The organism is Mesorhizobium sp. 131-3-5, from assembly GCF_016756575.1.
GTDB classification, from domain to species: domain Bacteria; phylum Pseudomonadota; class Alphaproteobacteria; order Rhizobiales; family Rhizobiaceae; genus Mesorhizobium; species Mesorhizobium jarvisii.
The window spans coordinates 403,322-460,992 of the sequence record NZ_AP023255.1; the positions used below are offsets into that span (position 1 = coordinate 403,322).

At 61.1% G+C, this 57,671-nt stretch carries 44 protein-coding genes, 11 pseudogenes and 1 riboswitch (2 of these 56 running past the window's edge); of the genes and pseudogenes, 35 read left to right on the forward strand and 20 right to left on the reverse strand.

What is annotated here, in order from left to right; translation table 11 throughout:
- Nucleotides 1–520: the 3' portion of a cold-shock protein gene (locus JG747_RS37640; protein ID WP_199201248.1), read on the forward strand. The gene continues 80 nt to the left of window position 1, outside the view; the window shows 520 of its 600 coding nt (coding positions 81–600); its start codon lies off the left edge, out of view; the stop codon is at nucleotides 518–520.
- 257 nt (nucleotides 521–777) lie between these two features.
- Here the strand turns inward: JG747_RS37640 and JG747_RS34435 are convergent, their stop codons facing one another.
- A complete protein-coding gene (locus JG747_RS34435; RefSeq protein WP_199201249.1) occupies nucleotides 778–1,242 on the reverse strand; it encodes a MucR family transcriptional regulator in 465 nt (154 codons plus the stop codon).
- Between the two features lie 241 nt (nucleotides 1,243–1,483).
- On the opposite strand from JG747_RS34435, the gene JG747_RS34440 reads away from it, so the two are divergent.
- Nucleotides 1,484–1,786: a DUF982 domain-containing protein gene (locus JG747_RS34440; protein ID WP_199201250.1), complete on the forward strand. Its 303-nt coding sequence runs from the start codon at nucleotides 1,484–1,486 to the stop codon at nucleotides 1,784–1,786.
- A gap of 272 nt (nucleotides 1,787–2,058) precedes the next feature.
- A complete protein-coding gene (locus JG747_RS34445) occupies nucleotides 2,059–2,307 on the forward strand; it encodes a DUF982 domain-containing protein (RefSeq protein ID WP_199201251.1) in 249 nt (82 codons plus the stop codon).
- A 709-nt stretch (nucleotides 2,308–3,016) separates the two neighbouring features.
- On the opposite strand, the gene metE is transcribed toward JG747_RS34445, so the two are convergent.
- From metE to JG747_RS34470, 5 genes and pseudogenes are all read right to left on the reverse strand, one after another.
- Nucleotides 3,017–5,347 (reverse strand): 5-methyltetrahydropteroyltriglutamate--homocysteine S-methyltransferase, encoded by a 2,331-nt coding sequence (gene metE, locus JG747_RS34450; protein ID WP_199201584.1) that lies wholly within the window; start codon nucleotides 5,345–5,347, stop codon nucleotides 3,017–3,019.
- Between the two features lie 116 nt (nucleotides 5,348–5,463).
- Nucleotides 5,464–5,663, reverse strand: a riboswitch (cobalamin riboswitch).
- A gap of 274 nt (nucleotides 5,664–5,937) precedes the next feature.
- Nucleotides 5,938–6,231: pseudogene (locus JG747_RS34455) on the reverse strand (cytochrome P450); the annotation flags it as partial.
- A complete protein-coding gene (locus tag JG747_RS34460) occupies nucleotides 6,198–7,430 on the reverse strand; it encodes a cytochrome P450 family protein (protein WP_199201253.1) in 1,233 nt (410 codons plus the stop codon). The pseudogene JG747_RS34455 and the gene JG747_RS34460, both read right to left, overlap by 34 nt.
- 91 nt (nucleotides 7,431–7,521) lie before the next feature.
- On the reverse strand, nucleotides 7,522–8,181 hold the full coding sequence (locus tag JG747_RS34465) for an OmpW/AlkL family protein (RefSeq protein ID WP_446720630.1): 660 nt from the start codon (nucleotides 8,179–8,181) through the stop codon (nucleotides 7,522–7,524).
- Between the two features lie 178 nt (nucleotides 8,182–8,359).
- Entirely contained in the window at nucleotides 8,360–8,956 is a 597-nt protein-coding gene (locus JG747_RS34470; protein WP_342216816.1) for a transposase, read from the reverse strand.
- Nucleotides 8,957–8,993: 37 nt separating this feature from the next.
- On the opposite strand from JG747_RS34470, the gene JG747_RS34475 reads away from it, so the two are divergent.
- The 15 genes and pseudogenes from JG747_RS34475 (at nucleotide 8,994) to nodS (ending at nucleotide 27,586) form a co-directional block, all read left to right on the forward strand.
- On the forward strand, nucleotides 8,994–9,869 hold the full coding sequence (locus JG747_RS34475) for an AraC family transcriptional regulator (RefSeq protein WP_199201256.1): 876 nt from the start codon (nucleotides 8,994–8,996) through the stop codon (nucleotides 9,867–9,869).
- A 70-nt stretch (nucleotides 9,870–9,939) separates the two neighbouring features.
- Nucleotides 9,940–11,028 carry a threonine aldolase family protein gene (locus JG747_RS34480; RefSeq protein ID WP_199201257.1) on the forward strand — a complete coding sequence of 363 codons (1,089 nt, stop codon included), beginning with the start codon at nucleotides 9,940–9,942 and terminating at the stop codon, nucleotides 11,026–11,028.
- A gap of 380 nt (nucleotides 11,029–11,408) precedes the next feature.
- Entirely contained in the window at nucleotides 11,409–11,864 is a 456-nt protein-coding gene (locus JG747_RS34485; RefSeq protein WP_199201258.1) for a GNAT family N-acetyltransferase, read from the forward strand.
- Nucleotides 11,865–12,206: 342 nt separating this feature from the next.
- The gene (locus JG747_RS34490) at nucleotides 12,207–13,175 is read left to right on the forward strand and encodes an omptin family outer membrane protease (protein WP_199201259.1); all 969 of its coding nucleotides are present in this window, start codon (nucleotides 12,207–12,209) and stop codon (nucleotides 13,173–13,175) included.
- 425 nt (nucleotides 13,176–13,600) lie between these two features.
- A pseudogene (locus tag JG747_RS34495) lies at nucleotides 13,601–14,356 on the forward strand (ArdC family protein); the annotation flags it as partial.
- Between the two features lie 165 nt (nucleotides 14,357–14,521).
- Entirely contained in the window at nucleotides 14,522–15,946 is a 1,425-nt protein-coding gene (locus JG747_RS34500; protein ID WP_199201261.1) for a tyrosine-type recombinase/integrase, read from the forward strand.
- The gene (locus tag JG747_RS34505) at nucleotides 15,943–17,730 is read left to right on the forward strand and encodes a hypothetical protein (RefSeq protein WP_199201262.1); all 1,788 of its coding nucleotides are present in this window, start codon (nucleotides 15,943–15,945) and stop codon (nucleotides 17,728–17,730) included. The genes JG747_RS34500 and JG747_RS34505 overlap by 4 nt, the downstream gene beginning before the upstream one ends.
- Nucleotides 17,727–19,892 (forward strand): integrase, encoded by a 2,166-nt coding sequence (locus JG747_RS34510; RefSeq protein WP_199201263.1) that lies wholly within the window; start codon nucleotides 17,727–17,729, stop codon nucleotides 19,890–19,892. Before JG747_RS34505 ends, JG747_RS34510 begins: the two co-directional genes overlap by 4 nt.
- A 219-nt stretch (nucleotides 19,893–20,111) precedes the next feature.
- A complete protein-coding gene (locus JG747_RS34515; protein ID WP_199201264.1) occupies nucleotides 20,112–20,990 on the forward strand; it encodes an ArdC family protein in 879 nt (292 codons plus the stop codon).
- A gap of 150 nt (nucleotides 20,991–21,140) precedes the next feature.
- A pseudogene (locus JG747_RS34520) lies at nucleotides 21,141–21,353 on the forward strand (zincin-like metallopeptidase domain-containing protein); the annotation flags it as partial.
- A gap of 206 nt (nucleotides 21,354–21,559) precedes the next feature.
- Nucleotides 21,560–21,979: a DUF2958 domain-containing protein gene (locus JG747_RS34525; protein ID WP_199201265.1), complete on the forward strand. Its 420-nt coding sequence runs from the start codon at nucleotides 21,560–21,562 to the stop codon at nucleotides 21,977–21,979.
- A gap of 79 nt (nucleotides 21,980–22,058) precedes the next feature.
- Entirely contained in the window at nucleotides 22,059–23,789 is a 1,731-nt protein-coding gene (locus JG747_RS34530; RefSeq protein ID WP_199201266.1) for a ParB/RepB/Spo0J family partition protein, read from the forward strand.
- A gap of 243 nt (nucleotides 23,790–24,032) precedes the next feature.
- Entirely contained in the window at nucleotides 24,033–25,007 is a 975-nt protein-coding gene (locus JG747_RS34535) for a hypothetical protein (protein WP_199201267.1), read from the forward strand.
- Between the two features lie 420 nt (nucleotides 25,008–25,427).
- Nucleotides 25,428–26,609 (forward strand): 5-demethoxyubiquinol-8 5-hydroxylase UbiM, encoded by a 1,182-nt coding sequence (gene ubiM / locus JG747_RS34540; protein WP_199201268.1) that lies wholly within the window; start codon nucleotides 25,428–25,430, stop codon nucleotides 26,607–26,609.
- 371 nt (nucleotides 26,610–26,980) lie between these two features.
- Nucleotides 26,981–27,586, forward strand: a complete 606-nt coding sequence (gene nodS / locus JG747_RS34545) for a nodulation methyltransferase NodS (protein ID WP_010913819.1) — start codon at nucleotides 26,981–26,983, stop codon at nucleotides 27,584–27,586.
- A gap of 908 nt (nucleotides 27,587–28,494) precedes the next feature.
- Here nodS and JG747_RS37960 read toward each other — a convergent pair.
- Nucleotides 28,495–28,595, reverse strand: a pseudogene (locus tag JG747_RS37960) (IS110 family transposase); the annotation flags it as partial.
- A 240-nt stretch (nucleotides 28,596–28,835) separates the two neighbouring features.
- On the opposite strand from JG747_RS37960, the gene JG747_RS34550 reads away from it, so the two are divergent.
- The 5 genes from JG747_RS34550 to JG747_RS34570 all read left to right on the forward strand — a co-directional run bounded on the left by JG747_RS34550 (nucleotide 28,836) and on the right by JG747_RS34570 (nucleotide 35,020).
- Nucleotides 28,836–29,429, forward strand: coding sequence for a NodA family N-acyltransferase (locus JG747_RS34550; RefSeq protein WP_044549143.1), 594 nt, complete (start codon nucleotides 28,836–28,838; stop codon nucleotides 29,427–29,429).
- 127 nt (nucleotides 29,430–29,556) lie between these two features.
- Nucleotides 29,557–30,831 carry a chitooligosaccharide synthase NodC gene (nodC, locus tag JG747_RS34555; RefSeq protein WP_199201269.1) on the forward strand — a complete coding sequence of 425 codons (1,275 nt, stop codon included), beginning with the start codon at nucleotides 29,557–29,559 and terminating at the stop codon, nucleotides 30,829–30,831.
- Between the two features lie 49 nt (nucleotides 30,832–30,880).
- Nucleotides 30,881–31,903: a nodulation factor ABC transporter ATP-binding protein NodI gene (gene nodI, locus JG747_RS34560; RefSeq protein WP_199201270.1), complete on the forward strand. Its 1,023-nt coding sequence runs from the start codon at nucleotides 30,881–30,883 to the stop codon at nucleotides 31,901–31,903.
- Nucleotides 31,904–31,906: 3 nt separating this feature from the next.
- Nucleotides 31,907–32,695, forward strand: coding sequence for an ABC transporter permease (locus JG747_RS34565; RefSeq protein WP_010913823.1), 789 nt, complete (start codon nucleotides 31,907–31,909; stop codon nucleotides 32,693–32,695).
- Between the two features lie 303 nt (nucleotides 32,696–32,998).
- Nucleotides 32,999–35,020, forward strand: coding sequence for a carbamoyltransferase family protein (locus tag JG747_RS34570; protein WP_199201271.1), 2,022 nt, complete (start codon nucleotides 32,999–33,001; stop codon nucleotides 35,018–35,020).
- Between the two features lie 216 nt (nucleotides 35,021–35,236).
- Here JG747_RS34570 and JG747_RS37380 read toward each other — a convergent pair whose 3' ends face one another.
- Together JG747_RS37380 and JG747_RS37385 are read right to left on the reverse strand one after the other, a co-directional pair.
- Complete coding sequence (locus tag JG747_RS37380) at nucleotides 35,237–35,473, reverse strand: DUF6398 domain-containing protein (RefSeq protein WP_244748460.1); 237 nt, start codon at nucleotides 35,471–35,473, stop codon at nucleotides 35,237–35,239.
- Between the two features lie 30 nt (nucleotides 35,474–35,503).
- Nucleotides 35,504–35,626 (reverse strand): PLP-dependent transferase, encoded by a 123-nt coding sequence (locus JG747_RS37385; protein ID WP_244748461.1) that lies wholly within the window; start codon nucleotides 35,624–35,626, stop codon nucleotides 35,504–35,506.
- A 318-nt stretch (nucleotides 35,627–35,944) separates the two neighbouring features.
- Here JG747_RS37385 and pdxR point away from each other — a divergent pair, with 318 nt between their 5' ends.
- A complete protein-coding gene (gene pdxR / locus JG747_RS34580; RefSeq protein ID WP_199201585.1) occupies nucleotides 35,945–37,414 on the forward strand; it encodes a MocR-like pyridoxine biosynthesis transcription factor PdxR in 1,470 nt (489 codons plus the stop codon).
- A 22-nt stretch (nucleotides 37,415–37,436) separates the two neighbouring features.
- Here the strand turns inward: pdxR and JG747_RS37700 are convergent.
- Nucleotides 37,437–37,541 (reverse strand): annotated as a pseudogene (locus JG747_RS37700) (LysR family transcriptional regulator); the annotation flags it as partial.
- Between the two features lie 382 nt (nucleotides 37,542–37,923).
- Between JG747_RS37700 and nodB the strand changes: the two are divergent.
- The 4 genes from nodB to JG747_RS34605 all read left to right on the forward strand — a co-directional run bounded on the left by nodB (nucleotide 37,924) and on the right by JG747_RS34605 (nucleotide 41,452).
- Nucleotides 37,924–38,583: a chitooligosaccharide deacetylase NodB gene (nodB, locus tag JG747_RS34590; RefSeq protein ID WP_199201272.1), complete on the forward strand. Its 660-nt coding sequence runs from the start codon at nucleotides 37,924–37,926 to the stop codon at nucleotides 38,581–38,583.
- Between the two features lie 490 nt (nucleotides 38,584–39,073).
- Entirely contained in the window at nucleotides 39,074–39,697 is a 624-nt protein-coding gene (locus JG747_RS34595) for an FMN-binding negative transcriptional regulator (RefSeq protein ID WP_006328898.1), read from the forward strand.
- Nucleotides 39,698–39,718: 21 nt separating this feature from the next.
- On the forward strand, nucleotides 39,719–40,369 hold the full coding sequence (locus tag JG747_RS34600; protein WP_199201273.1) for a LysE family translocator: 651 nt from the start codon (nucleotides 39,719–39,721) through the stop codon (nucleotides 40,367–40,369).
- Nucleotides 40,370–40,639: 270 nt separating this feature from the next.
- The gene (locus JG747_RS34605) at nucleotides 40,640–41,452 is read left to right on the forward strand and encodes a TIM barrel protein (protein ID WP_244748462.1); all 813 of its coding nucleotides are present in this window, start codon (nucleotides 40,640–40,642) and stop codon (nucleotides 41,450–41,452) included.
- A 14-nt stretch (nucleotides 41,453–41,466) separates the two neighbouring features.
- Here the strand turns inward: JG747_RS34605 and JG747_RS34610 are convergent, their stop codons facing one another.
- Nucleotides 41,467–42,411, reverse strand: a complete 945-nt coding sequence (locus JG747_RS34610; RefSeq protein WP_010913834.1) for a LysR family transcriptional regulator — start codon at nucleotides 42,409–42,411, stop codon at nucleotides 41,467–41,469.
- Nucleotides 42,412–42,571: 160 nt separating this feature from the next.
- Between JG747_RS34610 and JG747_RS34615 the strand changes: the two are divergent.
- Nucleotides 42,572–43,135, forward strand: a pseudogene (locus JG747_RS34615) (hypothetical protein); the annotation flags it as partial.
- A complete protein-coding gene (gene nolL, locus JG747_RS34620; protein WP_199201275.1) occupies nucleotides 43,128–44,249 on the forward strand; it encodes a nodulation factor fucose acetyltransferase NolL in 1,122 nt (373 codons plus the stop codon). The pseudogene JG747_RS34615 and the gene nolL, both read left to right, overlap by 8 nt.
- A gap of 35 nt (nucleotides 44,250–44,284) precedes the next feature.
- Here the strand turns inward: nolL and JG747_RS37705 are convergent, their stop codons facing one another.
- The gene (locus JG747_RS37705; protein WP_096453860.1) at nucleotides 44,285–44,572 is read right to left on the reverse strand and encodes a hypothetical protein; all 288 of its coding nucleotides are present in this window, start codon (nucleotides 44,570–44,572) and stop codon (nucleotides 44,285–44,287) included.
- Here JG747_RS37705 and JG747_RS34630 point away from each other — a divergent pair.
- Both JG747_RS34630 and JG747_RS34635 read left to right on the forward strand, forming a co-directional pair.
- On the forward strand, nucleotides 44,484–45,389 hold the full coding sequence (locus JG747_RS34630) for a LysR family transcriptional regulator (RefSeq protein ID WP_199201276.1): 906 nt from the start codon (nucleotides 44,484–44,486) through the stop codon (nucleotides 45,387–45,389). The genes JG747_RS37705 and JG747_RS34630 overlap by 89 nt on opposite strands.
- Nucleotides 45,390–45,499: 110 nt before the next feature.
- A pseudogene (locus JG747_RS34635) lies at nucleotides 45,500–45,615 on the forward strand (nitrogen fixation protein NifQ); the annotation flags it as partial.
- Nucleotides 45,616–46,142: 527 nt separating this feature from the next.
- On the opposite strand, the gene JG747_RS34640 reads toward JG747_RS34635, so the two are convergent.
- Together JG747_RS34640 and JG747_RS34645 are read right to left on the reverse strand one after the other, a co-directional pair.
- Nucleotides 46,143–47,369: an MFS transporter gene (locus JG747_RS34640; RefSeq protein WP_199201277.1), complete on the reverse strand. Its 1,227-nt coding sequence runs from the start codon at nucleotides 47,367–47,369 to the stop codon at nucleotides 46,143–46,145.
- Nucleotides 47,370–47,425: 56 nt separating this feature from the next.
- Nucleotides 47,426–47,816, reverse strand: a pseudogene (locus JG747_RS34645) (RNA polymerase factor sigma-54); the annotation flags it as partial.
- 879 nt (nucleotides 47,817–48,695) lie between these two features.
- Here JG747_RS34645 and JG747_RS34650 point away from each other — a divergent pair.
- Nucleotides 48,696–49,823 (forward strand): annotated as a pseudogene (locus tag JG747_RS34650) (DUF3363 domain-containing protein); the annotation flags it as partial.
- A 49-nt stretch (nucleotides 49,824–49,872) separates the two neighbouring features.
- Here JG747_RS34650 and JG747_RS34655 read toward each other — a convergent pair.
- Genes JG747_RS34655 through JG747_RS34670 form a run of 4 tightly spaced genes read right to left on the reverse strand, consistent with a single transcriptional unit; the run spans nucleotide 49,873 to nucleotide 52,824 of the window.
- On the reverse strand, nucleotides 49,873–51,432 hold the full coding sequence (locus JG747_RS34655) for an E2 ligase fold family C protein (protein ID WP_199201279.1): 1,560 nt from the start codon (nucleotides 51,430–51,432) through the stop codon (nucleotides 49,873–49,875).
- A gap of 3 nt (nucleotides 51,433–51,435) precedes the next feature.
- Nucleotides 51,436–51,912, reverse strand: coding sequence for a Mov34/MPN/PAD-1 family protein (locus JG747_RS34660; protein WP_244748463.1), 477 nt, complete (start codon nucleotides 51,910–51,912; stop codon nucleotides 51,436–51,438).
- Nucleotides 51,913–51,920: 8 nt separating this feature from the next.
- Entirely contained in the window at nucleotides 51,921–52,538 is a 618-nt protein-coding gene (locus tag JG747_RS34665) for a putative metal-binding protein (protein WP_199201281.1), read from the reverse strand.
- Complete coding sequence (locus tag JG747_RS34670) at nucleotides 52,531–52,824, reverse strand: DUF2604 domain-containing protein (protein ID WP_199201282.1); 294 nt, start codon at nucleotides 52,822–52,824, stop codon at nucleotides 52,531–52,533. Before JG747_RS34670 ends, JG747_RS34665 begins: the two co-directional genes overlap by 8 nt.
- Before the next feature lie 532 nt (nucleotides 52,825–53,356).
- Between JG747_RS34670 and JG747_RS34675 the strand changes: the two genes are divergently transcribed.
- Nucleotides 53,357–54,307 (forward strand): DUF1403 family protein, encoded by a 951-nt coding sequence (locus JG747_RS34675; RefSeq protein ID WP_199201283.1) that lies wholly within the window; start codon nucleotides 53,357–53,359, stop codon nucleotides 54,305–54,307.
- A gap of 234 nt (nucleotides 54,308–54,541) precedes the next feature.
- On the opposite strand, the gene JG747_RS34680 is transcribed toward JG747_RS34675, so the two are convergent.
- Entirely contained in the window at nucleotides 54,542–56,047 is a 1,506-nt protein-coding gene (locus JG747_RS34680; protein ID WP_199201600.1) for a peptidoglycan-binding domain-containing protein, read from the reverse strand.
- A gap of 70 nt (nucleotides 56,048–56,117) precedes the next feature.
- A pseudogene (locus JG747_RS34685) lies at nucleotides 56,118–56,372 on the reverse strand (integrase core domain-containing protein); the annotation flags it as partial.
- A 143-nt stretch (nucleotides 56,373–56,515) separates the two neighbouring features.
- Between JG747_RS34685 and JG747_RS34690 the strand changes: the two are divergent.
- A pseudogene (locus JG747_RS34690) lies at nucleotides 56,516–57,671 on the forward strand (IS110 family transposase); it runs 132 nt beyond the window's last position.

The following is a 57,671-nucleotide window of genomic DNA, read 5'->3' on the forward strand; positions in this document are numbered from 1 at the left end:
CGAGCCAAGCTACTTTCAGCGTTCGTCGACCGTAGCCGCACCCGCTGTCGACGCCGAAGTGATGTGGTTCAACACCAGCAAGGGTTTTGGCTTTGTCAAATTGCCGGAGGGCATCGAGGCCTATCTGCACATCCGGGTGCTGGAGGCGGCTGGGAGCCGCGGTGTTTCCGAGGGAACGCGTCTGAAGGTCACAACGGAAGAAAGTCCAAGAGGTCATCAGGTCGCGCAAGTGCTGGAGGTCAGCGATCAGACCGCGAGAACTCAGCTACATACGCGTCGCACTGGAGAGTCCACCGCCGGGACGAGTGCCCAGCTGGAGAGCGAGGCCACGGTCAAGTGGTACAATCCCCAAAAGGGCTTCGGCTTCATTGCTCCTGAAAACAGTGAGAAGGACATCTTCGTTCATGCCACCGCGCTGACCTGCTCGGGACTGAGCATGCTGATGGAGGGTCAGAAGGTGTTTGTCCAATGCGGGCAGGGCAAGAAAGGCTTGGAAGTTCGGAGCATTCGCCTCCCTTAGGCCAGATGCGTTGGCCCTACCGAAATCGCGGCTCAACAAAGAAAAAGCCCGCTGCCGGGAGGAGGTTGGCAGCGGGCTCGATTTCGAAAGAGACGCGGGAGGAGGTGCGCCCCATTCAGCGTCGACACCACATCTGGGAGGAGTAGATGGCCGACACCATGATCATACCTATTGCTGCGAATATTGCAACGCACAAATTTTATCTCGCGACTGCGAAATGATGCCGGGCCTGCTTCGTCGATCCTGAAAAATTGCGGTCAGGCTGCGGCTTTCTTGCGGGCACGCTTGGCAGGTGCCGGCGCTCCCGGTTCCTTCGGCTTGCGGCCCAGACCCATGGTCTTGGCCAATGCCGAGCGCGCCGCAGCGTAGTTCGGCGCCACCATGGGATAGTCCGCCGGCAGCTCCCATTTTGCGCGATATTCGTCGGGCGTAAGGCCATAGTGGGTAGCCAGGTGACGCTTGAGCGACTTGAACTTCTTACCGTCCTCAAGGCTGACAATATAATCGGGTGTAACCGATTTTCTGATCGGTACGGCAGGCTTGAGAGCTTCCGACTTTTCTGGTGCGGCACTACCTGCAGTGGCTTTCAATGCGATATGGATCTGGCCGATAAGCCCAGGCAGTTCACCGACGGGAACCGGATTATTCGAAACATAGGCTGAGACGACATGGGCGGTGAGTTCGATGAGGCTGTCGGCTTTGCTCTCGGTTTCTTCGGTCATAAAAACGCTCCTGCGGGCTTAGACTAGGCGGTAAGAATCACTTCGTAGCTTAATAGTGACGACGGCGTTTGATGGCAACCAAAGCCATTGCAGGATGTGGCGGATCGATACGCACCCGGCCGCGGTCGCGGATGTTCCGCTTGAACCGTCATCGCCCTGACAACACAATGTGTCAGGGTCACCGTGCCGATGCGGCGCCTCTTCACCGCAGATTGGCTATTTAGAAAGTTGGGAGAAACCAATGAACGCTGAGGCTTTCAGCAGCCCGCTTTTTGTGAAGCGCGCAACCCACATCATCCAGGAGATTGCCGGCCTTGCGGATGCAATCGATTTTCTCAATGAATGGCCGGAAGATCGCAGAGACCTGATCCACGAAGCCGCCCTGAGGGCATGCTACGATGCATACGATGGGCGCAAGCCGGTAAGCACGGCGCGCATTGCGTTTTTCGGCTTTGCGAAGCGCGTCGCCATATTGGAAGATCCAACCTCCGCCATGCAGTGGATCGCCGCCTGCAGATCGGGCAGTGGAAAAGTGCAGGTGTAGACTTCGACGACGAGTTTGAGACTGGCGAGGCGCGTCAAACAGTGCACTATGTCCAGGTTTCACAGCTAGACCACGCGAATGAGAAGCAGTTCCTCACCACCGACTGCAAAACCGCAGATCCCAAGCAAGCTGACCATGGCCAGACGCAGCTCATGGCGATCGCTTGCTCGCCAATGGCCAGGCTCAGTGGCGCAGATGCAGCGGTCGCGTTCGGCTGAATAAAAAAATGCGATCCGGGCTGTTTGCCGCATAGTGGCTGTGGGGGAGGGGGGATGACCGGGTTGACCAGATTTGAGAGACCAGTCGTTGTTCAGCTTAGCCGCCGCGGCTCGGAGCGTATCGTGTTCGACGTCAACGACGCGGCCGCTATCTTGCTCCGGGATCTGCATCATGAGACCGATAAACGCAGAATAGCGATGGACGCCTGTCTGCAGGTTTTACGCGGTAAGACCCATCCACCAACCGCTCGACGGGCTTTTGTCGCAGCCGCGCTCGAAGCACGCGTTCTGCGCAGCGATTGATATTCAGGATGCCGCTGATGAATTTCGGCCATCTGCGCATCGCTATTGGGCGCGGTCCGAACACCCCTGCCGGCTCCGCCAGGAGCAAGCCAACACCGCACTTTCCGCGGCGGCTTTCCTGGTCCGGCGCCTGATCTTCCACCATCAAAACACAAGGGTCCGCCAGCCAGCTGCGGCCGCTCGGCTTCGCCGTCGCGGTGATCGTGATTGCAGCCAGAGGCAGACGGAGCCATCGAGCGGGAATTGGCCCGGTGCAGATGGCAGAGCGTCGATGCCGCTTCAGCAGTCTCCGGAAGTGCCGTTTGAACCTTCCCCCAGCCCTGCATCCGGTCTTCCGGAACGCGCTCCGGGACCGGGGTGCGTGATCGCCGATGTTTCTCCCCATGGTCGGGACCGGGGTTTCGGCGATCAAGGTTGGGAGACGATAGTGATTTCGATTATCCCAATACGGAATAATCCGAAACGGGCTGGCGGAGAGCCTTCTCGTTTCTGGCCGGCTCATTTGAGGCCCAAGCCTCCTTCAATCGCCCGCCAACGGCCGCCTCTGGAACAGCTGACTTCGACGCGCCATGACAAGGGCCGCGGCCAGGCCAAGCTTGCCGAGGCGCTTCGTCACCGGCAGCGCGATTGCCTTGGGCGCGCCGGATGGACTCCCCCAGATTGCCCGGTGTGTGGCGTTGCCGCTCACCCCGGCGAGTGGCACCGAGTCCTACGCCGTCTGCGCTTTTTGCCGAATTGCGCGTGCCGCAGCCACCATGTTCACCAGGGCAGGGCGGACCTCCTCCCACCTGCGCGTTTTGAGACCGCAGTCGGGATTCACCCACAGTTGGCCATCCGACAATCGCTCGCGCGCAAGCATGATGAGGTTGGAAATCTCGCCCACTTCCGGGACCCTCGGCGAGTGAATGTCATAGACGCCAGGACCGATCTCGTTCGGATACTTGAAGGTTCGAAGCGTATCGAGCAGTTCCATCTGCGAGCGCGAGGTTTCAATGGAGATCACATCGGCATCCATTGCGGCAATCGCGTCCACGATGTCGCCGAACTCGGAGTAGCACATATGGGTGTGGATCTGGGTCGCATCGCCGACGGCCGTTGAAGCCAGCCGGAAGCATTCGACGGCCCAGTCGAGATAGGCCTGCCACTCGGCCTCGCGCAGCGGCAAGCCCTCGCGCAGTGCGGCTTCGTCGATCTGGATCATCCTGGCGCCGGCCTTTTCGAGGTCGCTCACTTCATCGCGAATGGCGAGCGCGACCTGGCGGCAGACGGCTGAGCGCGGAAGGTCGTCTCGGACGAAGGACCAGTTGAGGATCGTCACCGGGCCGGTAAGCATGCCCTTCACCGGCTTTGGCGTCAGCGACTGGGCGTATCGCCACCAGTGTAGTGTCATCGGATTTTGTCGCGACACATCGCCAATGATGATCGGGGGTCGCACAAAGCGCGAGCCATAGCTCTGCACCCACCCATGCTGCGTGAAGGCAAAGCCGCGGAGCTGCTCGGCGAAATACTGCACCATATCGTTGCGCTCGAATTCGCCGTGGACCAGCACGTCGAGTCCGATCTCTTCTTGCCAGCGAACGGCGGCTTCTATCTCTTTCTTCAGGAACGCCTCATAGTCGACGTAACTCAGCTCGCCGTTGGCATGGGCTGCCCGCGCCTTGCGAACCTCGGCTGTTTGCGGGAAGGAGCCGATCGTCGTGGTGGGAAAGGAAGGCAAGCCAAACGTGTCGGCCTGAAGCTTGGAGCGCACGGCGAATGCGCTCTTCCGGCGCGTCATGCCGACCTTGATGCTGGCGACCCGGCCTTCGACGAGCGGATCATGCACCTTCGCGGATGTCGCGCGAACGGCGGCAGCCTCAGCCGACGCCTCCAGTTCGGCGGCGACCGCGTCCCGGCCTTCGGCCAGGGCACGGGCGAGCACGACCAGCTCGCCGGTCTTTTGCGCCGCGAAGGCGAGCCACGACTTCACATCCGCATCGAGTGCCGTCTCCATGTCCAGGTCGATCGGCACATGCAGCATCGAGCAGGACGGGGCAATCTCCACGCGGTCCAGCGGCCAGCCGGCGACGATCGGCTTGGTGCGGTCAAGTATGGCAGGCAAGTTCGCACGCCAGACGTTGCGGCCGTCGATCAGTCCGAGCGAGAGCACAAGTTCCTTCTGCGCGAGCCGGCCGACGGTCTCCAACTGCTCTGGAGCGCGCACGAGATCGACGTGCAGTCCCGCCACGGGCAGAGAAATTGCGGTCTCGAGATTGTCTCCCAGCGATCCGAAATAGGTAGCGACCATGATCTTCAACTCCGGTGCTGCTTTTGACAGCCGGCAGTAGGCGAATTGGAGCGCATCCCGTTCGTTGGGAACCAGATCGACCACGAGCGCCGGCTCATCGATCTGCACCCAATCGGCTCCCGCGAGCTTCAGCCTCCGCAGGAGCTCCTCGTAGACGGGCAGCAGCCGTGGCAGGAGCGCGACAGGGTTGAAACCTTCCTCAGGTGACTTCGCCAACTTGAGAAAGGTAACCGGTCCAAGCAGGACCGGGCGCGTGTGGATGCCGAGCGCCTTGGCCTCGAGGAAATGATCGACCGGTTTCGCCGACGAGAGGGCAAAGCTCTGATCGTCGGTAAGTTCCGGCACAATGTAGTGATAGTTGGTGTCGAACCATTTGGTCATTTCCATCGCGGCAAGGCCATGCCCGTTGGCCGCATGCTCGTCACCGGCATGTCCGCAATCAGCGGCCTGATCTTGGTTGCCGCGCGCCATTGCGAAATAGGTATCGAGTGGGACCTCGCCGTCAGTCCAGGTGTATCGTGCCGGCACGGCGCCGACCATGGCGACGGTGTCGAGCACATGGTCATAAAGCGAGAAATCGTTGGACGGGATTTTCGACACGCCGCGATCGTGCTGCTCCCTCCAGCTGGCGGCGCGTAGCGCCTTCCCCGTCGCGAGCAGGTCGGCAGCGGGAGATTTTCCGGACCAGTAGCTTTCAAGCGCGAATTTGAGTTCCCGCCGTCGACCGATACGCGGCACGCCGAGCGTTGCCACTGGAATTTGTTGAGAGACAGTCATGCCATACCCCGATGGTTGGGGCGTGGGGACAAGGAACGCGCGAGCAGGCGGCACGAAGCCAGGCTACCGCGGCCACCGAGACACCCCGCCCGTGGACGTTGTTCGTCGTGGCAGGTCTCCTGGCTCGCGGGTCAAAGCCTCTGCCCGTCTTCCCGAGGCCGTTCGCCTCAGTGACACCAATGGGCTTGGCTCGCCGCTAACAGTTGCGGGGGCAGCGCCGGCATCGCACCGGCTTCCCTCTTAGCTCCGCTACAGCAGTGCCGCGCGGAGAACCACGACATGCGCACAATCACAGCAGCTTCGCTCCTTGTCAATACATATAACGAGATGTTTATGTGATGATGCGAATAATGCCCTTGCGCTGATCGGTCTCTTTCGCCCAAAGCCGCTTACGATGCCGCCTCTTATCAGTGCAGGCTCGGAGAGATCCTTGTCTCCATCGGCGACGCCGGATCAGATCGAGGTCGCCGGGCTCAAAGGGCGTAAAGTCGGGCCAGGTCGTCACGGTCAGCCGGGAATCCCGGTACTTGTTTCCGCTCGGCTTCGCTCAGCGTCCTTGCGCACTCGCCCATCAGCACGCTGATAGCCATGTCCGGAAGCGGAAAGGAGAGGTGGCGCCTCAGGTCGGCGGACTGGGGCTGGGCCGCCAGCGTCTCGAACAACTGCGCGGCGATCGCCTCGACCTGCTGCGCGAGCAGCTTCACCCTGCGATTGCTGAAGGCCGGCGCCACGATCGTGCGTAACCGGGCATGCTCGCCCCCCTCGTGCGAGACCAGCCACCCCGGCGAACCGAGAATCACCGAATCCGGGGTGAATGCCGCACTCTCTAAGCGACGGAAGGGCGGAAGCTGACCGGCAGGCGCTGCGGGCAGCGAATGACGTAAGACGGCATGTAGACGACGTCCTCCGCAGCGATGGTCAGCGCCAGATCCTCCAGCCGCCCGAACAGCGCGGGGAAGGCGCAGCGCAATTCCAGGCGCGCCAGCGCAGCGCCCAGGCAGGCATGCGGCCCCTCGCCGAATGACAAATGCGGGTTGTGCCGCCGGGTGACATCGAACCTGTTGGCGCCGGGGCCGAAGGCCTTTTCGTCCCGGTTCGCCGCATGGAACGCCATCAGGACGGCATCGCCGCGGCGGACCAGGCATCCGTCGATCTCCACGTCCTGGGTGGCATAGCGGAACGGCAGATTGGCCGCTGAGCTGCCCCAGCGCAGGATCTCCTCGATCGCCTGTGACCACGGAACTTGGCCGCTGCGCACCAAGTGCAGTTGCTGCGGATGCGTCAGCAATGCCAGCACGCCGTTGCCGATGACGCCGGCGGTGGTCACGAAGCCCGCAGACAGCACCATGAACAGCATGTCGATGAGCTCGGTGTCGGAAACGAGCTCGCCTTTGTCACGCGCGACGATCAGGGCCGAAGCCAGATCATCGCCGAGCTGGCCCCGCTTGAGCGCGATCAGGCGACGGAAGAACTCCGGGATGCGCTGCCGCGTCTGTCGCACCTCTTCGCCTGTGGCGGAGGTGTTGGCCAGGCTGTAGGTGAGCGCGACGATCTCTTCGCGCTGTTCGTCCGGCAAACCGAACAGTTCGGCGATCACGTTGGTGGGCAGCGGAGCGGCGAACTCGCTCATCAGATCGGCACTGCCGCCGCGCTGCGCCATCTCGGCCAGGAGTCGATCGACGCATTGTTCGACCCGTGGCGCCAGCAAGGCGATACGACTGGGCGCGAAGCTGCTGGACAGCAGGCCGCGCAAGCGCCGGTGATCGGCGCCGTGCGCCGTGGTCATGTTGTCCACTTTGCATATCCCGATCAGCGGATGATCCTCGGGAATCTCGCCGTCCTGCAGCGCCCGCCACTGTCGCCAGTCCTTGTTGAAACGCTGGTCGGAAAGCATCTGCCTGAGCGTCTGGTGACGGGCTGCCGCCCAGGTCGCCACATCGCCTGGCAGCGACACTCGCGCCATCCCCGCCTGCCGCAGAATCGCAGAAGAAAGACGATCAAGTTGCGTGGGAGCGGCCGGCACACCGATCACGTCGCAATGATCGTTTTCTACGCGCATGCCAACAACTCCTTTAAGAACCATCGCGGGTCCACTTCTCGGCACGGAAGATTCCGCGCGCGGACTTCGAAAAGTGCCCCGTGCTTCGTCCTCAGAAGCGGTAGGTCAGACCTGCGCCTATCACCCAGGGATCGAGCTTGGCCTTGCCCGTGAGCTTGGCGCCGGCGACAGTGACGTCGAAGTCGGGCTTGAGGAAAAGCTTCTTCACGTCGAAGTTGACGCCCCAGTGCTGGTCCACCATGTAGTCGAATCCGACCTGCAGCGCGGCGCCGAATGTGTTCTTGACCTTGAGATCATCGGCGCTGCCGACTTGCTGATGATAGAAGATCGTATAGTTCACGCCGGCGCCGATATAGGGCTCGAAGGCGCCGAAATCGGTAAAATGATACTGCAATGTGAGCGTGGGCGGCAGCAGCCAAACCTTGCCGACCTCGCCCAGCCCGCCGATCGCACCTTGGCCATCGATGTTGGCATAGGTGGTGCCGAGTATGAGTTCGGCGGCGATGTTGTCCGTGAAGAAATATGAGATATCGAGTTCCGGCGTCACGGTGTCCGAATACGAAAGACCGGAGCCGGGCACCGCATTGACATAGCCCGAATCCTCGGTGATCACCCCCAACGCACGCAGACGGATCTGCCAGGGGCTTGGCGCTTCCGCGACGCAGGCTTCTGCCTGCGGGACGCTCGGGGCTTGCCCAACATCTGCCGCGCCGGCCTGTCCCGCAACGATGAGGACGACAGCCGCTGTCATTGCCCGCGCCACGCCAATTCGCGCTCTCGCCATACTTTTCTCTCCTTGATCTTCAGAAGCGACGCACTGCGCCTTGATTGAATCCTGCTCGCATCAATCGAGATTGACGGAGCGCTCATGCGGGAGAGCCCCCGCATCTGTCGTGCCAAATGAGAAAATCATTGCGAAAACAGTGCGATCAGTGTGAAAGCGCTGTGTCTGATGTCCGACTTCGTCGAAGATCCGACAATGAGTGCAGCCGTAGCCGCCCCTGGGAGCCGTTCGTCAACATCGGCCGCCAGTTCGTTGGCACGCTCGTCCTCGGCTTCGAGTTGTGGCGTATTCTGCGTTCAGCGCCTTGATCGGCGCCTGCTGCTTCGCCGTCAGGCCGGCGAACGTTCCAGCCAGTTGGCGCAGTCCGTGGGCATGTCCGTAAGGCGTCTCGACCGCGACCGATATGGGCGGGAAATCCTTTGGCAGCATGCCAGCCGCCATCTGATCGGGCCATGTAGCGGATCGCGTTCAAGACCTCGCGCAGGTCCGTCACCACGCGCCGCCCGGTCTTGGCCGCGCCCGGCAGGAACGGTTGTATCCGCGACCATTCCTCATGCGTCAGATCGGAGGGAATAGCGCTTGGTCTTCTTCTTGATATCGGCCACACGGCCACGCGTCGCTCGGGTCCACATCCCAAGCTTGAAACACGATTAATCCCGCCAATCCGCTGCCCGCCCTGCAGCAGGCCCCTCTTCGGGCGGCAATTAATCCTGCTTCGGTTTGAAATTCGCGACGTGTGCACGATATCGTTGTGATGACCGACCTGGATTGATCATCAAGTGGCCGATACAGCCATCGAATGCGGCGAAAAGGCGCGTAGTCGTTCTGAACCCCCGGGCCGGCCGCCGCGCAATCGTGCGGTGATGAAGCACTCCGATGTCCTTGGCGGGCTCGATTACCTGGCGGCGGACTATCACCGGCAGGATTTCTCCAAGCATGTCCACAACGAGTATCTAATCGGGCTGATCGAGCGAGGCGTCCATGATGTTTGGTGCCGAGGTGAGGTTTGGCACGCCGGTAGCGGCACCGTCGCGACCTTCGCGCCCGGCGAACCGCATTTCGGGGGGGCTGGTGACGATCTTGGCTGGAGCCAGAAGATCTTCTACATGCCCGAAGGCCTTATCCGGCAAGTCCTTGAGGACAGCGGCCAAAACGAACCCGGAACGATCGACTTCAAAAGCCCGTTCCAGGAGAATGCCCCAGTTGCGCACGGCCTCAGCGCGTTTTGGCGTCTGCTTGAACATGGGCACAGCTCGGCACTGGAGATCGAGGAGTATCTGTTCCGTTTCCTGCCCCACGTCTTCGCACAGGCCGGCACGTCGCGCGTTGCTGAGCGAAAATTCGTGCCGCCGAGGTTCCGCGACGTATGTGACTTCATCCATGCCCACTTTGACGAAGTTCTGCAGGTCCCCGCCCTGGCCGCCCTCGCCGGATGCTCCAAGGCGACGTTGATCGATGGCTTCAAGACGCATTTCGGGTTACCCCCCACCCGCTACCTGATCCAGGTCCGCATCGACGAGGCGCGACGGCTGCTGAGGCGAGGTCAGCAGGTCGCCGAGGTCGCCGTCGCGGTCGGCTTCGCGGACCAGAGCCACCTGACCCGGCACTTCAAGGCGGTGTTGGGGGTGACGCCGGCGCGTTACCTCTCGGTTTGAATATCGTTCAATAAAGCGCGCGGCGAACCGTCTAGCTTGGACGCTCAATGGATGAAAAGAGCGTCAGACCATGAACGAAAGCAAGCAGACCCGCCCCCGCGGCTTTACCAGCGACAACATCGCCGGCGTCTCCCCCGAGGTGATCGCAGCCATCACGGCATGCGCGCCGGGTCAGGCGCTTCCCTACGGCAAGGATGAGCTGACGCATACCGTCGAGCGCCAGCTCGCCGAGCTGTTCGAGCATGCGGTCGACGTGTTCCTCGTTTCGACGGGGTCGGCGGCGAACGCGCTGGCGCTCGCGGCGATTACGCCGCCATGGGGCAGCATCCTCTCGCACGCCGACGCGCACATCAACCGCGACGAGTGCGGCGCGCCGGAGTTCTACACCGCCGGTGCGAAGTTGGTGCAGCTTCCAGGCGAGGCTGGCAAAATCGACATCGACGCCTTGGCGGCCAATGCAACGCGCATGGTGGGCGATATCCACTCGGTCCAGCCCTCCAGCGTCAGCATCACGCAGGCGACCGAGATGGGATCGGTCTACGCGCTCGACGAGATCAAGGCGATCGGACATATCTGCCGGTCAGCGAACCTGGCGCTCCACATGGACGGTGCTCGCTTCGCCAACGCCCTCGTCACTCTGCGCTGCTCGCCAGCCGAGATGACGTGGAAGGCCGGCGTCGACCTAGTGTCATTTGGCGCCACCAAGAACGGAACGTTTGGGGTCGATGCGGTCGTCTCGTTCCGCGGAGATCTCGCGAGCACGATCGCCTTTCGCCGCAAGCGGGCCGGCCAGTTGAGTTCCAAGATGCGCTTCATGGCGGCGCAAATGGACGGTTATCTGAGGGACGGTGTCTGGCTTCGCAACGCGACCCATGCCAATTCGATGGCATCGGCGCTCGCGCGGGGGTTGGCCCTGGTGCCAGACGTGAAAATCCAGCAGCGTCCCGAGGCCAACATCCTGTTCTGCAGACTTCCCATGTCCCTGATCCGGGGGCTGCTCGACATGGGATTCCGCTTCTACCATGATCGCTGGCAGACCGGGATCGTGAGGTTCGTCACCTCTTTCGCGACGACCGAGGCTGACGTGTCCGACTTGATCGGCGCGGCGACCAGCCTCTGCGCACCGGTCGGCTCGGCTGTTCCGGCTGGCGCCGAATGAGTGTGGCGACCGTCGAGCGCTCTCGCCGCCCGTCACGGATGTCCTCTTTGCTCGACTGCATTGTCCTAGCGTACTGGCCGCACGGGCATCTCAGGCTGTATCGTTTGTCTCAGGCCCTTTTAGACTTGCAGCTTCATCTTACCTCGGCAAGGCGGCTTCACCGTGCGGTCACGAAGTAACCAGGTTGATTTGCAGGCCCCCTATCCGCGCAATTCACCTCAAGTCATCGGTATCCTGTTGCTTGTAATATTTATTTTGCAATTTTTTATCATATTTTTGATGAAAAATGCTGTTCACTCGTCCGAGTTACTTAAAAGAGTGAGTCGGATCTGCGCTGATGACAGCATGCATCGGGATTTCGACCACTAGCAGGAGAAAATATGCCTTCCATATCTACGCGCCGCGCCAACGCAACGGACGCAGGGACGGTCGTCCGTTTTATTCACGCGCTACTCGATGAACTCACTGGCGGGAAAGCGCCCGCGCCCGACGACGTGAGACAAAGCGCGGAGATAATGCTTGCCGACGCTGGCGTGGTCGCAGTGATCGCAAGTGCAGATGACGAGCCGGTCGGCATCATGGTGCTGAATGAATGCACGGCGATTTATGCAGGAGGTAAGTTCGGCTATATTTCGGAGCTGTATGTTCGACCCGAAAAGCGCTCCAAAGGGATTGCCCCTCAACTGCTTGAGGTCGCCTCGCGGGAAGGCCATGCGCGTGGTTGGAAGCGACTTGAGCTTGCAGCGCCCAGGCAACCAAAATGGAAGCGCACGCTCGATTTCTACCTGCGCAACGGGTTCGAGGAACTCGGCCCTCGGCTCTTTCGGATTATCTAGACTAGAGAGTTTGCTATGGGCTGCTCAAAGCAACCTGCACGATCTCAGCGGATTGAGGTCCGGCGTGGTCGCTGCCTGCCGCTGCAATCGAACCAGCATCGTGATCGTAAATGTGTGCCTCGGATAATGCAGGGTTCCCGTCACGCCGGCCGCCCGGAACGCATCGGCAAAAACCGCCGTTAATCGGGTCACGCTAACGGCGTTTCCTTGAGTGTTGAGGAACAGAGCCGAGGGCGGCAATTTTGCCAACCTACAGGGGCGCTGCATAGACGACCGCACGTGACGTGCACCCGGCACGCTGCGTATAGCCGAATGGCGGATGATTCCCATGAGGGTAGTCCTATGAAGTTGTACGCGAAAGTCTTTGGTGGAGCGGCAGCGTTGCTCGCTGCCTGGCCGGCGATGGCCAGCGACGCGGTGGCGAGCGAACCGGCGCCCTACAATCCCAATTTCTCTTTCGTTGGCGGCGTCGGCGTCATCGACATCCAGGCCAACGAGCTGGTCTATCAGGCTCCCGGCAGCGGCTCGAAGCTGAGCCACCTTATCTGGGAAAGCACCTCTGCGGTCATTTCAGCCGAGATGACGGCGCGCAGCGAGGCCGGCTGGACCGCCAAGCTTTCCAGCCAGATCGCCTTCAGCGGCGACAGCTACATGGAAGACTATGACTGGAACCCGTCATTCTCGACCAATGATGGCTGGAACGACTGGAGCAACCGTTCGCGCCATTGCGACACCGATCTTGATTACTTCTATTCGGCAACCGTCGCGCTCGGCCACGATTTCCAGTTCAGCGACCAGCTGCTGATCAACGTCAACGGTGGTTTCAAGTACACCTCGGTCAAGTGGACTGCCTATGGCGGCTCCTATGTCTACAGCGTTGCCGGCTTCCGGGATTCGGTTGGCGACTTCCCAGGAGACGCAAAGGCCATCAGCTACCAGCAGAAATTGCCGGTCGCCTTCGCCGGCATCGATGCGACCTATGTCCAGGATCGCTGGAACTTCGGCTTTGCGCTGAAGGGCGGCACGACCTTCTCGGCCGGCGCTACCGATCATCACTGGATGCGTGACCTGCGTTTCGAGGATGATTTCGAATCGGCGCCGGTTCTGATGGTCGGCGGCAGCGTCGGCTACCAGTACAACGAGCGGACCAGCTTCTTCGTCTCCGGTTCCTACGTAAAGGTGTTCACCGCTCGCGGCGACTACAACACCTATGACATTGCGACCGGCGCAGAGACTGGCGGCGAAGACGACTGGATCGGCGGCGATTTTGCCGCGGCGACAGTGATGGTCGGCATCAAGACCTCGTTCTGATTGAACGAGTGCGACCGGAACGCCAAACCGATGTCCGCACGGCGCAGAAATCTGATGCGCCCGCGCGCCTGACGGCGCGTGCCGGGTGCTCGTGAACCGAGCCCGCTTTTTCTTCGCCAGGCTCAGGCGGTCTCGGCCATCCGGCTTCGCCCCCTGGCGCGGGCAGCCTGTCGGCTGCTGACGGTCGCCGCCCTGCCGGCCGGCGCGGTTTGTCTGTTGGCCTTTCCCGGCGGCGCGGGGTGGGCGGCACTCCCTTCTAGGCCCGCCGCGGCGTCCCGCAACCCTTCGCTTGCGCTTCGGGTCCTCCTCTTCGTTCCGGTCCTTCGGATGCGGTCCGCCTCCGACGGCGGGCCTTTCCGGTCGCGTCTCGCCGCCCACCCCACTTGCGGGGAAAGGCGCGGGATTGAAGAGCGGAGGACCAGACGATGCGTGCAAAACACCAGCGTTCCGACAGCCGAGAGGCTGGCGCGGGCAGGGGCGGGCGCCCGGGCGCCAGCCTTTATCAGGAGATCACGGACCGCATCATTGCCGAACTGGAGCGCGGCACCGTGCCATGGGTCAAGCCATGGGGCAGCGCAAAGGCCGACCTCGGCCTGCCCAGCAACGCGGCCACCGGGCGCCGCTATTCCGGCATCAACATCCTCATCCTGTGGGGCGCCGTCATCGAGCGCAGCTATCCCGGCCAGAACTGGCTGACCTTCCGGCAGGCGCTTGCCCTTGGCGCCAATGTCAGGAAGGGCGAGCGCGGCACAACAATCGTGCATGCCGACCGCTTTGTCCCAAAGGGCGAGCAGGAGCGCGCCAAGACAGACGGCGACGAGCCGCAGGCGGTGCCGTACTTGAAGCGCTTCACCGTCTTCAACGTCGCGCAGTGCGACGGCCTGCCCGAGCACCTTTATGGCAACGCCGAACCGCTGCCCGAACGCGAGATCATCCCGCAGGCCGAGGCGCTTATTCGAGGAAGCGGCGCGGATTTCCGCATCGGCGGCGATCGCGCTTTCTACATGCCGGGCAGTGACTCCATTCAGGTGCCGCCGCAGCCGGCATTCTTTCAGCAGATCGACTATTACCGCACCTGCTTCCACGAACTTGGCCACTGGACCGGCCACCCGGCACGGCTGGCGCGCGACCTCTCCGGCGCCTTCGGTTCCAAGACCTATGCGCGCGAGGAATTGGTCGCCTTATCTTGACAGTCTGCACCGACTCCAAGTGTCTTGATGGCGTCGATGCAACAGGACTGACGGAGGCGTTGTCCAGGCCGGCCGCAGCGCTCCCACATAGCTGGCGGAGGCCGGCCTGGATAGCGCCGGGCAAGTTGAACTCCTTCGTTGATGCTGGCTCCCCGGATGGGGGTCCGGGGGAAGGTTGAACAACTTGTGGACAGCATAACTCCAGCTTCAAGCATCACCATTCAGGAGCGCAGATCAGCGGAGGGCCTTGACGCCCATGTCCCAATGATCCTCCGGGACGGGGCGCTCTACGATCCTGATCTGGATCGTTTCTTCCGCGACCTGCCTCTCAACGGTGTTCGCTCGCACCATTCCCTTCGTGCCTACGGCTATGATGTCCTCGTCTGGGTCCGCTTTCTTTCGGAAGCCTGCGCCAAGACGGTATGGCAGGCTGGTCGGCAAGACGTCCTTGCCTATCACCGGGTTCGGCGCCGTGCGGAGGTCGGACAACGCATCTCTGCTGCTTCCTGGAATCGTGCCGTCGCCTGCCTCGACCGTGTGTATCGGTGGGGCGCCCAGGAGGGTCTCATCGCGGAAGCGCCGTTCACGCATCGATCGGTGTGGAGGCAAGGCCACGCTGGCCGGCGAGCGCGGATTGCGGCTCGCAACGATGCTTATGAACCTGTCGCACGCCGCTCGGATGTCAGCTTCGTCACACTCGACGACTACCGGAGATTTCGAGATGTTGGCCTGAGAGGGCTACTGCCTGATGGCGGAATGCGCCCCGGCGCCCGAGATCGCAACGGCATTCGCAATGCGCTGTTTTCAGATCTCTTGGTTACGACGGGCCTCCGGCTGGAGGAAGCTTCATTTCTCTTCGCATCCGATCTTGCTGTCGTTGGTCAGCCACCAGGCCGTCAGGTCTGGCTCGAACTGCCCGATGCTTTGACCAAGGGCGATCGCGGTCGCCAGATACTTGTTCCCGCTCGACTGCTCGAGCAGGTGCGCGCTTATATCGCCGTCGAGCGTTCCCATGCGATTGCAAAGTTTCAGCGCCGTTCGGGGTGGCAATCGTTCGACCGCCCGATCCTCGTACACCGGGAGCCGCGCAATTCCCGGCTACGACTGCGTGATGGCGGCGACATCGCGCTTGACCTACTCAGCCCCGACGAACGCGGCCGGATCATTGTCTGCAACGACGACGGCACACCGAGCGAACCGGCGGTATTATGGCTCTCGGAGGTCGGCTTGCCGATACAGCCGAACTCCTGGGAAGTCATCTTCGCCCGTGCTTCCGAGCGATGCAAATCCTTCGGCTTCGACGTCAACATCAGTCCGCATCAGCTCCGCCATTCCTTTGCCGTTCATATGCTGGCGATGCTCATTCAGCATCGCCTCCGTGACGCGGCGTTGCCTGCCGGGCCGATGGAGGGATACCGACAAGTCCTCGGCGATCCTCTTCAGCAAGTCCAACGGCTCCTTGGTCATGCCAGTCTAGCAACGACCTACATCTACCTCGACCACATCGCGACACGCGCTGATACCGTCGATGCGGCGGTCGAGGAACTGCTCGCACTGCTTCCATCGGAGACTTCATTGTGACGGAGCGGCCGCGCAAGGGAGCTCCAGTCCGTTTTGCACCAGCCGATGCCATTGTTGCCGCTCACGCCCGCGATCCGGTCCTCGGTCTGCGCTTCAACATCGAGGCGCGCTACGGCGGGACGTTTGAGGTTGACCTCACCGGCGTGCATCCGCGACCCTTCGCCATTGCTTTTGCAGGGGCTCTGCGCCGGCAGTCCGAGCTTGGTGCTCCGCTAGGTGCGCGGAGCACCATTAAACAGCACTTTCAGGCTTACCTCCGGTTTTTCGCATATCTGCGCGAGCACTCCACGGCAAAGACGCCCGCCGACCTGCGCACTAACGATATCGATGGGTATGAGGATTTCCTCGAAGCCCGCGGGATGACCCCGATCCACCGGCACACTGTTCTCGCCAAAGCCATCCTCGCATTGCGCTCGATCGACGCCAACCAGCCTGGCCTTCTGCATGAGGGCGTCCGTCGACGCCTCAGCTACACCAGCAGACAATCCGTCGGCCGATCCCGAGCGCGTGACGCGTATAGCTCGTTTGTCGCACGGCAGCTTCGGGACGCTGCCCGCGGAGATATCGCCAGTATATTCCGGCGGATCGGGAAGCCGCTCGGGAGTGACGATGGCGATGCCAATCTCCGCAGAGTGACCGACGAAGCCAATGCCCGGATCGTTGTCTCGGGCAGACTCAGCAGTGGGGACCACGCCTTCAAGAGCCTCTATTTCATGAGGCTGCGGCGCAATCTGCCCGTTTCAACCCTGGCTGAAGATCTACACGCACGGTTCCATCTACGTGCAATGGATATTCCACCACTTCTGACCTTCCTGTCTCTGGAGACCGGCCTGGAGCTCGAATGCTGCAAGGCGTTGACAATCGACTGCCTTCAGAATCCCGGACCCGGCACGATCGAGATCGCCTATGTCAAGCGGCGTGCCCGCGGCGCTGAGCACAAGCATATTCGCGTCCGTGACGGCGGGATCGGAACACCGGGCGGTCTGATCCGCAAGCTGATCGAGGTAACGGCATTCACACGGCAGTTCGTCCCAAGCAAGATCCTTTGGCTCTATTATTACACGGGGCGGAAGCAGCTTCGTGCAGGTCTGGAGCATCAGCAGGAGCTCGTAGCCAGATGGATAAAGGGGCATCATCTCGTCGATGATGATGGTGAGCCGCTCCGCCTCGTTCTTTCCCGCTTGCGCAAGACCCACAAGGCGCTTTGGTATCTGAAGACCGAGGGTCATATGGCCCGCTTTGCGGTCGGGCATACGCCCGAGATTGCCGCACGCCACTACGCGGATATCCCCTCGCTGCGACTGCTGCACGAAGCCACCATTGCCGAGGCACTTTCCGAAGTCGCGGCCGCCGCCGGTCCGATCGTCCTGGCGCCTGCAGATGAAGATTCCTGGCGGCAAAGCGATCCCCCGCCCGAAGGCCGCGAGGACCGCGATGGTCTCCTGCGTGGTGAACAGGACGTTTGGCTGGCGGCATGCTCTGGTTTTGATCGCAGCCCCTTCGCAGAGCCCGGAGCGCCTTGCCCGCAACCATTCTGGGGCTGTCTCGAATGCCGCAATGCGGTCATCACCGCGCGCAAACTGCCGGCGATCATCGCGTTCCAGCAGTTTATCGAGGAGCAACGGGCCAGTCTCTCCGCCTCAGACTGGGCGATGAAGTTTGGCCGCGCCCATGCTCGCATCGCCGGGCAGGTTCTGCCCTCATTTCCCGAGAGTATGGTTGCCGCAGCCCGCCGTGAGGCGGGAGTGCATACCCTTTATCTGCCGCCGGAGGCCCGGCAATGAGGGGATTGTCGCCAGCAGCTTCCACCTCCCGGCAACTCGATCTGCGCCCAGTTCTTGCGTCCGCCCCGTTAAAGCCGGGCTTCGCGCGGGAAGCACTTTCGCGCTACAGCGATCCGAGCTGGGATCTCGGACCGGCCGTGTTTCGCGAAAGCGCCCGTCGCTGTCATGTCACTGTGCATTTCGGGGCCGTCGAGGATGTGAGCGTCCGCGAGGCGTTGCGCGAACTTCTCTATGCCCGGCTGAACGTCGACCTGCCGGGTCACCGCAAGATTCTTTCTCCCGGTAGTGTCCGACAGGTCTTCAACCGCGCACGACGCTTCTTCGAGTTCGTGCGTGATGAACTCGGTGTGGTCGATTTCCGCCGTGTCGACCAGCCACTTCTTGACCGATATGCCCGCCACCTCAAGGCCGACCGTGCTCGTCGGCCGGTCGTTGTCACCCACCTGCTGGAGGTCCCGTTCGATCTCTATGCCTATCGCGATGATCTTCCTTCCGGAGGGGTATCATTCCAGCCGTGGGCCGGAAGACCGCCTGCGCGCGTCGCGGGCTATCGTCAGGTTCGCGAGAACCGGACACCGCGCATCCCCGAGGCGATCATATCGCCGCTGCTGGCCTGGTCGATCCGGTATGTCACCGAGTTTGCCGCCGATATCTTCGCAGCCCGCAAGGAGATGGATTGTCTCGAAGCTCATTGCGCCATGCTCATCGAGCAGGACAGCGTCCTCGAACGTCAAGACCGCCGGCGCCAGCAGCGTAACCGGCTTGAGGACTATTTCGGGCGGCTTCGCAGTGAAGGTCGCGGGGTGCCGATCTGGGGCACCGCCCATAACGGCATATTTCTCCGACACCCCGAGACAGGGGACCTGTCGCCACCCGTCAACTCCCACTTGCTTCATCTGCACATCGGCATCGACGCCCGCGCCGAGAAGCGAATGCACGTTCAACTCGCAAGCGGTGCGCCCGATCTCATCGATGCCGCCCTACGCGAACTCGGTGTGGAAGCCGGCGGGATGGATACGCCGATCTCCATTCTACCCGAGACCGGCAAGCCCTGGCGCCCCCGCTTCGACGCCAAGACCCTCGCGGCGGAAGAGCGCATGCTGCAATCGGCGGCCTATATCCTGTGCGCCTATCTGACCGGCATGCGGGACTGCGAAGTCCAGGCGATGCAGCGTGGGTGTCTCTCCCTGACGCGCAGCGAAGACGGCATGATCATGCGCCATCGCGTGCGATCCGTCGCCTATAAGGGCAAGTCCGCCCAGGGTGAGCCCGCCGAGTGGGTCACCATCGAGCCCGCCGCCAGAGCTGTCGAGGTTCTGGAACGCCTGTCGTTCCGGGTGGCTTCCGCCCGAGGCCTCACGACGCTCTGGCCCGTTCTGATCGCTCGGTCTGTTTGCAAGGATCACCTCTCGGCCGAGATCGTCCGTCAGCTCAATCATTTCCGTGACCATCTCAACGACCTGTTCGGCACACCGGACACGCCGGCGGTCCCGAACGGGCCAGCTGGCCAGCCTTGGCGCATCACGACGCGGCAGTTCAGGCGCACGATCGCATGGCACATTGCCAACCGTCCCTTCGGCACCATCGCCGGCATGATTCAGTACAAGCATGCCTCCGTCGCCGCGTTCGAAGGCTATGCCGGCTCAAGCCGTTCGGGCTTCCGGGCGGAAGTCGAGAACCAGCGCAGCCTCGGCCAGATCGATGATCTCTTGACCTATTTCGATGGGCGGCAGGCCGGGGCGACGTTGTCCGGGCCAGCCGCAGCGCGTGTCACAAAGACACTCGACGGCATATCGACAGAACTCGGTCCGCTTCCGGCCATGATCGCTGATCGTGGGCGCCTCCGCACAATGCTAGCGAGCCTCGCGCGGACATTGCATGTCGGGGTGCTGGCCGACTGCTTCTTTGATCCCGGCACGGCCGCCTGCCTGAAGCAGGCGACGAACATCGACGGCAAGATGCCGCTGACCACGCTTTGCCAGCCAACCCGCTGCCCCAATGCCTGCATCACCGCACGCCATCGGCCAGCCTGGTCACGCTCTGCCGAGGACGCCAAGACCTTGCTGAAGGAGAAGCGTCTGTCGCCTTTGCAACGGACCATCGTGAAGCAGGATCTCCAGCGGATCGAGGCGGTTCTTGATGGCATAGATCGTCGGACCTGAGAGCGACGTAGCGGCTTTGCGTGCGGCCCACTGATCGGATGTCCCGTCGGACCAACCCCGGCGTTCGGCGGAGCGCGCGATGTCAGGTCCGCCCGCGCAACGGCTGATCGCCGTCCTTCGCTCACGCTGCGGCTCTTCGAGTGCGCGGTCGGCCCTTAGCCATCGCAGATGGCTGCTCCGCCGCCGGGGATTGGCCCCGGCGGGACAGGAGTTCCGACCATGGACACGCAAAACCGCACCGACGTGTATACCCGCATCACTTCCGAGATAATTGCCGCCATCGAGGCCGGCGCCGGCGAATGGCGGATGCCCTGGCACCACGATGGAAGCTCGATTGCTCGCCCGACCAACATCTCTTCCGGAAAGGCTTATCGCGGCGTCAATACGCTCGCTCTTTGGATCGCAGCCCAGGCTCACGGCTTTGGAAGCGGCCTCTGGGGCACATACCGGCAATGGCAGGCCCTTGGCGCCCAGGTCAGCAAGGGCGAACGCGCAACGACCGTCGTGCTCTGGAAGGAGTTTGCCGCACACTCTGACGATGATGCAGTCGGCGACGATGAGCACCCCCAGCGACGCCTCTTCGCCCGCGCCTTCTCGGTCTTCAACAGCTCTCAGGTCGAGGGCTTCACGCCTTCCGCCGCTCCAATCCTGCCTGACTCCGAACGAGTCCCGCATGCCGATGCCTTCATCAGTGCGCTCGGCATTCCCGTTACGTTTGGCGCCAACGCTGCATACTACCGCATCGATCTCGACCGAATCTTTATGCCGGACTTCAATCGCTTCCACGATGCTGTCGCTCACGTCGGGACTTATGTCCATGAGGCCGCGCATGCCACGGGCTCTAAGCATCGGCTCGATCGAGACTTCACCAAACGCTTCACCCGCCAGGCCTTGGCAGTCGAAGAACTGACCGCCGAACTTGCTGCAGCCTATATCCTGGCCGATCTGGGCCTGGCGCATCATCCGCGTCCTGACCACGCAGCCTATGTCGCATCCTGGCTCAAGGTGCTGAAGGACGACGCGCGGGCGATCTTCACCGCCGCAAGCAAAGCGCAGGCTGCCGCTGACTGGATGCACGCGCAACAGCCGCCGAGCTGAGCGCCACGTCGCCTTAGGGCCGCCACCGACGCGCGCAGCCATGGCCTTTTCACCTTGGCTGCCGCCCAGCCCGCGAGGATCAAAAAACCGCTGAGGCCTGACACTTCGCTCCGCGATAACCACGATCGTCAGGCTTGACTGTCAGGATATGTGGCAGAAATCACCGCAGCCTTTGTCTGCTCGACCCTCGGCATCGAGCCGACCGTGCGCCATGCCGACTATATCGGCACATGGCTGAAGGTGCTGCGCGAGGACAATCGCGCCATCTTCCGCGCCGCCAGCCTTGCCTCCAAGGCCGCCGATTTTCTTCTGGGCTTCAACGCCGAGGCCGAAGGCGCGCAACAAGACGAGATCGCGGCATGAGCGCGCGCGATCCCGACACCCTGCGGACCGAGCCAACGCCGCAAGGCGAGCAGACGCTCGTTCCCGGTGTCCAGCCACCACGCGCGACCGCCTCGCCCTTTTGGCCGACGCGCCGATGCGCCCGCGCGCGGCGCAAAAGTCGCTTGATATCGGGCTGTTCGATGACGCCAGAAATCAACGCGACCTGTTTTGAGAGGAGTTTTCCCATGATCCTGATCACCGACGAGCTTTGCGCCCGGCTGCTCGCCAATGGCGCAACCGACACCGAAACCGACCATGTCCCGGTGGTCAAACTGTTCGATCCGACCGGCCCAGCGACCTGGCTTCTCACCGAACTCGACGCCGACGGCGACACCCTTTTCGGCCTTTGCGACCTCGGCTTCGGCTTCCCCGAACTCGGCAGCGTCAGTCTTGCCGAGCTTGCAAGCGTCAAGGGGCGGCTTGGCCTCGGCATCGAGCGCGACCTTGGATTCAAGCCGCGCTTTCCGCTCTCCGTCTACGCCCAGGCAGCGTACAGCGCCGGCCACATCACCGAAGCCGACCGGCTGCTGCGACAGGCGGCAGAAGCCCTTGGCAACGCCGATTCCAAGCTTCCGCCCGACACGGCGGAACAGACGCGCCGCTAGGGCGCGAAAACCGTCCCGCCGCGCCGGCTTGCAGCCTCTGCGGCGGGGCAATCCCACCCCGCAACGAAGGAGACAAACCATGCAACTTGCCCACATTCCGCTTGATAAGCTCAACATTTCGGCGCTCAACATGCGCCATTCCAAACGCGCGCCCGACGTGTCGGACATCCTGCCATCGGTTCGCGCGCGCGGCGTCCTGGTGCCGCTTCTGGTGCGGCCCAACGGCACGCCGGAAAGCTTCGAGATCGTCGCCGGCCGGCGCCGCTATTTCGCCGCCAAATCGCTCGCCGACGAGCGAGGCGAGGGCAATGCCTTGCCCTGCGCCATCATGGAAGACGGCGACGACGCCGACGCGCTCGAGGCCTCGCTGATCGAAAACTTCGCCCGGCTCGATCCCGACGAGGTGTCGCAGTGGGAGACGTTTTCGCGGCTGATGAGGGAAGGCCGCACCATTCCAGATATCGCCGCAACCTTCGGCGTCACCGAGCTTCTGGTCAAACGCATTCTGGCGCTCGGCGATCTTCTGCCCAAGATCCGCGAGGCCTATCGGCGCGCCGACATCGACGCCGAGACGGCGCGCCATCTGACCATGGCCTCCAAGGCGCAGCAGAAGGATTGGCTGGCGCTTTATGCCGACCCCGAGCAATACGCTCCGCGCGGCCACCAATTGAAACAATGGCTGTTCGGCGGCCAGTCGATTTCTACCAAGGTGGCGCTGTTCCCCATCGAGGACTATCCGGGCCTGATCGTCTGCGACCTGTTCGGCGAGGACAGCTATTTCGCCGATGCCGACCTGTTCTGGCAAAAGCAGAACGAGGCGATTGCCGCCAAACGCGATGCCTACCTGGAAGCCGGCTGGCCCGAGGTCGCCGTGCTCGAACCGGGGCAGCATTTCAAGTCATGGGACTGCGAAAAGACGCCAAAAAAGAAGGGCGGCAAGGTCTTCATCTCAGTCTCGCATCGCGGCGCGGTCGAATGCCACGAGGGCTGGCTGTCGCGCAAGGATGCCCGCCGCGCCCGCGCGCAAGGCGAGGGCGGCGCGCACGACGAAACGCCCGCCAAGCCGTCGCGACCGGAACTCACCGGGCCGATGCAGAACTATGTCGATCTGCACCGCCACGGTGCCGTGCGTACCGCCATGCTCGACCATCCGGGCGTCGCGCTGCGCCTGATGGTGGCGCATGCCATCGCAGGCTCGGGCCTGTGGCAGGTTCGCCGCGAGCCGCAGCGCACCGCCAATGAAGCGGTGGCGGCAAGCATTGCCGCGTCCAGGGCCGAAGCCGCATTCGCCGAAAAACGGCGCGCGGTGCTGGCGCTGCTTGGGCAGGCCGACGAGGAGGGCGCGATAGCCGGCGGCAATGGCGACGCCTTTGCGCTTGCCGCCGTCTTTGCCCGTTTGCTGGCACTTTGCGACGACGACGTCATGCGCGTTCTCAGCCTTGTCATGGCCGAGACGCTCGAAGCCGGCAGCGCCGTCGTCGAGGCCCTCGGCAACCATCTGGGCATCGACATGGGTGCGTGGTGGCAACCGGACGACGCCTTCTTCGATCTGCTGCGCGACAGGGAGATCGCCAATGCGATGCTGGCCGACCTCGCCGGCAAGCCTGTCGCCGACGGCAATGTCGCCGAGAAGGTCAAGACGCAAAAGATAATCATCCGCGATTGCCTCGCGGGCGAGAACGGCAGGCAGAAGGTTGACGGCTGGCTGCCCAACTGGATGAAATTCCCGGTCGAAAGCTACACGAAACGCGGCGGCTTCCGCACCGCCGATCAATGGGCGAGCGTGCAGCCGCTGTTCGTCCGCCAATAGGTGCCAAGCCGGGCGGCGGCTCTTTTCAAGTGCCGCCGCCCCGTTTGCCTGCCGCTGGAATATTGGCTGATGCGCACGGCGATCCGAACAGATTTGCCACGCGCAAGGCTATTGTGCATTGCACAAAAACCGACGCGCGCCTACACGTCCTTCCGTTGCGGGAATCGGGCTTGGACCAGCGGCGAGGCAGTGAGAACCGATGCTTCGTCGATATCATATTGCATTCATAGCTGAGGACCCTTCATGACCCTTTCGAGCCCTGACAAATCCGGCGCCGCCAGTCTCGAGGCCATCGCGCGAAACGGCGGCGTGCTGCGCCGCATCGCCGTGCGCATTCCGACCTATCTGTCGGACATTCGCGAGAACCCGGCATGGCTGCCGATGTTCGTGCTCGCCCGCACCATGCCGGCCCGCCGGATGCACTGGCGTGGGGCTAAGCCGGTTCGCGTGTCGCAAAAAGCCCACGACACCATGTTTGCCGGCGTCGATCGCCAGGAAATTGTCGAGGCGCTGCGGTCGGACGGGCTGTTTTGCGGGCTCGTCCTGCCGACTTCCATCCATAAGGAGATCGCCGCCTTCGCCCGGTACACGCCTTGTTTCGGCAATTTCCATCGCCGTCTCGAATTCATGGCTGAGGACCATGCCGAGGCCGAGAAGCGTTTCGGCCGCTCCTTGCTCAGCGGCCACTTTTTCGAACACATCCTTGGCTGCAAGGCAGCGGTCGCCATCCAGAACGACCCGCTGCTGCTCGACATCGCCGCGCATTATCTGGGCGCTCAGGCGAAATTGATCACCACACGCGTGTGGTGGAGCTTCCCGACCAGCGAGGCTTCCGACGCCGACAAGAACCGTGCCTCGCTCGGCAAGTATCATTTCGACCTCGATGACTGGCGGATGCTGAAATTCTTCTTCTATCTGACGCCGGTCGACGAGGGCACCGGCCCGCATGTTTATGTCCGTGGCAGTCATAACCGCCGCGCCATCAAGCATCAGCTCACGCTGCTTGTCGGCCATCCGGCGCAGGAGGTTCTCAAGGTCTATGGCGATGACAGTCCCGTCACGCTGACCGGCGAAGCCGGTCTCGGTTTCGTCGAGGATCCGTTCGGCTTCCATATGGGCACCGTGCCTTCGCGCACGCCACGGCTGATGATGGAAGTCGGCTTCGGCGTCTCGCCGCCCTCGCGCCGGCGCTTCCATGGCGAGCCGGTTATTCGCTGATCTCGCAAAAAGTCCTTAAAACAGCCTTCCCCAGATCAGACGCCTGGTTCTCCCTTGGGCTGGCTGGTGCCATGGCGTCGTCATGGGATCAGCTGGCGCATGACTGGATTGGATCGACGTCATCTGACGCCGGTTCCGCCTCGACTGACCCAGATCAAGGCCACGCCCTTGTCGGCGTGGTTTGATCGCCCAGTCCTTCACGGGAAAACGCATGGGCTGACCGACAGCCTGGTCGTCGCTCCCATCATCTTGACAATCCAGATCATACAGCAGGCAAATGACGCTTCACCAGCCAGGAACCGACGTGAGAACCGCGCTTGAGGCGATGCGGGCAATAGATCACAGCGCAATCGATGCACGACCTGCGGCTCGACTCCCCCAACATCTCACGAAGAGAACCGACGCGCTGGCGGCACGCTGATGGCCGGCTGTGACGACAGCTTCGACATTATTGTCGTGGGCGCCGGGCCGGTCGGACTTTCCTTCGCCGCATCGCTTGCCTATAGCCAGCTCAAACTGGCGGTTGTGGAAGGGCAGGCCCTGGAAAGACTGGCAAGTCCGGCTTTCGACGGCCGCGAGATCGCGCTCACCCACGCCTCGATTGGAATCCTTCGCGAGCTCGGCGCCTGGGATGTTATCTCCGCTTCGGACAAGTCACCGCTTCAAGGCGCACGCGTCCTCAACGGATCGAGCCCGTTTGCGTTGTGTTTCGATGCCCCCGGCGGATCCGCGGAACCACTGGGCGTTCTGGTCCCGAATTGCCAGATCCGCGATGCCCTGTTCAAGATCATCCGCTTGCGGGGCCATGCCCGGCTGCTGTGCGGCCACTCGGTCGTGCGTGCAACAAACAGCCGTCAAGGAGCAGTGATAACGCTCTCCAATGGCAGGCAGCTGAGCGCTCGCCTTCTCGTTGCAGCCGATTCGCGTTTTTCCGCCACCCGCAATCTGCTCGGCATTGGCGCCGATATCAATCGGCTTGGCAACTCGATGCTGATTTGCCGGGTGAGGCACGAGCGCCCCCACCACCAGATCGCGATCGAATGGTTCGATCACCATCAGACGGTGGCGATGTTGCCCCTCGCGCCAGGCGTGTCGTCGCTGCTTTTGACTTTGCCCTCAAACGAGGCCGACGGACTGCTTGCCCTCGACGACGAGTTGTTCCTGAGGGAGTTGACAAAGCGCTGTCGAGGGCGCCTCGGCAACATGAGCCTGGCAAGCCAACGCTATATCTATCCGTTGGCCACGACCTGGGCGCACAGGTTCCGGGCGCCGAGCTTCGCATTGATCGGCGACGCTGCCATCGGCATGCACCCGGTGACCGCGCATGGCTTCAACATCGGCCTTGGCGGCCAGAAGCAGCTCGCCCGGGGTATAGAGACCGCATGGCGCGACCGTCGCGACATTGCCGACCCCGACATGCTCCACAGATATGAAAGCCGACTGCGCCTGTCGGCGGCGCCGCTCTACCATGCTACGAATATCCTCGTCGGACTCTACTCAAGCGAGCATCCGGCGGCACGGCTTGCAAGGCATGTGGGGCTGCGCCTCGGCCAACATCTTCCCTTTGTCCGTCATGGCATTGCGGCCATGCTGAGGCGGTAAACTCCAGTCACCATAGTGTCAGCATCAGCGTGCGGCGTCGTAGCAGGCGGGCGCGTGTGGTTCGATGGGAGCGGTCGCGGCTGCGCGGGATCAGCTTGATGAAGACGGGGCTGCTGAATGCCGCGAGCCTCTTCCATCGCGGATCGTCAACGTGTCAATCGCCGTGTGTGTGCGAATCCACGCCCAATTCCGCCTTCGATGTGTTCACTGCGTGGATGGTTGTCATCCAAACAATCAATTTTGCCAATCCTGCGGACCCAATTAGGAGCGTGACCGAAATCAACTGCCTCGGCCCGCAGTACGGTCCCGACCCTACCGACATCTGACGGCATTTGCAGCGCCGGTGATTGCTGCCTTAGCTAGGTGCGAATTTGACCCAAATCGATCATGAACTGCTGAATCGAGAAATGGCCGCAGACGATCCATGGCGGCTCGATGGCAACCCGTTCGAGCGGGAGCGCCACACCCAAATTCTCCGGTTGTCACTTGCGCAAGGTCGAGTCGCGAATGCGCTCGAAGTCGGGTGCGCTGCCGGCGCTTTTACGGAGCGGCTAGCCCCCATTTGCCAGCGGCTCACTGTGATCGATGTCGTGGAGCCAGCGATTACCCGAGCACGTTTACGCATGAAGGAGACGCCGCACATCAGCTGGATAATTTCCGATGTTCAACAGTTTTCGAGTGATGAGCTGTTTGACCTGATCGTCGTTGCGGAGGTTCTTTACTACGTCGGAGACCTCGTTCAGATCCGCGCGGCAGTCCGCAACCTGGTAGGTCTGCTTGCGCCAGGCGGGCAGCTGGTTTTCGGGTCGGCACGTGACGCCAATTGCCAACGCTGGGGGCACGCTGCTGGTGCAGAGACCACCATCGCCATGCTGAACGAATCGTTGACCGAGATCGAGTGCATCGAGTGCCGGGGCGCGTCGATCAATGAAGACTGCCTGCTGGCTCTCTTCCGAAAGCCGATTTCCGCTGCCTGATAAAACACTGGGAGACACTGTGCGCTTCTGCGGTGTCAAGCTGACCCAATATGCGGACGTATAAGAGCGCCCGATGCAACAAGTAGCTGGATCCGGTTGATGGTAACAACCGCTGACTACATCCGGCTTCTTCATGCGGCTCGATGTTCAGCGCCGCGAGCCTCGAGGGGTTTTCGCCCGCTTCCACCTCAACGGCCCCAGACGTCGGCCGAAGCCTTTCCGGTCCAGACATCAGGTTCGGAAGCGGCGGGGTGAGCGTTCCCCACCTCTGCCATTTTGCGTAACGGCTTTACCCAATAAATGACCCATAGATGCCCACATGAAGCGAAGTCCTTATTTTGCATGGCTCCCTATGCGGGACGGGCTCTACGGCTGCCGCCACCGAACCTCAAAGGTGTTTCGGCCCAGGTAGGTGACGATCCCTAGCCGGGAAAGCGGCACTCCTCGTCGGGGGCCGTCGGTCCCGTGTCCCGCCTTATGCGGCGCTATGCTGACACTCCTACGGCTGCCCTTTTAACCGATCTCGTCGTTGCAGTCAGTCCCGCGTCCCGGCCCTTCGGCCGGCGCAAGTGCTGACGCTCCTTAGGCTGCCTTTCTGTGTGCGGCGATTTTTGATCCCTCGCACGGAATGAAGACTTCGGGGCCAGCTCCTTCGCGCACTTCAGGCCTCAGGTGCTCAAGCTGTGTGTTCCAGTCGGCCAAAACCTCAAACAATTCGTTCGAAGTAGCGCCATCCGGGCGCGCCCTCCTTCCCGCTCTCCAGGTGCTTTCACCGACAGTCCGGTTGACTGGCAACACTCGAAAGCATTGACCAGACGATTCCTGTTGGCGAGCGCGATAGAGCTTCGCGGAACCTGTTTGCCGCCGGCGATCCAGAGCTGCGCGATCGCCATGCATCATCGCGTGCGCCAACGGTCGCCGCGTTTGCTGACGCCTAACAGTCGGGCCGTCCTCCACTTGATCGCTGCTTCGGCACGGGCGCAGCCACGCGCTGGCGGCCGCTCTTGAATCAGGTTGTGTCACCGACAGCTGCCATCGGTGCCGCCGCTTATCGGGCCAATCGAGCACGACCAGAAGGTTCAGATCAGGCTTTGAAAGGCATGGTTTTAACATCCATAGCGTGGATGCTCGCGATCTAAACAATCAATTTTACCAATCCGGGAGGGCCGTTCATAGACCCATGACATGCACCGCCATTGCTCTACCGCGTGAGGTGCACAAAAGAACCCGAAAAAGAGGAAGTCTTCGCATGCGCCCTGACGTGCAGTGGAGGTTATGCTGGGAAAATGAGTTGCAGCTTCCCGATCACCTCGAACTCTCTGAGTTCTTCCGGAAGACCTATGAGCCGACCGGAGCCTTTAATGGGAAGCAATTCGCAGGCGGTCGAAGTTGGGCCGGTGCAAGGCCGGAGCTCCGCGTAATCGGCCGTGATGTGCACGGGGTAGCGGCTCACTTGGGCCTGCTGCGCCGATACATCAAAGTTGGCGACGATGATCTGCTTGTCGCTGAACTCGGTCTATACGGGGTGCGTCCGGATCTTGAGGGGCTAGGAATCGCCCATTCGATCAGCGTGATGTATCCGGTGCTGCAGCAGCTTGGCGTTCCATTCGCGTTCGGCTCGGTGCGGCCCGCGCTCCGGAACCATGTTTCGAGGTTCTGCCGCAAAGGCTTGGCGAACATTTTGTCGGGCGTTCGCGTGCGTTCAACCCACCCGGACGTGTACCTCGATCTGCCTCCCACGCGAGTCGACGACAACGTACTCGTCCTAGTGCTCCCAATTGGACGCTCAATGAGCGAGTGGCCGGCCGGCACTTTGATCGATCGGAACGGTCCAGAGCTATGAAGGACACCCGCTACGACGTCAGTCAGCGCGACCCGCCCCCATGGCGTTGATCGAGCTGATTCCAGCATTGGCCGCGGTTTTACTATCCGCCCGCTTCCCTCAAATTCACTGAAAAATCTGACATCTCATGAACCTATTTGCCTCAGCCAGTACTGTTGCCATCTGCTCTTACGCGCTGCTGTCGACCGTCTATAAAACCGCGCAGGTCTTTTATACCCTGCCTACAAACGTACCGCCGACCTCGGGCGACCCGCCCAGCGGTGAGCCTTGGCCGGGCGTCGATGTCATTATCCCGTGCTACAACGAGGCGCCTCGCACCCTCTCGGACTGCCTGGCTTCCATTGCAAGTCAGGACTACGCCGGCAAACTGCAGGTCTATGTTGTTGATGACGGTTCTGCAAACCGCGATGCCCTCGTGGGTGTACACGAGGAATACGCGGGCGACCCGAGGTTCAACTTCGTTGCGCTCCCAAAGAATGTCGGAAAGCGCAAGGCGCAGATTGCCGCCATTCGCCGCTCGTGCGGAGATTTGGTGCTGAATGTAGATTCGGACACGATACTCGCCCCGGACGTCATCACCAGGCTTGCGCTAAAGATGCAAGATCAAGCGGTCGGCGCCGCCATGGGCCAGTTGGCGGCTAGCAATCGCAGTGAAACTTGGCTGACGCGGTTGATCGACATGGAATACTGGCTCGCCTGCAACGAAGAGCGCGCAGCGCAGGCTCGGTTCGGTGCCGTCATGTGTTGCTGCGGTCCGTGTGCCATGTACCGGCGATCCGCGCTTGTTTCGCTGCTGGATCAGTACGAGACGCAGCGCTTTCGAGGGAAGCCGAGCGACTTCGGCGAGGACCGCCACCTTACGATCCTGATGCTGAAAGCAGGCTTTCGAACAGAGTATGTCCCGGAGGCCGTCGCGGCAACAGTCGTTCCCAACAGCATGGGTCCCTATCTGCGCCAACAGCTTCGCTGGGCCCGGAGCACTTTCCGTGACACGTTGCTGGCGTTCCAACTGCTGCGCGGCCTTAATATTTATCTCACATTGGACGTGATTGGCCAGAATATTGGCCCATTATTGCTCTCTTTGTCGATTCTGGCGGGGCTCGCGCAATTCGTAACGACAGGTACTGTGCCTTGGACGGCATGCCTGATGATTGCAGCCATGACTATAGTTCGCTGCAGCGTGGCAGCGTTTCGTGCGCGCCAACTTCGATTTCTCGGGTTCTCGCTCCACACACTCATCAACATCTTTCTCTTGCTACCTTTGAAAGCATACGCGCTGTGTACATTAAGCAACAGCGATTGGTTGTCGCGAAGCTCTGCGGCCAATGTGCAAGACACCGGCGACGCCCTTCCAAAGCAAAACCTGGTGGGATCTGACGCCGCTTACAGCGAACAGCAATAGTTACTTGATCGCAGGTAGAAGAGTTTTGAGCCAGGACCAGAAACATCAAGTGTTGAAGCGTAAGTTGGGCCCAGAGGATTTGCGGCGGCTCGAGACTCCTGCGATCGAACGGGAGTCTCACGGGCAAACAAGCGCGAAAAGCTCCGTGCCTGACTCTGCGTCAACCGTGGCAGTCGATTTTGCCGGCGTAACCAAGTCGTATGGGAACAAGATCGTTGTCGACGAACTGTCGTTCTCCGTTGCGTCGGGAGAGTGTTTCGGCCTCCTCGGACCAAACGGGGCGGGCAAAAGCACGATTGCGCGTATGCTCCTCGGCATGACATGCCCTGACGCGGGCACGATCACGGTGCTTGGCGTCCCGGTGCCGGCGCGCGCTCGGCTGGCACGCAGGGGCATTGGCGTGGTCCCGCAATTCGACAATCTTGACCAGGAATTCACCGTACGCGAGAACCTGCTGGTGTTCGGACGCTACTTCGGCATGAGCACACGTCAGAGCGAAGCGGTCATCCCGTCGCTTCTCGAGTTCGCTCGCCTCGAGCGCAAGGTGGATGCGCGCGTCTCGGAACTGTCCGGCGGCATGAAGCGATGCCTGACAATGGCGCGGGCGTTGATCAACGACCCCCAGCTCATTGTGATGGACGAGCCGACCACCGGCCTCGATCCGCACGCGCGCCACCTGATCTGGGAGCGGCTGCGCGCCCTGTTGGCACGCGGCAAGACGATTATCCTGACGACGCATTTCATGGAAGAGGCTGAGCGATTATGCGATCGGCTGTGCGTGCTCGAAAAGGGCCGCAACATCGCCGAAGGCGGCCCGCAGGCGCTGATCGACGAGCATATCGGATGCCAGGTCATGGAGATTTATGGCGGCGATCCGCACGAGTTGCTTTCGCTGGTCAAGCCACATTCCCAGCGCATCGAGGTCAGCGGCGAAACCCTTTATTGCTATGCGCCAGACCCTGACCAGGTGCGCACGCAACTGCAGGGGCGAGCAGGTCTGCGTCTTCTTCTGCGTCCAGCCAATCTCGAGGATGTTTTCTTGCGGCTGACCGGGCGCGAGATGGAGGAGTGAGCGATGATTGAAGGTTTTGCGGCGGCGCTGCCGGCCAATGCGTGGAACTGGGTTGCGGTATGGCGACGCAACTATCTGGCATGGAAGAAAGTCGCACTCGTGTCGCTTCTCGGTAACCTCGCCGATCCTATGATCTACCTTTTCGGCCTAGGCACCGGCCTCGGCATAATGGTCGGCCGCGTCGACGGTGCGTCGTATATCGCCTTTTTGGCGGCCGGCATGGTCGCGGTAAGTGCGATGACCGCCTCTACCCTGGAAACATTGTACGCGGCTTTCGCTCGCATGCATTCTCAACGCACATGGGAAGCCATGCTGTATACGCACGTTACCCTCGGCGACATCGTTCTGGGTGAACTGGCGTGGGCAGCCACCAAGGCCTTCATGGCCGGTACGGCTATTACCATCGTCACCGCAACCTTGGGCTATGCCGCCTGGCCGTCCGTCCTCTATGCGCTGCCAATCATTGCTCTGACAGGGTGCGTATTTGCGAGCCTCGCGATGATCGTCACCGCACTTTCGCCCAGCTACGATTACTTCGTGTTTTACCAGACGCTTGTCCTCACACCTATGCTGTTCCTGTCGGGCGCCGTTTTCCCATTGAACCAGCTGCCTGGCGCCTTTCAGCAGATAGCGCGATGCATGCCGCTGTCACATGCGATCGACCTCATTCGTCCGGTTATGCTTGATCGCCCGATCAGCGGCATCGCCCTGCACGTCGGTGTGCTCGGCCTGTACGCGCTGTTGCCATTCTTCCTCTCGATGGCGCTGTTGCGCCGCCGACTAATGCGCTGACGAAAGAGAGTGAGATAAACAATGCGCTACGGACTTCGTGCTGCAAATAAAAACGACATCGCCAACGCAAATCGGCATCCAACCCAGGGTCTTCGTGGCATCCACTCAATCTCTCAACGTTATGGAACGCCCGGGACCTCGATCACAGGATCTCATGTTGATCCAGGCGTAAGAGAATTTCTTTGAGGTTGGTGATGTCTGACTGGCGTTCGCGGCGGCGAACGACAACGCAGCCTGTGTTTTTGATCAAACGGCCTTGAGACAGGCCAATTCAGTCTTCCTGTACGATAAACGGAGAGCGAGATGCTGTGTCTAGGATTGAGCGGCGGATTAGACAAAGTCTATGAAAACCGATTCCAGATTGCGAATACATTCATGCACGATGGCGCTGCGGTGCTCGTCCGAGACGGACAGGTCATCGCGGCCGTAGAAGAGGAGCGCCTCAATCGGATCAAACACTCCAACAAGCTCCCAATCAGTTCGGTTCAATACTGCCTTTCAGCCGCTGGGGTTCAGCTCAGCGAAATCGATCATGTGGCGTACTACGCTACCGAAGCCTATTGCAACGCCATGCTCGAAAACATGCTTGCTTCCGAGCCGGACGCCTCCATTCCGTTGGATGCCAAATTTTTGGTGCAGCAGCTGTTGGCGCAGGAGTTCGGTAGCGAGCTCGACCCTTCGCGTATCTCATTCGTAAGTCATCATCAGGCGCACGCCGTGAGTGCTTTTGCAATGTCGGGCTTCGAGCAAAGTCTGATTTTCGCGATTGATGGCTCTGGTGATTTCCAGTCGGGTCTTGTGGCGGTAGGATCTGGTGCTGAAATTTCGCAACTCGCGACTTTCCCAGAGAACAATTCCCTTGGGCTATTTTATCTCGAGGTGATCCGGTATCTCGGCTACGGCTTGTTCGATGAATATAAGGTAATGGGGCTTGCCCCCTACGGCGATCCCGTTCCCTATCGCGAGCTTTTCGAGCAGTTCTATGAACTGTCTGCAAACGGCGAGTATCGCGTCCACCTGGACCGCATCGGTCCGACTTTGCTTCGCACCATTCAGGTCCGGCAAAAGGGAATGCCATTCACTCAGCAGCACAAAGATGTGAGTGCGTCGCTACAGGAAGCACTCGAACGCATCGTGTTTCACATTCTTCGGCATCATCGTGAGGCCACGGGGATGACGCGGCTGTGCCTGGCCGGTGGCGTTGCGCACAATTGCTCCATGAACGGCAAGCTGCTCTATTCAGGCCTTTTCGAAGACATCTTCGTGCAGCCCGCGTCGCATGACGCTGGCTGCGCATTGGGCGCTGCATTAATCGTGTCTGGTGAGTTGGGCCGCCCCGCGCCGCGTGCGCGATTGCAGGAGGTTTATTGGGGGCCGGATCTCGCGAGCGATCATGCTGTGGAAGAGGAACTAAAGGCATGGGCGGGGCACCTGGAGTTTGAACGCACTGAGGAGGTGGCGGATAGGGCAGCCGAGTGGATGGCCGGTGGCGCCGTGATCGGCTGGGTGCAAGGTCGTTCGGAGTTCGGGCCGCGCGCGCTCGGAAATCGCAGCATTCTTGCCGACCCCAGGCCCGCCACAAACAAGGACCGGATCAACGCCATGGTCAAGAAGCGGGAAGGGTATCGCCCGTTCGCCCCATCAGTGCTGGAGGAGGATGCGCGCGAATTTTTCGACCTCCCAGGCAGTGCGTGCGAATTTCCCTTCATGAATTTCGTGGTCCGTGTGCGCGACTCCAAGCGTGGTTTGCTCGGCGCCATCACGCACGTCGACGGTACGGCTCGGCTGCAAACAGTATCGCGCAAGGCCAGTCCGGCCTACTGGGACGTCATCAATGCCTTCAAGCAGCGCACTGGCATCCCAATTCTGCTCAACACGTCCTTTAACAACAATGCCGAGCCGATCGTGGATTCAGTTGCAGACTCGATTGCCACGTTCCTGACGACAGGGTTGGATGGACTTGTGGTCGGGCCGTTCCTCGTCAAAAAACGGGCCGCAACGCTGGAGGATTGGACTGCGCTAGCGGTTTCATTGCCGCCTTATGTATCCCTGTATAAGGTCCGCGCTCACACGGCGCTGGATCGCCAGGAGACCATCTGCGAAATCCGAACGGATCACTCCAGCCGTGACGGTGTGCGTATTTCACCTGAATTGTTCGATCTGCTGACGCGAATCGAGGGCGAAGCCGTGCTCGCGGATCTCCTCGATACAATTACGCTGGATCAGGCCCAGCGCGAGGCTCTCACAGGAGAACTGCGACGGTTGTGGGAGCAGCGCCGCGTTCGGATGCGTCCCTCGCAAGCTGCTCGCGTCCATCAAAACTGATGCCAAAAGCTGGACGACAGATAACAGTTGCCGAAACACCGTTCTGTCCAAACATCTTCATATGACTGTGCCCAGGCTGCGAGCAGCATAACGCCTATGGCAGTCGAGGATCAGTAATGGATTTGCTTGCCGGTGGCTCAAGACAGCACCAATTCGTCGTTTCTCGACGGCGGACCCGGTTCGGTGACTGCCTATGTCTCCGGCATCAGCCTGGTGTTACGCATAGCGGACGGGACGTGCGAGCGGGCTGCGCCGCTCGCGGGATAAGGCGGCGGCCCTACGGCGCGCCAAGCCGGCATATTCGTCGTTGAGATGCTTTTGGCAAAATGCGTTGGTGAGGCGACGATCATGTCTTAGCGCGCCTTGACCCTTCGGCCCCCTCGTTGGCGATGCCCGACATCTCCTTTCGGGCAATCGCCTGATCGGGATGCGAGTCGAGGAAGGGGAGCTCACCTAACCCACGGCCGAATGCCCGTCGCGCACCTACGCGATCGCAAGCGCCGTGGTGCTGTGCCATTCCATGCGAAGCGTGAGAGTCCTTTTCAGCCCGCGCAGAACCAGGAAGGAGGACATGGTCGAGAGCGCCGCGCCGGTGATGTAGCGCAAGCCCGTTTCGTACAGCGTGTGGAGGCTTCCGCGTCGCCGAGGATTGCGCCGCCAAGGCGGCGGCCTCATTCGCCGCAACACTTTCGATCGTAGGTCGAGCTCAGGAAGACGCGTGGTTGACCGGCATTGGGAAAACCAGCCGGATCGTAGCCGTGATGGATCGCGAGGGTAGCGAAGCCGAATTTGGCATCGTTCGCAGATGTGCCACTTTCCGGTCTTGGATTGCGGTCTCGGGCATCGGCTTCAGACGTGCCTTGGCTTTCGGAAGGAGTGGCTGCAAACTGGTTGATATGGAATGTCCAGTTGGCAGGAAAAGAAATGGTCCAGTCTCCAGGTCCCGGTGCTTCAACCCGCTCGCATGGCATGGGCGCGCGCCAGATCTACGAAGCGCTTCGCGAGCAGATCCTCAGAGGCGTTTACGGCACCGGAAGCCAGCTGCCGTCCTCCCGTGGTCTCGCCGAGGAACTTGGCGTCTCGCGAACGACCGTCACCGTCGCCTACGAGCAGCTGGCCGCGGAAGGTTTCATCGACATCCGTCAAGGCGCGCGCCCTCGTGTCGCATCCTCACTGCTGGGACATGAGCTGACCGCCAATCCCCCAAAACGGTTCGGCCCGGTTCACTTGTCAAGCTATGGCGAACGGCTGCGTGGTACTCCGCGCTGGCCGGATTACCTGCCGAACACGCTGAAGGTTGATTTCCGCTATGGCGTCCTGGCGCCCTCAGATTTCCCCGCATCGGTTTGGAAGCGCGCGATGAACGCGGCGATGGCGCAGCGGCCGGCACGGCTCGCCTATGACGATCCGTGCGGTTCGAGCCGGCTCCGCCAAGCGCTTCAGGGCTATCTCTGGCGCGCCCGTACTGTGCGCTGCGACCCCGAGCAGATCGTCATCGTCAATGGTTCGCAGCAGGGCCTCGATCTCTGCGCGCGCCTGCTGCTCGACCCCGGGGACAGCTTCGTCATCGAGGACCCCTGCTACAGGATGGCGCGCCAGGTCTTTGCCAGTACAGGTGCCACGCCCGTTCCCGTCGAGGTTGACGATCACGGCATGCAAACGGAGCAACTGGCGGGGGTCGCGGCCCGGCTGGCCTATGTGACGCCCTCGCATCAGTTTCCGCTCGGCGGCGTCATGCCGATCCCGCGGCGGCATCAGCTTCTGGAATGGGCGCGGGAGCAGGGCGCCTATGTCATCGAGGACGACTACGACAGCGAATATCGCTACGATATCAGCCCCGTTCCCCCGCTGCATAGCCTCGAGGATCATGGGGCCGTCATCTACCTCGGCACCATCTCCAAGACGCTCTCGCCGATGCTGCGGATCGGTTATCTCGTCGTCCCGGCGGAATTCCTGCAGGTTTTCGAAACCGCCAAGCAGCTTGCCGACCGGCATTCTCCGATGGCGGGGCAGGAGTCATTGGCCTCTCTGATCGAGAGCGGTGGCTATGAAAGCCATGTGCGCCGCGTGCGCCGCATCAACGGCGAGCGCCGGGAGGCATTGCTGACCGCCCTGAAGCGGAGTTTTCAAGGTCGGATCGCCGTCCAGGGGGCAGAGGCTGGACTGCACGTCGTCATATGGTTCAACGACCTGCCGCGATCGCGTGAAACGGCGTTGGTCGAAGCTGCCCAATACGCGGGTCTGGGTCTGCACCCGATTTCGCCGCTTTATCATCGGCAGTCGGGAGCAGGCGAAGCCGACCGCATCGGGCTTGTCATGGGCTATTCCGCCCTGAGCATCCGGCAGATCGAAAAAGGCGTCGAGATGCTGCGGGACGTCGTCGCTCGACTCTGAGACGCTGACGGTTCCGCACGCGGGTTAGAACGCATTCGCGGCCGCTCATCATAAACAGTTCATCGTTGAAATAGTCGCGTGGCCGGGCGACGGCCGCGCTCATGGCCGGCTGACTAAGGTTGATGCTGCTGCCGCCGTGAGGTTGCGCGCGATCCAAGCCTTTGTCTCATCTATCCGCAACGTGGATGCGTGTCATCGAAACAATCGATTTTGCCGATTCGACAGAACGTCCCATAGGAAGAATTCAAGGATGCAGCCCTAAGGAGATTGTCGATGCATGCGTTGGCTCCGAGGAGCATTTTCTGGTGTGTCCCTCCTGGTCTGCGCCGAACATCAAGCGAGCCGATCCCCTTTTCGACCAGGTACATCGGTGATCGGCGCAAGCTGCATCGCGTCGGCTCTTCGCGACAAGCTCCCCCCGATAGCGTAGGCCCCTACCTCAAGGATCGGGGTTATGCCGATTGCGAATGGCCGACCGGTACAACAATTGACCGCAAGGGTTCGCAGCTATGAGACGTCTCGATGACAGACGGGAGGTGCAGAGTGAATGCGCTGACGGCACCGGGCGTCGAAGCGTTTATCTGACGTTTGACGACGGTCCCAATCCATGTTTCACACCACAGATACTCGATGTGCTGGCGCAAAATCGGGTGCCAGCGACATTCTTCGTCATTGGTGCTTACGCCGCAGAGCATCCGGAACTCATCCAGCGAATGATCGCAGAAGGGCATGAGGTAGGCAACCACACGATGTCTCATCCGGACCTGTCCAAATGCGGTTTGGGCGAAGTGCAACGTGAAGTATTTGAGGCGAACCAGGCCATCATGCTGGCATGCCCGCAGGCCTCGATCCGCTACATTCGCGCGCCATACGGCGCCTGGAGCGAAGAAGTGTTCACTGCCTCAGAGATCGCGGGGCTGGCGGCCCTTCATTGGTCGATCGACCCAAGAGACTGGTCGCGCCCCGGCACCGACGCGATCGTCGATGCAGTGCTCGCCTCGGTACGCCCCGGCGCAATCGTGCTCTTGCACGACGGATGCCCTCCCGACGAGTCGACACGGAGCACTCAAGCCAGTCTGCGCAACCAGACCGTTATGGCGCTGTCCAATCTGATTCCTGCATTAGATGCCTGCGGATATGAAATTCGCTCGCTTCCAGAACATCACTGAAATGCGAGATCCCACGGACCTGCTTTCCCAGCCAGTACCTGTGTGGTCTCACTTATGAAGGCTTACAGGCCGTTTGCGCCCTGCGAACAAGCACTTCGTCGACATCGGACAAACTGGTCGGCTCCGACCCGTTGGCTAAGGGTAGTGTTGTCACCTGCTACAGTGAAAACCCGCGCAGGCTCTCGGCATGCCTAGCATCGCCGGTAGGTTCACTTTTCGACGATTGTTTGCATGTATGGTTCACTTTGCGTTGGATCAATTTCATTGGGCTTGCCGCAGGCTCACATAGCGACCAAGCGGGATCGCTGGCTGCGTCCAAAAGGTTTGGCAAGCAATTCGCATACCGTGACCGGCACCGGGGGATTCCGGTGCTCCGATGCGGCGCGCGATGCCAACTTTCCCCAACTGGACCGCCTCAAAAGCTTCTGACTGGCTGTTTCCAATATGCCAGCTTGCCAGTATCTGAACTGGTAACGCAAGGAGTTTCGCGATGTACATCCCTCCCGCTTTCCGCGACGACGACAAGGAATGCCTGCGCGCGACCATTCGCGCGGCGCTGCTGGCGAACTTCGTTACCGTCACGGCGGAAGGGCCGCTCGCAACGCCACTGCCCCTCTTCCTTGACGAGAGCGAGGGCGAGCACGGCGTGATCTACGGGCACCTGGCGAAGGCCAATCCCCAGTGCCGTGTTCCGCCGCTGGGCGACGGCTTGGCCATCTTCATGGGGCCGGACGCTTACGTGACGCCGGCATGGTATGCGACCAAGCGGGAAACCGGGAAGGTCGTCCCGACCTGGAATTACGTCGCCGTCCACGCCTATGGCCCGGTCGAGTTCTTCGAGGATGCGGGAAGACTGCTGGACGTCGTGAATCGGCTGACCGACCACCACGAGGGCGAGCGCGCCTCGCCTTGGGCCGTGTCGGACGCGCCGCCGGATTTTGTACAGGCGCAACTCCGCGGAATCGTCGGCCTGCGCATGCCAATCACGAGGCTGGAGGGCAAGCGCAAAATGAGCCAGAACCGGAACGCGGCCGACCGCGCTGGCGTGGCGGCGGGCCTTGCGGCGAGCGAGCGGGCATCTGACCGCGACGTCGCCGCTCTCATCCCAAAATAATCTTCGTCGGAATCGACCATCATGCCAGAACTGACCCCATTCGCCCTGTACCTCGCCGCGGCCTCCGTGCTCGCCATCACCCCCGGTCCGGGCATCTTCTACGTTGCCGCGCGCACGCTCGCCGGTGGTCGTCGGGAAGGTATCGCTTCCAGCTTCGGCACGGGGTTGGGGGGCATGATCCACGTCCTCGCCGCAAGCTTAGGTATTTCCGCGATCGTGCTCGAGAGCTCGGAACTGTTCTCCGCATTAAAGCTGTTCGGCGCGGTCTACCTCGTCTGGCTCGGCTTTCGCACCTTTCAAGCCGCCCGCCTCAAGGGAGCGACTGGCGGCGATGAGGGCGCCGCAGTGGGTCCAGTCGGACCCCGGCGGGCGTTTCGTGAAGGGGTACTGGTCGAGGCGCTCAACCCGAAGACGGCAGTCTTTTTCCTCGCCTTCATTCCGCAGTTCGTGAATCCGAGCGCAGGGCTCGTGGCTCTGCAATTCGTGGTGCTTGGCTCCGTGTCCATTGCGCTCAACACGCTCGCCGACATCGTGGTTGCCGTCGTGGCCAGCGGCATTCAAGACGGCGCTGCAGCGCGTCCCGGGTTGATCCGCCGCCTGAGGGAGGCGTCAGGTGGCGCGATGATCGCGCTGGGCGTCGGCCTCGCTCTGGCGAAACACCCTGCTGCCTGACTTTGAATCTGATCGATTGGGCATCTTTCAGGGTTGGCGGGTACCTTGCGGAAGCAGTTGGATGGCTGCGAGTCAGTTCTCTCAGGAGGCGCGGCACCGCCGTTTGGGTGAACGTCGGCTCATAAATGAGAGAAAAACATAGCGTGAGAGAAACGTGAGTACGACTGCCTCGCCTCGCTCATGCCCATCATTTCGGCCCTCGCGAATCAACGCACGGTAGAAGCCAGTCAGCCGAGAATGACGCCCGTTTCATGGAAGGAAAGCCAAGCCATGCGCCAAGCATCGCCCCGCTTTGCACTCGATTATTTGGCGACGCCCGGACTTGACGTCAGGGCACTTTTCGCTTTTGCCCGCGACCAGGGCCTAACCGATGTCCAGATCCGCAGCCAACCGGGCAGCAATGCTATTGCACGCGGCATGCCGGCGGCGGACGTCCGGTCTGCGGCCGCCGACACAGGCGTTGGGATTATTTCCGTCAATGCCCTCCAGCGCTTCAATGAGTGGACCCCCGCCCGCAGGGCCGAGGCCAGCAAGCTCGCCGATTATGCAGCGGCCTGCGGAGCCAAGACGCTCATGCTGGTGCCGGTCAACGACGGCTCCTGGCCCGCCAATGTCGAGCGCCGGGGCGATCTCCGCGTCGCCTTGAAGGCGCTCAAGCCGATCCTCCAGTCGCGCGGTCTGATCGGTCTCATCGAGCCGCTGGGCTTCCGGACCTGCTCGCTTCGATCGAAGAACGAAGCGGCTAAGGCCATTGCCGCCATTGATGGCCAATCCGTCTTCCGCCTCGTGCACGACACGTTCCACCACACGCTTGCCGGGGAGACGTTCTTCTCCTCCGAGCTGACCGGTCTCGTCCACATTTCAAGCGTGAACGATCCGATCCACTGGATTTACCCGGATCGCGTCCTAGTCGGTTCCGACAATGGCAGCCAGATCCGGGCGCTGCTTGATGGCGGCTATGGGGGGCCCTTCTCATTCGCACCGTTTGTCGACGCAGCCCACCCGCTGGACGACCTCGCAGGCGCACTTGCCGCGAGCGTCGCTCTCTTCCGACACGGGCTATTGACGCGAGTGCCGGCGTGAGACGCGGGAGTAAATTAGGGCTGCCTGGGGCGCCTTTTGGCGTCCCCCGGAGAAGTCATTCGAGACGCCTCCTGTAGCAATATCTCTCGCAGCCAGATGCTTGCCGGATCACTGTTGTGAAGGGCGGGCCATTGAACGGCCTCGGTGAACGTGGGTAGTGGCAGCGGAAGTTCGATGATCCGCAGGGGGAAGGTTTTTTTGAAATGCTGAACCAGCCGGAAGGGCATGGTCGCTATACGAGCTGTGCCTGAGACCATCGGCGGGATCATGCTAAAGGCCTGCACAACGATCTCGACACGTCTCTTGAGACCATGCTCAAGAAAAAACTGTTCCTCGATGGAGGGCTTCAGCGTCCGCCCGAACTTGACCGCAACGTGCCTCATCGACATGTATCTCTCGAATGTAAGCTGCCGTGGCAGCTGCTTGTTCGTGGAGCAGCCCACGCACACGAGCGTCTCGTCGAACAGCGCCGCTCTTGGATGGGCACTTGACATGAACAATTCTGGAAAAATCAGAAAATCGACGTCACCGCGCCGGAGAAGCTCATCGGGGTCGTCGTCGATAGGCAACAATTCGAAGCTGACGGCGGGTGCTTCGCGTGCAACCCGCTCCACGACCTTTTCAAAAAACACGAGTGTGGCGAAATCGGAAAGAATGATCCTGAAACGGCGATCGGATTGAGCCGGATTAAACGGATCCCAAGAGATAATCGAGCACTGGATTTGCAAGAGTGCGCTGCGAACTGCGGGGGCGAGTGTTTCCGCACGCGGGGTTAGAACACGTTCGCGGCCGCTCGTCGTAAACAGTTCATCGTTGAAATAGTCGCGCAGCCGGGCGACGGCCGCGCTCATGGCCGGCTGACTAAGGTTGATGCTGCTTGCCGCCGCCGTGAGGGTCCGCTCGGTCAGCAGTGCGTCGAGCACGACGAGAAGGTTCAGATCAAGGCCCTTGAAGCGCATGGCTTTCACTTATCCATAGCGTGGATGCTCGCGATCTAAACAATCGATTTTACCAAACTTCCAGGGCGCTGCATAGATGACCGCACTTGACATGCGCCCGATCACGCCACTGCTTCTGCAGCGTGTGCTGGGAAATGACTTGTAAGTAGCCGATCATGTCGAACTCTCCGCCTTCTTCCAAAAGGCCTATGGGCGACAGGGGCTTTCAGGCGGTTGTAGCTGGGCCGGTGCAGGGCCGAGGGTTCGCGCAATCGGCTCTGATGTGCACGGCGTAGCAGCTCACTAGGACCTGCTGCGCCATTTCTTCACGGTTGGCGAGGTTGATTGCTTGGTAGGCGAACTCGGATCGTACAGGATGCATCCGGATCTTGAGAGACTCGGAATGAGTCGTTCTATCCGCGTCATGCGTCCGGTGCTGCAGCAGCGTGGCATTCCATTCGCTTTTGGCATGGTTCGGCACCCGCTGCGAAACCATCTTGAGAGGTTTTGCAGAGACGGCCAGACGACCATAGTGCCGGGCGTTCGCATCGCCACACATGATCGCGACCGCCAATGCGCTCGAGGTTTGCGATCAGGCACTGGGATTTTGTCCGCTCGGTTGCAGCCAATCGGCCCTCCATACCACGCCGCGATCGGCGTGATTTTCGATCCTTTGCACCGCGCTCGCCGTGCCCAGAAACGGCAAGTAGCAACTGCAACAGATAGGCTGGAGTCTGATGCTTGATAACATAAGAGCCGGAGCGAAGGGACGCGGCTCGTGCCCAGCAGGGACAAACAACCGAGACCTAAGCTTTGATTTCGCCAAAGGCATACTCATTACTTTGGTGATAATTGGGCACTTGTTACAATATTTAATCTACCAGGGCACCGACGCTTTCTGGCTGTCGCCGTATTTCAAGTCGATCTACATGTTTCATATGCCTCTCTTTATGGCGATAAGCGGATATCTTTCTTCTGGGGCAATTTTGCGAAAATCGTTCACCCAAGGTGTCGGTGAGCGGGCAATGCAGCTACTACTGCCAATGCTTTTTTGGTGTACGTTGATTTGGACGTTAAAGTCCGCAGTTATTTTTCCCATGAAGAGTTTAACTGATACATTGTTGGATTTGCCGACGGAAGTTATTGGAACCTATTGGTTCATATGGGCGGCATTTATTTCGTTCATTCTGATTAGAGTTCTTACAACTTTCAACCGTCTATCGATATGGATCATAAGCGCATCTGCAATTGCGGTCGCATTCGCACCCATCACGTTATCAATAACCCCGTTGTTAAAGTACACTTACCCATTTTATTGTTTAGGGTTCCTGTTTGCCCAGCCGATCGGATGGCAGAATGGCGTCATCTGGCGTCACAAATCCATTTTTGTTGTCTTATTTTCGATAGCGGCTTTCATATGCTTCCTCGTGTGGGGCAAGGAGACTTACGCCTACAACAATCTCGTTTTAGTTCATGATGAACAGTCAGCTAAACAAGTTTTTCTGATGTTCTCTGGCTCTTTGGCGGCTTCTGCGGTAGCAATGCAGTCTATGTTCCAATGCTGGAGACTTGTCTATTCGACTAGAGTAGCTCGCTTTGTCGCGGTGCAGCTTGGTCAGAGCACGCTGCTGCTTTACCTGGTCCAGGGTGCCGTGTTTCGCCTCATGGATTTGATACAGTTTGGAGAAGTCTGGAATCTCACGACCAGAATCACCTTCGCAACTGTGCTTGGAGTGGCGATTGTCGTCATAGCGATGGCAATTCGCAGTATTGCGCGCAACCTCGGATATGTGTCGCGGATCGTTGTCGGAGCGCCGCCACGCCCAAGTCTGCTCAAATCTCAATCTGTAATCAATTAGCCACGTGAAAAATTCGCATCTGTAATCGACATGTTTCATAGCTCCGGACCTATCCGATCGACTGTTGTACCGGTCGGCCATTCGCTCGTCGGCCGCGCTATCCCCATAACTACGACGAGCACGTCCTCCACGCGCGCGGGCGGCAGGTCGGGACACAACACCTCTGAGTGGGACCGTAAACGAGCGCCCATAATGGTCACGATGACAAACAACCACGTTACGGACAGATGAGGCATGCGTTTCAAAGGCCTTGATCTGAACCTTCTCGTCGTGCTCGACGCACTGCTGACCGCGCGCAACCTCACGGCCGCGGCAAGCAGCATCAACCTTAGTCAGCCGGCCATGAGCGCGGCCGTCGCCCGGCTGCGCGACTATTTCAACGATGAACTGTTTACGATGAGCGGCCGCGAACGCGTTCTAACCCCGCGTGCGGAAACACTCGCCCCCGCAGTTCGTGGCGCACTCTTGCACATCCAATGCTCGATTATTTCTTGGGATCCGTTTAACCCGGCTCAATCCAATCGCCGCTTCAGGATCATTCTTTCCGATTTCGCCACACTCGTGTTTTTTGAAAAGGTCGTGGAGCGGGTTGCACGCGAAGCACCCGCCGTCAGCTTCGAATTGCGGCCGCTCGACGACGACCCCGATGAGCTTCTCCGGCGCGGTGACGTCGATTTTGTGATTCTTCCGGAATTTTTCATGTCGAGCGCCCATCCAAGAGCGGCGCTGTTCGACGAGACATTCGTGTGCGTGGGCTGCCCCACGAACAAGCAGTTGCCACGTCAGCTTACATTCGAGAGATACATGTCGATGAAACACATTGCGTTCAGGGTCGGCGGTGCCCAGATGCCATCCATCGAGGAACAGTTTTTGCTTGAGCATGGTCTCAAGAGACGTGTCGAGATCGTCGTACAGGCCTTTAGCATGATCCCGCCGATGGTCTCAGGCACAGGTCGGATAGCGACCATGCCCTTCCGGCTGGTTCAGCATTTCAAAAAAACCTTCCCCTTGCGGATCATCGAACTTCCGCGGCCACTACCCACGTTCACCGAGGCCGTCCAATGGCCCACCCTCCACAACAGTGATCCGGCAAGCATCTGGATGCGGCAGATAATGTTGCAGGAGGCATCCCGCATGTGACGTCGCGGGCACTCCTGGTCTCAGTCTAGATTTACTCAGCGCCTCATACGGGTGCGAACCGGCGTGTAGAATTGGGTCTGACTCAAATTCGATGATTTTGCATAACGCGTGCCACGTGTTTCCCCACCCTGGCAGCCGGCAACACCAAAAACATGAAGTGGAAGAAGTACTTTTACCGCAAGCTATGCGAGGCTGAAGGTTTTCGCAATGCACCGCACCGAATTGCGGGGATCCTGAGCGTGAGATAACTCGTCTCGTCATCCTGCCGACTTCCGGTAAGCCGCCGGGCAGGCGGCGCTTGGGATTCCGCCGCTGGAAATCCGCCTCGCGGGTCTGTCGACGTTCATTCGCGGCTGGATCACAGTTGGTAAATACAACTACGACATCGCCGAACGATCCTCTATTTCGGGCCGAATCGGAAGCTGCGGGGCATGTTCGGCCCCGAGCCTCGGTGGCCACGTAGCGTGTTCTCGCCTGTTGGAGGATCTTTCAAAATTCAGGTGGTTATAACCACACTGCAGCGACATTGTCGCCATGCCAGAGCGGTCGACGGCGAGGCGGTCCGGTTCGGTCCGGCACTCTTAGCTTCTCTCGTCGGCACCATCATTCGAAACGCCCCCGCCGGTCGAAATCGCCGGACAACAGCGTCCGATCACCCGGAGACGAGGCCTGCAACCGCCAAAAATCGGGCGTAGGATCGCACCGCGCGGCTGATGATTGCATCTTTCCCGCGCTGCACTGATGGCCTCTCTGTCAGGTGGTCTGAGGTTCGCGCTTCGGGCCGAGCAAGAACACTGTCAGGGCGCCGAGGAACGAGGCAACGGCGCTGTAGGCAAGGGCACTGGCGACGCCGGCATTGTCCATCAGTAGTCCGCCGAAAATCGCGCCCGCTGCGATGGCCACCTGGAACGTTGCGGCCATCAGCCCACCGGCGCTTTCGGCCTGCTCGGGAGCAGCCTGCAGCACCATCCATGTCTGCAGTCCCACCGGCACCGCGCCGAAGGCAAAGCCCCATACGGTAACCGCAATCGCCGTGGCCCAAGCCGATGCTCCCAGCGTCAGCAGCGAGACAGTGGCCATCGCTATGAGCAGGGGCGGCAGCGCCGCGGCTGCCTTGAGGCTGTGCTCGGCCAGGAATCCGCCGGCCAAATTGCCGAAGAAGCCGCCGATGCCAAAGACGAGCAACACGAGCGAGATCGTCTCGATATCAAGCGCGGGAAACTTCTCAAGGAAGGCGCGGATATAGGTGAAGCCGGCGAAGTGCCCGGAAGCGACCAGCAGGACGACCAACATAGCGACTTTGATCATCGGATTCTTGGCCACATCCAGCAGGCTGCGGAAGCTGGCCACTCCAATCGGAGGCAGCCTCGGAATGGTTATGAGTTGCACTACCAGCGTAACGGCGCCGACGACCGCAGCGATCATGAAGGCGGTTCGCCATCCCCAGATATCGCCGACATAGGCGCCGATTGGAGCCGCGCAAACGGTAGCGCAGGTAACGCCGGTGAGGATGATCGACATGGCGCGCCGCAGGAGGTGACTTGGAACGAGCCGCATCGCCAGCGCTGCCGAAATCGACCAGAACCCTCCGAGTGCTATGCCAAGCACGACGCGGGCGGCTAGGAGAACCGGCAGCGACCCCGCGACGGCCGATAGAACGTTCGACAGGATCAGCAGCAGCGTCATCGCCCATATGACGATCCTGCGGTCCAGGGGCCTTGTGATGACGGCCATCGTCGGCGCCGAGATCGCCCCCACGATGGCGGTCGTTGTCAGCGCCTGTCCAACTGCACCCTCGGTGATAGAGAGATCATGCGCGAGCGGCGTCAGCACGCTGGCAGGCAGAAACTCTGCCGTCACAAGCCCAAAGGTGCCTAAGGCAAGCGAAATGACTGCACCCCATGCGGGACCAGACCGTTGATCTGGCTGTTCTGGGTCATGCAGAACTCCGTCCATGAAGCCCGTAGCGGATTCGGTCATCAACAGGGTCTCCAGTTTGGATGTGCTGCAAACTCGGGTTGCTGCGTTGACCCGCATTAACGCCAGAAGCGCCATTCCCTGCGGCATTGCACGGACGAGGGGATGTTCATCGCTTCGCGATATTTTGTGACGGTGCGGCGCGCAAATCGATGGCCCTTTCCTTGGGCCGGACGACGATGTCGTCGTCGGAAAGCACGTCATCTTGCGATTCGTCGGCGATTGTCGCCTTGATCCGATGGCGGCCAGCTTCGGGGGGCACCGCGCGTCGCCACCTTGGGAGGACGCGCTCGCGACGGTGAAAAAATACTTCAGTTCGAACACTTCGCGCGGGGTCTGCATGTATGTGTTCGACGTCACCCGGCTTACCGTCGCCTGATGCACGTTGATCGCGTCGACGACAGTCCTGGGCCCGAGAGGCCGCACTTGGTCGATGCCGTGTTCCAAAAAAGGCATCCTCCTGGCGGAGGCGGGTAAGCGACAATTGGGCGAGCGCCACGGCTCCGTCAGTCTCGAACCAGCTATCGCAAATCAGATACCGGAGGAGGGACGTCTGGAGGGGACGTTCGGCGCCAATGTGCACGGTCTCCTTGGGCGCTTGTATGGAACTTCGCGTTTTTGCCATGGTTCTGTTCATAGCTTTCTACGTGCTTTGGTGGGCTCTAACGGATAACAGCAAGCGCTATGCCATTTCACTTGGGGGCACCGAATCGGACTATCTTTTGCCGAAGCCCTGTCGGCTTGAGCAGGGCGCGGTGCCTTGACCGAGACCGCGCGCGCCGCACAATCGCTTGGTCATCCGGACCGAGCAAAGGTGCTGTACTGTCGGAGTAGTCAGAACTACCGCACCGGCTAGGGAAGACGAAAACCGTTCCCGACGGGCCTAGCCGATGCATTGCCGCACGCCGGCGGGCACTGCATCGACCGCGTAAGGCTTTGTCTCTAGCGTGTAATTGCGTGCGCAGGCTGGCAACTTGCGAAGACGCGGCCGTCGCGCCTCTACCATCGCGCTATTGCTGTTCCCCCTGTCGAGGAAGGTCTTTGACACCCTTGAGCTCTTCATCACGGCGCGCCGGTCTCCACGCGGAGAGGATCGATTCCGGCTGGGCTGCTCCCTCGTGCGCGCCTATCCGAAAACATTGTTGTGTCCCGAAGGCGGACAAGAATGTCGCAAGCGCGACCAAAAGATCGCCACGGCCCGCAGGGGCAATTGCGACCCGTGGCCTTCTTCGGAAATCGGTGGAGCAATACCCTTTCCTCGTCGACTTCGGATGCGGGCTCAGCTGTGCCCGCCGCGCCGCTACGAACAACGCTAACCATGGCGCATGGCGGCTGGGCTTGGCCGAGGAGGTCGACCCGGTCCGCTGGCGCCTGGATGATGAGCTGGAAGCCACGCTACGCCGCACCGGCGAACGCGGCGACATCATCAAGACCATGCACCGCGAGCTGACTGGCAAGGGGCTCGCTCGCAGTGCCGCCGATTACCTTGTCCACGATCGACGTGAAGAGCCCTCCCCACCGGTCGTCGGCCGCCTCGTCGCGCGCGGGCTCGCCGACGAAATCAACGATCGGCATTACCTCATCGTCGACGGCGTTGACGGCAAAAGCCATTGGATAGACATCGGCAAAGGCGAGTTGACGGAACCGACGCCCGACGGCTGCATCGTGCGTGTCACGTCGAGGGATACCAAGCCCAGGCAAGTCGACCGTACAATCGCCGACATCGCTACCGCACACGGCGGCCGTTACAGCGTCGATATGCACCTCAAGCATGATGCGTTCGCCACCGAAAGCTTTGCCGAGACGCATATCCGCCGGCTGGAGGCGATCCGGCGCTCCACCGGCGGCGTGGAGCGCGAGCCGAATGGCACCTGGATCATCGCGCCGGATCATCTCGATCGTGTCGCGGAATACGAGCGCCTGCGGGCCAGGGTCGAGCCTGTGATAGTCGAGAAGCTCTCATCAATGCCGCTGGAACGCCAAGTCAGCTTCGAAGGCGCCACCTGGCTCGACCGGAACCTGGTTGCCGAGAGACCGGAGCCGTTGCGCAACTCAGGCTTCGGGCATGAGGTGCGGGAGGCGCATGCCCGTCGGCGGCAGTGGCTGATCGCGCAAGGCCTCGCGCACGAAGAACAGGACCGGGTCGTCTATAGTGCCAACATGATTTCGATCCTGCGCCAGCGCGATCTGAACCGTGTCGCCGGCCAGCTGTCGGATCAGCTCGGTCTCTCGTATGCCGAAGCGCAGCCTGGAGAACGAATAGAAGGCACGCTGCGCCGATCGGTCGAGCTTGCCAGCGGCAAATATGCCGTGATCGAGAAGTCGCGCGAGTTCACGCTCGTGCCGTGGAGGCCGGTGCTTGATCGGTACATCGGAAAGGAGGTTTCCGGTGTGGCGCGTGGGGAGGCTATCTCATGGACCCTCGGACGGCAGAGGAGCGGACATAGCGTTTCGTAGTGGCGCGCACATCGCCGCCCGGCGGCAACGGAGACATTCGCGCGTCTGCTTAGGCGGCGGAGACATCGCTTAGCTGTACGACGCTCTTGCCGTATTTGCGCCTGTAAGCTGCAATGAAATCGTCATCGCTACAGATGCAGCGGCCGCTGGAATCCTTGGCCTTCGGATCGTGCAAGTGGGAGCCAAGTGGGCGCAGAAGATTCACCCGAGTGCTCGTCGTCGGGCCCACGGGAAAACCCGCGCTATGTTTGACGAGCTCGGCGGCAAGCATAATCCCGGCAAGCGCTGACTGGAAGGCCATCGGAACCACGGTTCGACCGCGGCGACTTCCATCACTGAGCTGGAACACCAGACCGCCGCAGATAGCCTGCTGATAAAAGGAACGCAGGGGCTGGCCAACAAACGGGGCTAGCGGTTCAAACGGCACAGCCATCGCTGTAGCCACCCGAACTACAAAGTCGTTGGGAACTCCGGCATTGGTCTGCAGGAGCGTTTTCACCTGCTCGTGTGCTTCCGGTATTCCGAGTTCCTCGGCAATCAGCTGGTGCTCGTCCTTGGATTTCCCGGACGGCAGGTACATGCAACAAAGGCAAGCTTGGCCATCATCGAACCCGTGCCGCGAGATGCCGAGGTCGTGCTCCTGCGTCCAGGCATTCGCGATCCATCGGGGCAGAGCACCTTGGACCGCCAGACGGTCGGCGGCGGTGTCAAGCGCCACACCCACTCGGTCGAAGACCCAGTCGCCCTGGCGCGCAACATATTCTGCCCACGTCAGCGGGTGCGCCTCGACCCCAAGGGCCGTCGATCTAAGGGCGGTGGCTGCAAGAACCGCCTTGGACATGCCAATCTCCGCCTGGCCGGCCAAGGCGTAGCGCTGCAGGTTTGAGAGTTCGATTGCTTCGTGATCGATTACATGCAGACGACCCGTGAGACCGGGTTGTCTCGCTAGCGCCCAAAGCGAGCCATGGCCTATCGCACCGAGCCCAACGAGGTGCGTTTCGCCAAGGTCGACAGGTATGTCGATCGGGCCTGCCTCGCCGGCTTTGGTCTTGTCGTAACTGTATAACGAGAGGTCGATGGTTTCGTCTAACTCGGCGCCGGTCAGCTGAGCGGCGAAGATGGTTCGAAAGACGTTGGCGGCGCCGAAGCAACTGGCGGCGCCAGCTCCATAGGGCAGCAAACTCGAGCCGGAGCTCACCGGGTCCGTACGCGACAGCTTTGCCGCCCAACCTTCCGATCCCATGAAAAAGGTCGGGCACCGGAGTGGTGGGCGCGTCAGCCCTGCAGCTACGCAGATGGTGGCAGACTTGCCGGAACGCCGGATGCCAACTTTTGGATTTATCGACTTTGCCAAGCGCTCCAGCGCTTGGGCTTGAGAGCTTGCCGCGCTGCCCAGCGGGAGTATCGCCAGAACTGGATAGAGCCTGGCGAGCAACCTCACCGCAAGATCTAGTGTCGCCTGGCCTTCGGCGCAGGAAGCGGCTTGATCGTCAAAGGCGACGGCCACGACCTGCTTTTCAAGAGCTGCTTTAAAGTCCTCCAGATGAAAATCGGCTAGGACCTGAGATGCCGCCGTGGCGGCGCGGTCGATGAAGTTAGCGAGTGCCATTGTTCAACTCGTTATTGTGATCATTCGCGACAGTGCCGCGGAAGGGAGCGCATTCCAGTTGGCTTTTCCGTCGAGCCGATAGGCGGCGACTCGAGCAAAATCGAAAGGCTCGCGGGCGAAATTCGGCACTACCAGCGACAGACACCCAACCGTGGTAGCAACCGCATAAGCATCGTCGGTCGTCGAATGGTAGGCTCGGCCCGGATGGCTATGGATCTGGGCCAAGAGTTTCAGGCCGCTATTGTAGAGCCAGACATTAAGCCGGTGCAGTTCCTCGGCCGGAACCATCACGCAAACACCATCGCCCGTCCGAATGTGACGCTGCGCCGGGATAACGGTCTCTGTTACGGCAAAATGCTGGTCTTGCTGAACGCCGACCCAGAGCGCCATCCCCTCATTGCCTTCGCGACCAACCGAGCGCAGATGCGCATGCACAGTCGAGATACAGTGGCGCGGGAGCGTCACGGCCGTTACATCCATCAAAACGCTCATTCCGGAATGGCGGATGGGGGTACTACCATCGCTCCCACTGAGATTTGGAACTGATACTGTATCTGCTCCACGGGGCCGGTCCCGTACTTGATGATCTTGTCCAGGATAAAGGCCAAACAGCCTTCGCCAGAACCCCGGTGGAGAAGCCATGAGTCACCTGAATGGGCTGGATTGTCGTGGTATTCCCGGACGCCTGCCATGCACAGGAATGGCGTATGTTCCGCACTGTTGGCCTGGAGGAAGTCCGATAGCGACAGAGCTTTCTGCTGCATGAGGACCGAAATCATATCCGGTGGGGTTCCGGGTAGATGCGGTCGTCTGAGCATACTTAGCAGTAAATCCTTGCGGGCAACCGGCCGGCGGGTAAAGGGGTCGACGAAGACTACCGACGGAGGTCGGAGGTCGTAATTGGAGAAGTCGATCTCGACAGCTGCACCGATTATCTGTGGCCTTATCTTGGGCGGTGCGAAGATGAAGAAGGCAGTAGGGAATCTCGCCTCGATCAGGAAACCACCCTGAGCCCGGTAAGCGCCCGCTTGTGTTTGGAACCAGCCGATCTGCCGATCGAATTTCGCTCGCGAGACCGCAGGGTCCACAGTCTGGATTTCAGGCACCTGCTACACCCGCCTTCAGGCTGAGGAACAGGGTCACAAAGTTCGCGAAACCGAAATCGCCAACTTTTTTGTCCACGTCGAGCAGGTTGCCGGCCTCATCCTTGAATTCCCAATTCTCGGCCGGCTGGGCGACGTTCTGCGTGTTCTCAAGGGCTTTGGCACGAACGACGTGAAGCGGCTGGTTGGGATTGGCTTCGACCTGCGTGGGCTGGCCGTTCACCACCACCGTGATCTCAATCTTGCCTGGCCCGCCGCCGTGATCGCCCTTACCCGAATCCTTCGACATTTGTCCTACTCCTGTGGCTTGCCAACCGGCCCCAGGCGCTTGTGCCCACCTGCTAGTGAGACCGGCGATCTTCAATCGTCCACTCGGCGCCACGGGCCGCGAGTACGCAAAAGACAGGGGATAAGCTACCGAATCGGTGCTACCTTCTTTTATGCGTGACTTGAGCGGCAAGTAAACAGGCTGAAATTGCGCTTCACAACTATAATCGATTAGAGCAATACGAAAATATTGGCGATACACCTATTTCATGTGCTCTTTCACGCGCCTGCTCCACTGACAGCCCCCGTGCAAGTCCGCCGGCCGGTATGATTTCAGGTTCGATTGGGCGGACGCTGTGACGGTTCGGCTGCGGCGGCTTCTAGCCGCTGCAATCTTGACGGAGGGTTTATCGAATAGGCAATCACGCGGAGCTTTAGAGTTGGTGATCCGAGCTCGGCCTATTCGAAAGGTGGCTCGGAAGCAGGTCGCCGTGACCAACTCCGGGTACCGGGATAGTCGCGACGAGAAGACGGGACTGTCCGGATTGACGTGAGTGGCGCTCGCGCCCGGCCGCGATACCAGCGACGCCGACGCCGCCTTCCAGGCCGGCGCCGCCCTGAGCGCGCTCGACACGCTGGCCCGCGCGCAAGCCAGCTGGGCCGGCGCCTGGCGCCAGCGGCTGGCGCTGAGATGCGCCGCCGCCAGCATGCGGCTCGCCGGCCGCTCAGAGGACGAGGCCGCCCTGCGCGATGCCTGGCACCTGCGCCCGCCCGGCGCCGATCCCGGCCCCGCCGGCGCCATCCTTGGCGCCTGGCGGCAGTTGGCCGGGCAGCCGCCCGTTGCCAGCGCCGATCAGCTCGAAAAGATCGTCGACCAGCTGGGTCTCCATTGGGATGTCGAGGCGCTGGCCGCGCTTTGTGAACACATTGACGACCTGCCGCGCTCGGGGCGGCCGGCGCCGTTCGCCGCGGCGGCGATCGCCGCCCACGTCGTTGCCATGCGGCCCGATGCCGAGCTTTTTGCCTGGTGGCTGGCCGACCTGGTGCTGGCGCAAAGCCTGCGCTGGCCGCGGCCGCTACCGCTCCTGATGGCGCAGGCCTTTGGTCCGGCCTTTCGCGAGGCCGGCGGCAAGCGCATCCGGCCCGGCGAAAAAGGGTTTGAGCGCGCGGTTTGCCTGGCGCTGGTTCACGCCGCGGCGGAGTCCTGCCGGCTGGCCGCCGAGTTGTCGCCCCGCGCGGAGCGGCTCATCGCCGTCGCACCGAAGCTCAGGGCAAAGGGGGCGGGCGAGGTGATCCAAAGACTGCTCGACGAAGAAGCCGTTTCAGGCTCGCTGACGACCAAAAACTTCCTGTCGCATTTCGGGCTCGACACGCTGCGCCAGCTGCCGGATTTCGAGATGCTCGAGGACGCCGGGCTGCTGTCGAAGGAGAAGCTGCTGGCTGGCGACATCATGCCCGACTTTTCCGATGGGGATGAGGGACAGGTTGGGCAAGAAGGGCGGTGAGGACCTCCGGGGGTGCCGACGCCTCGGAGCTACTTCAGCGCGCTATGGAGGGGAGCCAATCCTCGACGGTCTGAATGAGATTTGCAGGTAGGATCGAACACGCGGATCGTCTTGGCTTCCATCGCTTCGAGGTAGGCCGCTTGAAGCGTTGGCGGGGCCTCCAGGAAGGTTTTGCGCTGGACATGAAGAGGTCGGCGCTTTCAAGGCCGCCCGCCCCGCAGTCCGAGCTGACGTTTATTGCCTTGCTCCCATCGGGTCGATGGCCTCGAGCAGGGCCTTATCCAAGGCAGGCGTTCTTTGAGGACCGAGTAGGCAGATCCAGGCTTGATTCTTCGTCAGAGAAAATTGGCCCGATATCGTGCGCAGGAGCGAAGGCGCCTTCGGGCTTGCGTTGTAGAGGACGACTACGTCCTCCAGCGGGCCGCGAAGGAGGGCCTTGTTCAAGTCTGTGACCGCATAAGTCGCGCTGTCGCTTTCCTGGCTGGCTCCGCTTCCCGACTGGCTGTCAGCGGCCTTGCCTGTATCCAGTTCATCCGCCAGCGCCTGCCTGGCGATCATGGCGCGCACGGCTTCTCGTGCATCGGCCAGCGTGTCCAGGTCATTCGTGTCGGTGATCTCGTCGAGCGCCTTCACCTCCTGAACGACCTCGGGAAGCTTTGCCGATGTCAGATGGCTGCTCATCCAATGCTTGAGCGCCTGACGTTCGGCCTGTAGCTCGGCGAAGATTTCGGCCTTCCGCTTTTCAATTTCCCGGGCGCGCTCCTTGTCCCTCGACGCCGAAAACTCGGAATATCCCGGCACGGCCATGAGCAGGTTGCTCAGCCGCAACGCCGAACTGTCCAGCGCATCGGTGGAATCTGTCTGGACCTGCGTGTTCAGCGCGGCGGCCTGACCGGCGATCTCGACGAGGTTCGAGGTCTGAGGGTTCAGCTTCAGGAATGTCTCGGCATCAGAGAGCAGTGCCGTCGCGGAGGTTCTCGCCGCCTTCAGTTTGCGGGCCTCCGCCTTGTCGTAAGAGGCCTTGTCGCCAAAGCCCTTCTGTTTGGCATCGCGGAACGCGGCAGGATCGGAAAATCCCGATGCGCGATAACCGACCAGTTCCGCGTTTGTCTGTATGCCAAGCTGGACGGCCGCTCGATACTCGTTGGCTGCCGTGAATCCACCTGTCTGGGCACTTTGGTATTCATCGCGGTTGCGAAAGCCGCCTGACACGGCGGCATCGTAGTCACTCTGCGTCGTGAAACCCATGTTCTTCGCCTGCGCGAATGCGCTAGCCGAGGTAAAGCCGCCGGACCTTGCATCGTTGAAGCTCTGCGCGTCCGTATAGCCGAGCGCGCGGGCGGCGTTTCGCTCCTCGTCGCTGTGGAAGCCGTCGCCGGCGTTACGTTCGATCTCGGCCAGGCTGTAGTCGGTGAGAATTGCACCCGGCTGCAGGTCGAAACGCGCAAGGTATGACCTGAAGGCCTTAACGGTCGTTGGCCCAATCAGGCCGTCCACAGGGCCGGAATATAGGCCAAGCTTGGACATCGCCGCCTGGAGCCTTTGGACGAGCCTCAGATAGTTGGGCTGGGTCGCGAAGTCGAAAGAGGCTCCCCTCTGGTAGGACATCCAGATCAATCCATCCAGACCGTCCCCGCGCGAGAGAAACGAATCCTGAGGGATGATGTGCAGTTCCTTGAGCGCGGTCAGGTTCGCCTTCGCCTTGTCCTGGTAAAGCGTCCCGGCCACGACAGCAAACACGCCGTTCCGGCTGTGAAGGACAAGTGTCGGCCCCAATGTCGGCGCATAGGATTGCGCAAGAGCGATGGCCTCGGCTGATAGGTGTTTTGGACTTTAGGCTCCCGTGGGGACGGTGCCAATTGTAGCGATGCAGCCAGACCGGCAACTCTGCGGCACGATGATCTGAAGTCGGATAGGCGATGGCATAGGCCCATTCGCGCAGTGCTGTCTGGATGAAGCGCTCGGCTTTGCCATTGGTCTTGGGCGTGTAAGGCCTTGTCCTGACATGCTTGAGGCCGAGATCGCGGCAGGCCTTAGCGAAGGCCTTCGATCTGTAGCAGGAGCCGTAGCACCTACGGAATGAAGGAGCGGCGGCAGCCGAGACAGCGGTGCGCGCAGCTTTCAGGCGCGCACCGGTCGAGGCGGCCATGGCCAGTCAAAGTTTCTCTAGAATGTGAATGTTCACAACCCATTCCGGAGAGACCGACCATGACCACTTCAGATTCTACACCCGCCGCCGCGGTGCTGGTAGCGATCGACATTGCCAAGGTGCGCAATGAAGTTCTGATCGAAGCACCTGGCCACAAGCGCCGGCGTCGCCGTTTGGTCCTCAATACCCGCGTTGAACACGACCATCTGATCGAAGTGCTGCAGGCGTACGGCCGCCCTGTGGTCTGCGCCTTTGAGGCGACCGGGAACTATCACCGGCCCATCGCATGGCGCCTGGCTGAAGCGGGTTTTGAGGTGCGGCTGGTGTCGTCGCTGGCGCTGGCCCGAACACGAGAAGCGTTGCACAACAGCTGGGACAAGAACGATCCAAAGGATGCCCAGGTGATGCTGCACATGCTCAGGATCCAGGCGACACAGGTCTACCATGATCCGCTGCGGGCCGGCATCAACGACGTGCAGGAACTGTCGAAGACACATGAAGCGATCGCCCGGGCCAAGACCGAGATCCAGCACCGTATCCTGACGCACTACCTGCCGCTGTATTTTCCCGAGATCGATCGCTTCCGGGGAAACAGCCGCAGCGATTGGTTCTTCGCCTTCCTCCATGCCTTTCCGACCCCAGCAAGCATCACGGGGCTGACGAAGGAGGAGTTTGTGACAGCAGCATGGGATGTCGTCGGCCGCAAGGTCAGCAAGACACAGATTCTGATGGATATTTACGAGACGGCGCGCTCATCGATCGGACTGCCGCTGCCGCTTGATGCGCCTGCCATTCGCATGTTCCGGATGGTCATTGACGAAGCACGCAGCCTGATCCGGCAGCGCAATGAGATCGAAGCCCAGGCCGACGAGCTGTTGCGGCACAGCCAGGATTATCAACTCCTGCGACAAATCCCGGGCATCGGACCGATCAACGCATTGACCATCATTGCCGAAGCCGGCGATCTTCGCCGTTTCGGTCATCATCGCCAGTTTCTAAAGTTCTGCGGGCTGGACCTCTCGACACAGCAGTCAGGCCAATATCGGGGCCAGACCCGCCTTTCCAAATTCGGCAATGCTCGGCTGCGCCGCACCCTGTGGATCGCCGGACAAGTCGCCATCCGCCAGCGGGAGAATGGCTTCCGTCATAAGTTCGAACGCTACATCGCGAGGGATCGCGACAATCCCGATCTGCGCCGCAAGGCAATGACCGCTA

Excerpts from the sequence above, each read along its gene's own strand:
- JG747_RS34435 (WP_199201249.1), bottom strand. The coding sequence starts at position 1,242 with ATGACCGAAGAAACCGAGAGCAAAGCCGACAGCCTCATCGAACTCACC.
- JG747_RS34640 (WP_199201277.1), bottom strand. The coding sequence starts at position 47,369 with ATGACCGAATCCGCTACGGGCTTCATGGACGGAGTTCTGCATGACCCA.
- ubiM (WP_199201268.1), top strand. The coding sequence starts at position 25,428 with ATGGCCGGCTGTGACGACAGCTTCGACATTATTGTCGTGGGCGCCGGG.
- JG747_RS34660 (WP_244748463.1), bottom strand. The coding sequence starts at position 51,912 with ATGGATGTAACGGCCGTGACGCTCCCGCGCCACTGTATCTCGACTGTG.
- pdxR (WP_199201585.1), top strand. The coding sequence starts at position 35,945 with ATGGTCCAGTCTCCAGGTCCCGGTGCTTCAACCCGCTCGCATGGCATG.
- JG747_RS34480 (WP_199201257.1), top strand. The coding sequence starts at position 9,940 with ATGAACGAAAGCAAGCAGACCCGCCCCCGCGGCTTTACCAGCGACAAC.
- JG747_RS34655 (WP_199201279.1), bottom strand. The coding sequence starts at position 51,432 with ATGGCACTCGCTAACTTCATCGACCGCGCCGCCACGGCGGCATCTCAG.
- JG747_RS34530 (WP_199201266.1), top strand. The coding sequence starts at position 22,059 with ATGCAACTTGCCCACATTCCGCTTGATAAGCTCAACATTTCGGCGCTC.
- JG747_RS34515 (WP_199201264.1), top strand. The coding sequence starts at position 20,112 with ATGGACACGCAAAACCGCACCGACGTGTATACCCGCATCACTTCCGAG.
- JG747_RS34510 (WP_199201263.1), top strand. The coding sequence starts at position 17,727 with ATGAGGGGATTGTCGCCAGCAGCTTCCACCTCCCGGCAACTCGATCTG.
- JG747_RS34610 (WP_010913834.1), bottom strand. The coding sequence starts at position 42,411 with ATGCGCTTCAAGGGCCTTGATCTGAACCTTCTCGTCGTGCTCGACGCA.
- nodC (WP_199201269.1), top strand. The coding sequence starts at position 29,557 with ATGAACCTATTTGCCTCAGCCAGTACTGTTGCCATCTGCTCTTACGCG.
- JG747_RS34440 (WP_199201250.1), top strand. The coding sequence starts at position 1,484 with ATGAACGCTGAGGCTTTCAGCAGCCCGCTTTTTGTGAAGCGCGCAACC.
- JG747_RS34445 (WP_199201251.1), top strand. The coding sequence starts at position 2,059 with ATGACCGGGTTGACCAGATTTGAGAGACCAGTCGTTGTTCAGCTTAGC.
- JG747_RS34630 (WP_199201276.1), top strand. The coding sequence starts at position 44,484 with ATGCGTTTCAAAGGCCTTGATCTGAACCTTCTCGTCGTGCTCGACGCA.
- JG747_RS34670 (WP_199201282.1), bottom strand. The coding sequence starts at position 52,824 with ATGTCGAAGGATTCGGGTAAGGGCGATCACGGCGGCGGGCCAGGCAAG.
- JG747_RS34465 (WP_446720630.1), bottom strand. The coding sequence starts at position 8,181 with ATGACAGCGGCTGTCGTCCTCATCGTTGCGGGACAGGCCGGCGCGGCA.
- JG747_RS34570 (WP_199201271.1), top strand. The coding sequence starts at position 32,999 with ATGCTGTGTCTAGGATTGAGCGGCGGATTAGACAAAGTCTATGAAAAC.
- JG747_RS34600 (WP_199201273.1), top strand. The coding sequence starts at position 39,719 with ATGCCAGAACTGACCCCATTCGCCCTGTACCTCGCCGCGGCCTCCGTG.
- nodB (WP_199201272.1), top strand. The coding sequence starts at position 37,924 with ATGAGACGTCTCGATGACAGACGGGAGGTGCAGAGTGAATGCGCTGAC.
- JG747_RS34525 (WP_199201265.1), top strand. The coding sequence starts at position 21,560 with ATGATCCTGATCACCGACGAGCTTTGCGCCCGGCTGCTCGCCAATGGC.
- JG747_RS34565 (WP_010913823.1), top strand. The coding sequence starts at position 31,907 with ATGATTGAAGGTTTTGCGGCGGCGCTGCCGGCCAATGCGTGGAACTGG.
- JG747_RS34550 (WP_044549143.1), top strand. The coding sequence starts at position 28,836 with ATGCGCCCTGACGTGCAGTGGAGGTTATGCTGGGAAAATGAGTTGCAG.
- JG747_RS34500 (WP_199201261.1), top strand. The coding sequence starts at position 14,522 with ATGGGGGTCCGGGGGAAGGTTGAACAACTTGTGGACAGCATAACTCCA.
- JG747_RS34535 (WP_199201267.1), top strand. The coding sequence starts at position 24,033 with ATGACCCTTTCGAGCCCTGACAAATCCGGCGCCGCCAGTCTCGAGGCC.
- JG747_RS34485 (WP_199201258.1), top strand. The coding sequence starts at position 11,409 with ATGCCTTCCATATCTACGCGCCGCGCCAACGCAACGGACGCAGGGACG.
- JG747_RS37705 (WP_096453860.1), bottom strand. The coding sequence starts at position 44,572 with ATGCTGCTTGCCGCGGCCGTGAGGTTGCGCGCGGTCAGCAGTGCGTCG.
- JG747_RS34595 (WP_006328898.1), top strand. The coding sequence starts at position 39,074 with ATGTACATCCCTCCCGCTTTCCGCGACGACGACAAGGAATGCCTGCGC.
- JG747_RS34460 (WP_199201253.1), bottom strand. The coding sequence starts at position 7,430 with ATGCGCGTAGAAAACGATCATTGCGACGTGATCGGTGTGCCGGCCGCT.
- JG747_RS34605 (WP_244748462.1), top strand. The coding sequence starts at position 40,640 with ATGCGCCAAGCATCGCCCCGCTTTGCACTCGATTATTTGGCGACGCCC.
- nolL (WP_199201275.1), top strand. The coding sequence starts at position 43,128 with ATGCTTGATAACATAAGAGCCGGAGCGAAGGGACGCGGCTCGTGCCCA.
- JG747_RS34490 (WP_199201259.1), top strand. The coding sequence starts at position 12,207 with ATGAAGTTGTACGCGAAAGTCTTTGGTGGAGCGGCAGCGTTGCTCGCT.